Below are 57,671 nucleotides of genomic sequence, written 5' to 3'. Positions count from 1 at the left end.
CGACGCTCTTTTTTTACTGAGAAGCTGCGCCAGGAATCCTTAGGTCAGATGCGTGATGGCCAAGGACCGGCCCACAGGGGCCATCGCCCCTAGCGACCGATGACGTTGCGGAGGCGCATGAGTTGGCGACGCATCTCGGGAGAAGCCTGGACTTCCTCTAGTTCGTGAACTGAGATCTCAGTGTGGAGGGACTCTAGGTATTCATCACTGCCGTAGGTAAAGGCATCCACCAGAATATGCAGCAGTTCTTCGCGATCGCAGGTGGTTAAGTCTTCTTCAATGAGGCGGAACTTGAGTTTTACCTCGCATTCATAGACCCCGACTTTGGGGACAGTGACTGGGGGAGCATAATTTCGAACCGAAGAATCTACGGACGGTTGAGAAGAGTTCATTATCCTGGAGCCCTATCTAAGACATAGACTGCCAATGGATAGGTCGAGTGCCGTTCTAAGCGTTTAACTGGAGGACGGACGATGGTCCGCCGCTTTCACTCGCCAACCTTGGGTGACTGATCCCATAGAAACAGCATTACTCAGAAAAAACCTTATTTAGAGCACGGATTCACAGTATTTACAAAGTCCCTTTCAGGGAGCTTCACATAGTTCACAGTTCCTTTGAAATTGATTTCTACTGATAAAAGTTTGATGAAGCAATCATGCTCAAAGCTAGAGCTACCATGCCTTTGCGGCGGGACAGTATAAATTAAAACACCTGCGATGTCGGCTATTACGATGATCGCAGCTATGGACTAGAAAACCAAAAATAGAACACGTATTAGTGTATCAAGAAATTTCAAGGGTGAATAAATCCTGGGTGGAATTCACCAAAAGTCAGCAACGCTGTAGCCCAACTGCTCCAAAAGCTGTCTCAGTATCGGCATACTGAGACCAATGACATTGGTATGACAGCCTTCAATCTTCTCCACAAAATAGGCTCCCTTGCCATCAATAGAAAAGGCTCCGGCAGAGCCAAGGGGTTCCCCAGAACCAACGTAGGCGGCAATTTGGGCATCATTCACCGAGGCAAAAAAGACCCGCGTGACCGCACACTGGCTTACTTGGCGCTGCTGGGCCGTGTCGAGAATGACATGGCCGGTGAAAATTTCCCCCACCTGACCCCGCATCTGCTGCCACCGGGAGATCGCGGCCTCAATAGACTCTGGCTTGCCGTAAATCTGACCGTGTAGCGCCAAGACTGAATCGCAGCCCAGCACCAGAGCATTGGCAAATTGGGGTGCCACAACTTGAGCCTTACCCAAGGCAAGGGCCTGAACCAGGGCAGCAGGGTCCGTCAGTTGGATCTGATCTTCATCAAAATTGCTGGGACAGACAAAGGGCTGAATGCCAGCGGCTACCAGCAGTCGCCGTCGCGCGGGGGAGGCGGAAGCTAGGACAAACTGCGGAACCATAGCAATTGGGGTTAAAAAGGCGGCGATGGATGGAGGTTAGGGCGTGTGGACAATTAATGGGGAAACCTTTGCGGGGTAGGCATGACCACGCCCTGCCGAATCAAGCTAGGGGCTGTAACCGCTCCATAGCAAGGACTCTGGCTTTGATTGTCCGCAGCCCCTAGTACACAGAAAAAGATGCGACAGACTGTTTCATTAAGTCCTTAACTTTTTCCCAGCGATCGTCACTGGTGGAGGCATTAAAGGTAAACAATTCCCCCTGACGCACAATCACACTAGCAAAATTATGGCGCAGGCCCGAGGGCAAATCCGCCAAGTATTCCAGGATGTAGTAAGTCTTGTCGTCCTTCGTAATGGCTTGGGCACTGAGTAGATCTACCTTGCGATCGTCCCCTGTCAAGAAGTTGATACTTTTGGAGAGTTTATAGCCCACTTCGGTGGGGGTGCCCAGCCCTTCTAGGGTTTGGTCTTCGGGTACGGTGCTAATCACCACGCTAACGTTTTCGGTCTCGTTCACAATGTCGTGGAAAACCACATCTGCCGCCCCTGCCACCTTGACCTGCGTCCAGCCGTTGGGATAAAGGAATTGGTACCCGGTGTAGGTATCGGCGTAGCTCTTGAGGCCAGCCCCTGCACTCACGCAGCTTTGCAGAGCTAGGGCTGTGATCAAAAGGATTAGGGTCGCCAGTCGTTTCAGCATGGAGGGGGTAAGGGTTGTGATGGCTTTCAAGGGTCGGTCTGTGACCATCATGCCGTTTTTATTCTCCCATCTTGCGGCCTGGATGCAAGGGAGGGGATCAGACTAGTCGTACTGGCTGGCAGAAATAACGCACCCTTGAGATAGACCCCAAAGCCAAAGGCAGCCGGAATCCTCTAAAGTGGTATCCCGAGAGTAGACGTAGAACCCAAGATAGTTCTTGAGCTAAGGAGAGGCTTCCATACCCATGGCCAGAAGCCTAGATCAGATTCGTAAAGACTTGGCGGCGGTAGCAACCGAAACCGTCAAGATTGACGAGAAGTTACAGGAAATCTATGGCCAATACCTAGAGGTATTGGGGGCAGCGGTGCGCCAGCAGTTAGTGCTCGCAGCCTATCACCTCTGTACCCAGACCTATCCTGAGGCATTTCTGGCCCTCTCTGTAGGGCATCGGGAAAAACTCCAAGGGGCGCTACGCCAGTTGGGAGATCAAGGGCGATCGCACATTGAGGCCCTAGTTTCCATGGATAATGTGTCCGCTACGCTGAGCCTACTGCTGCAATCCGCAGACGGGTTATCCCGAAATGCGATCGCACTTTCCCTCCAGGGTGAGTTCTTCCCGCTGAAGGTACAGCAGCCCACTGCGATGGTCAGAGACCGGCCCCAAGGGGCCATCGCATCTTTAGACCTAGAAGAAGACCCAGAAGAAGGAGACCTAGAGGATCCAGCCCTAGATGGTTCCGAAGAAAATGCCCCAGAGATCCCCGACCCAGAAGGGGTGAACCCAGAAGGGGTGAACCCAGACGCCGCCGACCCTACCGCACCAGAGGCAGGGATAACCGCAGACCTCCAGATCCCTAGCCCCGACTGGGACGCTGCCCCCTTTAACCCAGATCCCGAAGGCGCAGATCCCGAAGGCGCAGATCCCGAAGGCGCAGATCCCGAGGACCAAGCTAACGCGACAGACCCCCAAACCTTCATAGGAGCCTTACCCCCAGATGCCGTGGCAGTCCTAGCCGCCGCGATGGGCAAAGACCGACCCAAGAGGGGCCTCTCAGCAGCAACCCCCGATCACCCCTCCCCCTTGCACTTGGCGAAACGTCATGTGCTGCTAGAGCGACAAATCCGTAGCATTCTGCATACCCTCTCCACCCTTTCTAACCACCTGCTCAAGCAGGCCCAGATCTTGCCCGACTTGCCCGAAGCCGTGCTCTCGGCAGCGGTAGAGTCCGACTCTGAGGACAGCGCCCCCGCTACCCCAAACCTACTCAGCGTCATTGTGGAAATGGGGCGCGAACGCTCAGAGGACGACGAGGATGAGGACGACGAGGACGGGGAGGACGACGACCTGCTAGAGGATGAGGACGAAGATCCCCTAGAGGAGGCCATGAACGCCCCAGAGCGATCCATGACCCACCTCGTTGCCATCAATTTGCGACTGGTGGATATCGAATTCACCGACCCCCAGACCGCCCTACGCCGCAGTAAAATCCAGGAAACCCTGATCCGCCTGAAACGTCTCAGCACTCGCTACCAAAAGCTCCAGCAGGAGCAGGCACGAGCAGAAGCAGAGTCTGCTTGGCAGGTCACCTGGTTTGACGACACCAAGGGTAAATAGCGCAGTCTAATGATTTCTGATGCCCATGGGTGAGCCGCTGCCGAGTCCGACCCCTGACTGGAATCGCTTGCAAAAGGCGCTAGCGGTGGAGGCTGAGCGGGGATTCAATGATCTCAAAGGCAATCAACAGCACTTTAGTGAGTTTCTCCAGGAACGCCTTGCCCAGCCTCCCGCCCCCCTACCCGCAGCGGAGCGGGCCAAGTGGCGATCCCTAGCCACCCAGTTCAGCACCTATCCCGAGCTAGGGTTTGCCGACCGCCAACACCTCGTGGCAGAAACCCGTCGCACCCTCTACGAAGGGCGGCGTCAGTGGGAATCTGGCAGAACCGGAGACGGAAAACAGAGCGGTTCCAGGGGGGCGCAAGGCGCTGCCGCTGTCAGCAGTGGCCAACGCAAAAGTGGAGCAGGGCAAGGTCTGCCCTCCGCCCAGACCCAACCCGGTGGCAGCGCCTTGCCGGGAGCCACCGTCTCCAGTAAACCCCCCACCCTAGATCAAGGGGCCACCTACCTGAAGGGGGTGGGGCCGAAAAATGCCGAGCGGCTGGCAAAACTGGGGCTGCTGACGGTGCTCGACCTGCTGCACTACTACCCCCGCGACTACATTAACTATGCTCAGCAGGTGGCCATCCGCGACCTGAAGCCGGGGGAAACCGTCACCCTGGTGGGTCGGGTGGAGCGATCGAACTGCTTCAGCAGCCCTAAAAATCCCCAACTCACAATCCAAGAACTGGTGCTGCGGGACAGCAGCGGCCAACTGCGTCTCAGCAAATTCTGGCCGGGGCAGCGGTTTCGCAACGTAGCTTGGCAACAGCGGCAAAAGAAACAATACCCGGTGGGGGCGCTAGTGGCGGCCTCGGGGCTGGTCAAGCAAAACAAATACGGCATCACCCTAGATAACCCAGAACTGGAGGTGCTGGATGGACCAGGGGAGGAACCAGACTCTCCCCTGGTGGGTCGAATTGTGCCCGTCTATCCCCTGACGGAGGGGGTGGCGGCCCACCTGATTCGCAGAGCGATCGCAACGGCCCTCCCCGCCGCCCTAGACCTAGTTGATCCCCTACCAGCGGACCTGCGCCGGACCCACAACTTGGTGGAATTGCCCGTCGCGATCGCGCATATTCACTTTCCCGATACCGAGGAAAGTCTGCAACAGGCCCGCAAGCGCCTGGTTTTTGATGAATTTTTCTACCTGCAACTGGGGCTACTGCGACGGCGACACCAACAGCGCCAGCAGCAGACCGGCATTGTTCTGCCCCCCACCGGGAAGCTGATTGACCAGTTCTACACCATCCTTCCCTTCGAGTTGACTGGGGCACAGCAGCGGGTGGTGACGGAAATCCTCACGGACTTGCAGGCCGCTACCCCTATGAATCGGCTCGTCCAGGGGGATGTGGGATCGGGGAAAACCGTGGTGGCGGTGGTGGCCATCCTCGCCGCCCTCCAGGCCGGATACCAAGCTGCCCTGATGGCTCCGACGGAGGTGCTGGCAGAACAGCATTACCGCAAGCTGGTGGAATGGTTCAACATTATGAGCCTGCCGGTGGAACTGTTGACGGGCTCCACCCGAGCTGCCAAGCGCCGGGGTATTCTCGCCCAGTTAGCCACCGGGGAATTGCCCCTGTTGGTGGGCACCCACGCCCTGATTGAAGATCCGGTGCAGTTCCAAGCTCTGGGACTGGTGGCGATTGATGAACAGCACCGCTTTGGGGTACAGCAGCGAGCGCGACTTCAGCGCAAAGGGGACAATCCCCACGTCCTTACCCTTACCGCCACCCCCATTCCCCGCACCCTAGCCCTCACCCTCCACGGCGATCTGGAGGTGAGCCAGATCGATGAACTCCCCCCCGGACGCAAGGCGATTAAAACGACTTTGCTGGCAGGGCGAGAGCGCACCCACGCCTACGACCTCATTCGCCGGGAAGTTGCCCAGGGCCACCAGGTCTACATCGTCCTGCCCCTCGTGGATGAGTCGGAAAAACTGGACTTGAAATCCGCCATTGAAGAACACCAACGACTGCAAGAGGTGATCTTCCCCGACTTCACCGTCGGGCTGCTCCATGGACGCATGAGTTCCACCGAAAAAGACCAGGCCATCACCGCCTTTCGAGAGGGACATACCCACATTCTGGTGTCTACCACCGTGGTGGAAGTGGGCGTGGATGTCCCCAACGCCAGCATCATGCTGATCGAACATGCAGAACGTTTTGGCCTCTCCCAACTGCACCAACTGCGGGGCCGGGTAGGGCGAGGGGCTGACCAGTCCTACTGCCTGCTCATGAGTGCCGCCCGCAACGAGGTCGCCCTCCAGCGACTGCGAGTACTGGAGGACTCCCAAGACGGCTTTTTCATCTCTGAGATGGATCTGCGGTTCCGGGGACCGGGACAGGTTTTGGGCACTCGCCAATCGGGTCTACCGGATTTTGCCCTAGCCAGCCTGGTGGCCGACCAGTCGGTCCTCGCTGAAGCCCGCGAAGCTGCCGCCGCCCTGATCGCTCAGGATCCAGAACTCCACCAGCACCCGGTCCTGCGCCAGGAACTTCAGCGCCGCTACGACAAACTCATGGGTGGAGCCATTCTGACCTGAGGGATCTCGGACAAGTGATCGCTGTTGATGGCTGCACGAGGGGGATCTTCAGGGCACTAGAACTCTGCGGCGTAAATACCCTAACCGTTTCATTGTGGGACACCTCGGCCCCTCACCCTAGCCCTCTCCCACGGGGAGAGGGGACCAGAAAATGTTGGGCTGGTGTGACAATAGTTTGTAGGATGCGTATAGCCTGCGGCATGGCTGCGCTAAAGCGACAACGTAACGCATTAAAGCCTTACGGGACGGTGCGTTACGGCTACGCCTAACAGCACCCTACAACAGCATTTTAATGATGTCCACCTACTTATGAAGTACACCTCAACTTAAACACTTTGGTGAACAAGGGGCTTAAGCCCCTTGTCTGTACTTAACCCGAGTGAGAACCGCTATATGACTCGACGGAAACATCGCCGCCCTTTGCGTCAGTTGCCGCCTGGGGTATCTCAGGGGGTATTAGTCGGGCTGCTGGGGTTAGATATTGCCTTGGTCGTGGGGGTGATCTGGTTCTGTTGGCGCTATGAAGAATCTCTCCAAGTCCGCAATTTAGACCGCCTTGCCTGGTCTATCACCGTACTTTTGGCGTTGACGGCGGGATCGGTGGCCATGCAGCTTTTGCAATGGGGAAAGCGGTCTACCCCCTGGGAATTGGTCACACGGTTTCTCTGGGGCTGGGCCTGGGGGTTGGGGGTGACAATTGGGGTTATCTCCCTCCTCTCCCTGATGATATTGCCGCTATTGTTGCCCAGGGTGTTTAGTCAGGAGTTTTGGCTTCTAATTTGGCTGGCGGTGGTGCTGCCTACGGTGGTCTTGCCGATTGTGGATTTGTGCCAGGGAACCTATGCCCGCACCCTGCCTAACCTGGGCTGGCTCATGGCGAAATATTTATTCCACTTTTGCCTTATCAATGTCTTGCTGATCACCGTTGCGATAGCCGCCTTTGCCCTTTTTCCTGCGGGATTGATGATCCAATTCCTCAGTGGCATAGACTTGCTGGTCCGCTGGGCCGGGGCTACATCGGGGGATAGCCTGCCGCTCTTCTGTAGCTGGCTACAAACGGCCCCCCGCTACTGTGGAGGCGTTCTAGTGGGGTTTCACCTGGGGCATCCCCTCTTGGCAATCCTGGCGGTCTGTTATTGGGAACCCTGCTTCAACTGGTGCGTAGATAGCTACCAGCGCGTTGTGGAATGGATCAGCGATCGCATTCACCCCTAACATCCAACCCTAAGAACCTGAGAACCCTTCAGCTAGCCTTTCTGCGGTGCATTGCTTCGCGTGGGCGAAGCCGCGCCTTAGCGCTATGCACCCTACGAAACTATGCACCCTTGTATGTAAGAGTTGGCCGAAAATAGACCTAGGAGTGACTCTGGATGCACCCTAAAGCCCTTTAGAGTTTGCAACGTAGAACAAGAGCCTCCCCCTTTTAGCCACCTGGATTGCCGTCAGCAGACTGGACAGTATACCAGGGAGTCCTCGAGACCTCCCAAACTGGATAACAAGGATAGCGCTGAGAGCGATCTGCCAATTTTGCCCCATTATCAGGAGTGTAAACCCATGAATGAGGTGCTGATTCCAGTCGGGATTGATGTTAGCAAAGCGACCCTGCACGTTGCGGTGCTATTGCCCGGACACAATAAACCTCGCTATCAGAGTTTTGAGAACACCGAAGCTGGCTTCGAGGCTTTACAGAGCTGGCTAGTAGACCTGAGCGCCAGCCCGGTCCATGCTTGCCTAGAGGCGACCAGCATCTATGGCCATGCCGTCGCGCTGGCCTTACACCAGCAGGGCCATCGAGTGAGCATCGTCAACCCAGTGCGCATTCACGGCTATGCCAAAAGCCAGCTCAAGCGAACCAAAGCCGATCGCCCCGATGCCACGCTGATTGCCGAGTTCTGTCGAGACCTCAAGCCCAGCGCTTGGCAGCCCTCATCGACTGAAGTGCAAGACCTGCAAGGCTACACCCGTCGTCTTGATGCCCTCACCCACATGCTGACCCAGGAAAAAAATCGCCTAGAGATTAGCCCAACCGCAGTGAAGTCTGATATTGAGGCCCATATTGAGTTCCTTGAGGCCCAGGTGAAAGCGTTGAAAAAGCTTTTGCGAGAGCATATTCAGGCGCATGACCCCTTAAAAGCACAATCTGATTTACTGGTCTCCATTGTCGGCATTGGCCCCGATACTGCCGCTCGTCTGCTCGCTGAAATTGGTGACATCAAAGCCTTTCGCTCTGCCCGTCAACTCGCTGCCTATGCCGGGTTGACCCCCCAAGAACACTCCTCCGGTACCTCCGTGCAGGGTAAAACTCACCTGTGCAAGATTGGTAATGCCCGCCTGCGCAAGGCTCTGTTCTTTCCAGCTTTAGCGTTTCTTCGACATGCACCGCAGATTCAGCCCTGGCGCGACCGCTTAAGCGCCGCAGGCAAAACCAAGATGGCTATCATCGGAGCCGCCATGCACAAGCTCATTCGCATCGTCTATGGCGTTTTATCCTCCGGGAAAACCTACGACCCGGATAAGCTCCTGCCAGCAAAATCCTCCCCCGTGACCGCTTGACAGCCCAAGACCAACACAGTATCTACGGGATATTTAATTCAAAACTCAAAATTCAAAACTCAAAATTTCTGCCCCCCCCAAGCCCTTCGGGCAGGCTTCGCCAACACACCCTCACACCCATCCACCCCCCTACCCATGCCCTACACCACCGAGGAACTCCTAGACATCCTGGACCGGGAACTGCGGGCAGCTTGGCGCGGGGAGCGAGTGGTCTTGTCCTCTGCCGAGCGCCTCAACAATTCGGTGGTGGCAAAGGCCCTAGGGGCTGAAAAATTAAGCAAAGTTTTTGCCATCCAAGATTTTCGCGACCAGATTCATCACTATCAGAGAGAGCATCAAGTCTCGGGGCTGGTATGTCACACCTGTCGTTTTGGCGGGCGATCGCTACAGTTTCCGGAACTGCATCCCCAACTCACCGCCATTCCCACTGACAAAATCAGGCTGATTGCTGCCAAATCAGCGGTGGTTGAGTTCTGGCGCAACTCCATCAATGGGTTGCAGTTTTGGCATGTGGGTCGGCCCCCCGCCCCCACGACCCCGACCCATCGGGCGGCAGTGGAGCAATGGATTGCGGAGGCGGAATGGGCGGAGATCGACGCTACCCGCACGGAACTGTACCTCAGCCTGTGCTGGGGCGACCCCAAGGAATGTCACTACGACTGGGGGCGGCCTGCATCGGGCTGCGAACGAATCATTGCCGCGATCGCGGAACCCAGCGCCATCAAGGTATAATGAGGGCTTGGAGCATTTGAGTCATCGGTCTAAAGGGACTCCAATGCAGCACCCTGTTTAATTTGCTGACAACGAATAGAAGCGGTTTTCCTATGCCTTTTGCAGTGGGCGTCATTGAAACTCAGACTTTCCCGGCAGTTCTAGCGGCAGCAGACGCCATGGTCAAGGCGGGACGGGTCACCCTTGTTAAGTACGATCGCTCTGAGAGTGGCCGTCAGTTTGTCGCCATCCGGGGACCTGTCTCTGAGGTTAGACAGGCGATGGAAGCAGGTTTGGCGGCGGGGAACAATATGCCCAACTATGGCACCGTCACTAGCCATTACGTGGTCCCCAACCCTCCGGAGAATCTGGAGGCAGTGCTGCCCATCTATTTCACCGAAGAGTCAGAAGAATTTTGGATTGATGAAATTCGGGCTTTAATTCAGCCCTAACGCTGAACCCAATTTCCATTATTAGAATTTAAAATACGACAACAGCACCCAGAACGGCTTTTTGAAGTGTTTTCCCATGTCTGTTAAGACTATCTAGAGTTGCTTCTAAACGGCATCTTTGAGTGAAGTGAATCACCGTCAAATTTGCCGAACCTATAGCAGGGCTCTCATTTAGATAGTAAAGGGAACACCAAAACCTGGTTGGGTGCTGCTGTCTTTGACGAACTTGGCTCAGATGTTGAATCGATATCCAACCTCCTGTGAATAGGGTCTTAACGTGTCGGTTTGAACTCGGAACTTACGTTCCTTAGTTATTAAGATACGCCGACCCATAAGCGTTGTGGGGGCTTTGAAACCAAAGTTTATCTTCTGTTTAAGAGAATACTATGGGCCGGAAGCCCTGGAGGTCTGGGGCAAAGCAAAAGCAGACGAGGGATTCCCCTAAAGCGCTATCCCTTAGCCTTCAGCAGGACGGGGTGACCCTGGAAAATCGGATCAAAAATATCCTGAACCATCCTCGATACCCCTGTCAAAGGGGAAGTGTTCCTCGTAGGTTTACCGCAGCCTATATCGCTTTGGCCTCTTTGCTTCAGATCCCGAGAACCTCTCGGATGCTGAGTGCCAAGGCAAATAAGCTCGCAGGCTTGTCTTAACCGGACTAGCGACCGCTGCATCGAGTGATTCTCAAGGTTATGATTCCATGGCAGATTTATGCTGGCTGGTGGCACAGGCTTTAGCGGGGAATTGTGCTACCCAGGCAAAAACAGTGTCGCCCCCAAGTGCTATAGCTCCTTGGGGCCGGTCTTTGACCATCGCACCCCCAGCAAACGCCCTGGGAACGGCCTCGACCCTAGCCCCAATCTCGACAACAATTGCCCCCTCACCCCCAGAACATCAACCGCGCTTTAGTCCACCCAGTTGGTGCGATCTAGGCCCCCAGGCAGAAGCAGCCTGTGGAGAAACAGCGGCTCTGGTGCCCGTCACTACCGCTGTCGTGTCACCGACAGCGGTGCCGATCTTCAGCCCCCGAGCCCTTCCCACGGGACCCAGTTCTGGCCCCCAACTCTATCGGCAGCGACAGAGCGCTCTGCAAGCAGGGCAACTCTACACCCGTATTTCTCCAGATAGCTACCGCGATCGCTGGCAGCAGGCTACCACCCAACCCACCTATCTCCAGTGGCGACAGCTTTTAGCCCAGGAGGCCGCCGCCGCCGCCGCTGGCCAAGGCCCAAATCGCCTCGAAATTGTGGTGGGGGATTCCCTCGGCCTCTGGTTGCCCCCCGAAAGTTTGCCCCGCGATCGCATCTGGTTAAACCAGGGCATCTCCGGCGATACCACCGCTGGCGTCTTGGCTCGTCTAGATGCCTTTAGGCAAACCCGCCCCACGGTGATTCACCTGATGGTGGGGGTGAATGATTTGAAAAACAACGTCCCAGAAACCCAGATTGTGCACAATCTGGAACAAATCGTGGCCCAACTCCAGCACCAGCACCCCCAAGCCCGAATTGTGCTGTACTCGGTGCTGCCCACCCGCTGGGACAATATTGGTAGCGATCGCACCCGCTCCCTCAACAACCACATTGCTTACCTCTCTGCCCGCAGCGGTGTAGATTACCGCGACCTCCAGGGTCTTTTCCGCGATGCCGCTGGCATTCTCCGGGCTGAACTGACCACCGACGGCTTGCACCTGAACCGCCAGGGCTATGCCCTGTGGCAGCAGGTGATGGTAGCAGGTATTTAGGTGATTTCTCGATTCAGGGGTTGAGTTTGAATCCAATCAAGGTTGAGGATGTTTTGATTCATGTCGTCGTAGATGGCTTTGCCAATGTAGTAATCATGGCGATCGGCTGCGTCGCCCACATCGCTGGTAATGCAGCCTGCGAGTTGCAGTAAGGGATCGTCGGGTAACTCTAGAGGAGTCGCCACCGCCGGAGCTTCTTGACCGATGAGGTTTTGGGTAAGCAATGGCAGGATTAATGCTTCGGTGGATTGGTTGGTCTGGGCAGCGGTTTGGGTTAGGGCTTGCTCTAGGGCATTGGGCAGGGTGATGGTAAGGGTTTTGGTCATGGGTTTACTCGGTGGGGTTTACAGGGGGTTGGGTTGAATTTGGATGTGGGGGAGGAATAATTTGCTTGCCTTCAACGTTGCCAGCTACACCATAGGCAGGGCCGTAAAAGTGCTGATGAGTTTATCCCTGACTAAATACCCGCTTCATTTGAGCCCCTAGCGCCCAGGATTGACTAGGCTATAGTAAGGGGCAACCACCCCCTCGCCCCTGCTATGACTGGATTAGAGCTGCTAATTGCACCTGCCATCACTGGCTTTAGCGGACTCATTGCTAGTCTGGTCGCAGAGAAGGGTAGCGCCATCCTGAAGCGGCTGGACTGGGACATCGGCAAAAATCTGGCTCTGAGAAAGGCGATGGGGGCGTATGTGCGCCGCTACATTGATCGCCATGGCACGTACCTGATGGTTTTGGGGGGGCCGGGGGTAGGTAAGTCCACCTTCCTCCGCAAAGTGGGGCTGGAGGCGTTGCGGACTTTGGGTCGCCGGACTTTGCAGGCAAGGACCCCGATAATCTACTGGTGCCGCAAGAGATCGTCTACCAGCACCCCTGCATTCCGGTGATGCTGGAGTTGCGCCAATTTGATCGGGCCGATGGCAGCATCAAAGGGGCGGCGGTGCGGGTGTCGCCGCAGGTGTGGGCGGGCATCGAGTCGCGGATGGTGACAGTGGCCGATTGAAGATTTTGGATTGGGGATTTTGGATTACAAGACTAATTTCAAAACGCTAGGAGGCGACTATCATGACCACAACCATCAGCCTGCAAATTTCCCTGGACTCACTCATTCAAGCTGTTTCCTCCCTTGATCTAGAGGCAAAACGACATCTGCTCGACATCATTGAGCAGCAAATCTTTGAGGCAGAAGAAGCTGGTTACATAGAAGATTCAGAGACCAAAGCCGAAATAGAATCTGTCAGGCTTGAGTATCAGCAAGGTGAATTTTCGACCATTGATGATTTTATTCAGGCCCAATCAAACTGAACAGAGCAAACATCATGCCTTACGCAGTGATTGTTTCCAAGTCGGTGCAGAAGCAGATTCTCAAATTGCCAGCTTCAATCAGACTCAAAGTTCAGGAAAAGCTCCTGATGCTCAAGTCAGAACCACACCCACATGGAGCCTTGAAGTTGAAAGGCTATGATCATCAGTATCGAATCAGGATTGGAGATTATCGGATCAGATACGAAATTTTTGACGAAGAGCTCAGGATTCAGGTTCTACAATGCAAGCACCGCAGAGAGGTATACAGAGACAAAAACTGATTAAGGGAAACTCGTGATGACTTTGGAAACGTCCGGGAAAAGCAACTTTCAAGTAGAGGTTAATGCTATCTCGGCTCATGGACTGTGTTTGCTTTGTGGCGATCGCGAGTATTTCCTACCCTATGATCAGTTCCCCTGGTTCCAGGATGCCCCGATCAAACACATCTTCAACCTAGAAGAACCCCACCCTGGCCATCTCTACTGGCCTGACCTGGATATTGACCTATTCTCTTGACATCATCACAATACCCCGATCGCTTCCCCCTGATTAGTGAGGTTATGGTTCGCTGCAAGGCGGCGGTGCGGGTGTCACCGCAGGTGTGGGCGGGCATTGAGTCGCGGATGGTGATAGAGAGCTTCACCGTACAGCGCTGCAACAGATCCTCGATTTGTCTCACAGCTCAAGCCTTAGACCCGGCCTTTCATTCCAGGGTAATCTCTATCCTCGCGGTAAGACCTCCTGCTGTAAGACCTCGGAGGTTTTAGAAACCTCCGAGGTCTGGTCTGGGCAGGGCACCAGTAACAGGGGACACATAATCTCCAGAGCAGAAACTTATTATGACAAGTACAAGAGGCTTGACAGCCTTTGTCAGTTAAATACGCCTCAATACTGCCCCTAACTACCTGCCCAGATTCCCATGACCCTCGCCCAAGAACGCCCCACTCTCACCACCACCACCCATCCCCTAGAGCCCTTGACCCCAGAGGAAATCTCCGCCGCCGTCGCCATTCTACGGCGAGAAAAGTCCCTGGGAGCCAGTGCCCGCTTTGCCTCCGTCACCCTCAACGAGCCCCCCAAAGCCACCGTGCTGGGCTTCAAGCTGGGGGATGCCATCGAGCGGGAAGCCTTTGCCATTGTGCTCGACAACGCCACCGCCCAAACCTATGAAGCGGTGATCTCCCTGGCGACAGGCTCCGTGAAATCCTGGCAGCACATCCCCGGCGTGCAGCCACCGATCATGTTGGATGAATTTGTGGAATGTGAGGCGGCGGTCAAGGCCAGCCCCGAATTTCAAGCCGCTATTGCCAAACGCGGCATCACCGACCCCAGCCTGGTCATGGTCGATCCCTGGTCCGCTGGTCACTACGGCCTAGCAGAAGAAGACGGCGTTCGCCTTTCCCGCGCCCTGTGCTGGGTGCGCGCCAACCCCACCGACAACGGCTACGCCCGCCCCATTGAAGGCGTCATTCCCGTGGTGGATCTGAACAAAATGGAGGTGATTCGGGTCGAAGACCACGGCATCGTGCCCCTGCCCCCCAAAGACGGCAACTACGCCACCGAATACATCCAAAACTACCGCCAAGACCTCAAACCGTTAGAGATTATCCAGCCCGAAGGCCCCAGCTTCGAGGTCGAAGGCCACGAAATCCGCTGGCAAAAGTGGAAAATGCGCGTGGGCTTTACCCCCCGTGAAGGGCTTGTGCTCTACACCGTCAGCTACACCGACCAAGGGGAAGAACGGCCCATTTTCTACCGCGCCTCCCTAGCGGAAATGACCGTGCCCTACGGCGACCCCCAGCCCCACCACTACCGCAAAAACGCCTTCGATGTCGGGGAATACGGCATTGGCTCCCTCGCCAACTCCCTCACCCTAGGCTGCGACTGCCTGGGCGAAATTCACTACTTCAATGGCTTCATCACCAACTCTCGCGGTGAAGTCGCCCAGATCAAAAATGCCATCTGCCTCCACGAAGAGGACTTCGGCATTCTCTGGAAGCACGTAGACTGGCGCACCGAAGAAACAGAAGTTCGTCGCTCCCGCCGCCTGGTGGTCTCCTTCATTGCCACCGTCGGCAACTACGAGTACGGCTTCTACTGGTACTTCTACCAAGATGGCACCATTCAATACGAGGTGAAACTCACCGGCATTGTCAGCACCGCCGCCGTCGCCCCTGGGGAAGTGCCCAAGTACGGCACCCTGATCGCCCCTCAACTCTACGCCCCCATCCACCAGCACATTTTTAACGTGCGCTTAGATATGTGCGTGGATGGCATGAACAATTCCGTCTACGAAGTGGATATCGAGCCCGAAGACGATGACCACAACCCCTACGGCAACGCCTTCTACGCTAAATCCACCCTCCTACCCACGGAACTCGCCGCCCAGCGCCGCATCGACCCCATGAAAGGGCGCTACTGGAAAATCGTCAATCCGACAAAAACCAACGCCATGGGCTATCCCACCGCCTACAAACTAATGCCGGGGGAAAATACCCTGCCCCTAGCCCGCCCCAACGCCAGCGTGATTAAACGCGCTACCTACATGACCCAGCACCTCTGGGTCACCCCCTACAGCCCCGACGAGAAGTTTCCCGCTGGCAACTACCCTAACCAAAGCCCCGGTGGCGAGGGACTGCCCCAATGGACCCAGGCCGATCGCCCGGTGGAAAACACCGACTTGGTGGTGTGGCACACCTTTGCCCACAGCCATTCCCCCCGCGCCGAGGACTGGCCAGTCATGCCTGTCTCCACCATTGGCTTTATGCTCAAGCCCCTGAATTTCTTCGATGAAAATCCCGCTAACGATGTCCCACCCTCAGCGAGTCAGCACCATTGCTGCCAGTCCTAGTGTTCCGTCAATTGCTGTCACCTACCATACAGACGCTAGATCTATTAAGAGAAAGGATAAAGGCGAATGAGCCCAAAAAATTCTCTTTGGAGCGCAAAAATGCCTGATAAGCGCAAAAAACGCTGGGTCAAAACCTGGCCTGCGTTATCCATTGCCACCATCGCCCTCTGTGTCATCGCCAGTTTTCTGCCCATTGGCATGACCCCGGCTAGCGATGCAGTGCCTCCCCTCGAAACCGCCCTACCCACAAGCTGTAGCACCGCAGCCACCAGCCCGCGTCACTTTAAGCTAGCTGCTAGCCCTGAAACAGTGCACTGGGGGTTCTATAGCAAAAACCTGCCTCCCGTAATCTCGGTGCAGTCCCAGGACTACGTCACGCTTGAAAGTATTACCCACCATGCTGGGGATGACTATGAACGCATGGCGGCGGGTGACCCTGCCATTGAGAGCATTTACCACTGGACCGAGGAAGAACAGACGATTACCAATCGCGGTCCCGGCGTCCACGTTCTCACGGGTCCGGTTTATGTGTGCGGGGCAGAACCGGGTGACCTCTTGGAGGTGCGCATTGTCGATCTCAAGCTGCGGCCTAGCGGCAATCCTCTCTATCGAGGCAAAACCTTTGGTTCCAATGCCTCTGCTTGGTGGGGATATCAATACGACAACTTGAAGGAAGATCCCGCCCCTCGGGAAGTGATCACCATCTATGAGATGGATGCTACGGGCGAACGGGATTGGGCCGAAGCGGTCTACCGCTATAAGTGGACCCCCCAAACCACTCCCGATGGCGTCGTTCATGACACCATCGATTACCCCGGCATCATCGTGGATCACAGCACCGTCACCGAAATTGAAGAAACTCTGGAAGGGGTAAAGATTCCCCTGCGGCTGCACTTTGGCTCCATGGGGGTCGCCCCTGGCGAGGTCGATGTGGTGGATTCCATTCCCCCCAGCTACTTCGGGGGCAACATGGACAATCGCAATATTGCGGTGGGTACCTCCATGTACTATCCCGTTTCGGTGCCGGGAGCCCTCTTCTCTGGGGGAGATGCCCACGCCTCTCAAGGAGACTCGGAGCTAGATGGCACTGCGATTGAAACCTCCATTACTGGGGTGTTTCAGTTCATTGTTCATAAGCAGGCCGACCTGGAGGGGACGATTCTCGAAGGTGTCAACTATCCTCTCCTAGAAACCCCTGATTCCTGGATTGTGCATGGATTTACCTTCCCCAACTACCTGGAGGCTTTGGGGGATGAGGCCCAATCCAAAATCTATGAGATGTCTTCTCTAGATCCGGCCCTCAAGGACAGTTCCGCCAAGCTCCGGGACTTTTTGATGAGTGGCATGAATCTGACCGAGGATGAGGCGTTTTCCTTGATTACCGTCGGCGCGGATTTTGCCATCACCCAGGTGGTGGATGGCAACTGGGGTGTCCACGGCATTATTCCTAAGGGCATTTTTGCCGAGGAGAATGTCAAGCCTAAGCCGTCGATAAGCTAAGGGTTCCAGAGTTGTCTCTGTAGTATCAGATGCTGCCGAACGGCAGCATCCTACTTTCGTGAGCCCTCACCCTAAATCCCTCTCCCAAGGAGGGCTGCTGCTTATACATATAGCGGTTCCCTAATGGATGAGGTACAGCTCAACTTGATGGTAATTCGGGGAACAAGGGGCTTAAGCCCCTTGCCTGTACTGAACCCGAGCGAGAAGCGCTATAAGTCCTCATTTAGACGCACGTCCCTTATGTCTTGAAACAAGCTGAAAAGCTTGCTACGTCGTTGTCTCCATACAAACATCCAGTTCCCTGTTCGCGTTAGCGGCTCCCCTAGGGAGCAACGGAGTCGTTGGCTTTGCCGCCCCGGAGGGGCTAGGGAACGGCCAGAACCCGGTGGTGTGGCTGGCTTTCTCCCTTCGGGAGACGCAGGGCGTATAGCCCAAGGGGCAATAGCCTTAGGCATGGCTACGCTAAGGCTAAAGCTAGGGCGTAGCCTGTCTGAAAGACTTGCGACTCCGCTCAGCCAGCGTTCAACGGGCTCGATTCTCCGTAACCTTCCAAGTCGTGTCCCCTATCCAGATGACTTGCTCTATAGCGATCCTGCATAAGCTTTGAGCAAGCGTTTTGTTCCGTGGGTTACGCTTCGCTTCACCCACGCTACGAAGATCTTCAAAAATCAGAATGGAAATTGCTGGGGCAATGCTGGGTTCCCGAAACCATTTCCTAGAATGATAAAAGTATCCAGAAACAGGGTATCAACTCAAAGTGGGACAAATCTCCTGGGGAGAAGTCAGGCGTCAGACGTTGAGAATCCAGGAGACTCCTGACTCCTAGCTCCTGACTCCTAGCTCCTAAATTCCTCGGAAGCAATATTGTCTCGGCTTACGTTGATACCCCAGAACCGTACCCAGATTCAGGGAGAGGACCGCGCGGTGATTGTCGCCACCTTCTACAAATTTGTGGCTCTGCCCGACTGCCACCAGTGGCAAGAACGGCTACAGGCCCAGTGTGACGCCACCGCTCTGCTCGGCACCATCCTGCTGGCCACAGAAGGCATCAATGCCACCATTGCCGGGAGTCGAGAGGCCATTGATGATCTCCTCGCTACCCTGCGCCAAGACGAGCGCTTCACCGACCTAATGGTTAAGGAGTCCACCGCCACCGCGCCTCCCTTTGGTCGTATGAAGGTCAAGGTCAAGCGGGAAATTGTCACCCTGGGCTGCCCCGAGGCCGACCCTAGCCAGCGGGTGGGCACCTACGTTCCCCCAGAGGGCTGGAACACCCTGATTCAAGACCCTGAGGTGGTGCTCATCGATGCCCGCAATGACTACGAGGTGACGATCGGTACCTTTCAAGGGGCCGTAAATCCTGGCACCGCCGCCTTTCGCCAACTCCCCAACTCCCTCAACCAGACCCTCGACCCCACCCAGCACCGCAAGGTGGCCCTGTTTTGCACTGGGGGCATTCGTTGCGAAAAGGCCACGGCCTACCTACTCCAGCAGGGCTTTGAACAGGTCTACCATCTCCAAGGCGGCATTCTGAAATACCTAGAGACCGTCCCCGAGGAGCAAAGCCTCTGGCAGGGGGAATGTTTTGTCTTTGATGAGCGGGTGGCGGTGGGCCACGGGCTGCAACCGGGCAGCTATGATCTCTGCCGCGCCTGCGGCCACCCCATCAGCGCGGCGGACAAGGCCCACCCCCAGTATCAACCGGGCATCGCCTGTCCCCACTGCCACAATACCCTGACCCCAGTGCAGCGCAGCCGTCAGCAGGAACGCCAGCGCCAGTACGAACAGCGCCACGGACAGGAGTTGTAGAGACCTGAGTTCGACTTAAGCTTCGCTGCCCATCCGCCAGGGAATAAATTGCCCTGGCGGATGGGCAGAAGTCTGTTAAAACAGACTCGCCCCCCTATCTCCAGCCCAGCTCCTAGTACTGGGCGGCGTAAATACCCTGGCCGTTCTCTCGTGGCATACTCGGCCCCTCACCCTAGCCCTCTCCCAAGAGGAGAGGGGACCGGAAAATGTTGGGCTGACGCGACAATAGTGGACTGATTTACGCTCTGCGGTACTAGTCCATTTTTAATGGACTTATAGCGGTTCCCTAATGGATGAGGTCCAGCTCAACTTGATGGCAATTCGGGGAACAAGGGGCTTAAGCCCCTTGCCTTTACTTAACACGACTTGGAAGGTTACAGAGAACCGAGCCCGTTGACTGCTGGCTGAGCGGAGTCGTTCGCGCAGCGTCTCCCGAAGGGAGAAAGCCAGCCACACCACCGGGTTCTGGCCGTTCCCTTCGACTCCGCTCAGGGAACTGGATGTCTGTATGGAGCCAACGATGTGGCAGGCTTTTCAGCTCGTCCCAAGACATAACCTTCCAAGTCGTGTACTTAACCCGAGTGAGAAGCGCTATAAGCCTGTTAGCCGGGAATTTTGAATTCCCGGCGGGGTGACAGCGCTGATACCGAATTGACGTTTTTTAGCCCTCTACTCCTTGTCGAACTCAGGTTATAGAGAGTGACCTAAAGCTCAAAGCTGAAGCCCGATTTGGTGAGGGTGGTGTAGCGATCGCAATCGAAGCAGTAGAGTTGGGCGGCGCGGTGGGGTACCCCCTGTTCCTTTTCCGGTAAAGGCCGTAGGAGATTCATCTTGAGGATTTTTTTACGGAAGTTGCGCTTGTCGATCGCGGTTCCCAAGATCACCTCATAAAGCCGCTGAAGTTGGGTCAGGGTAAACTTTTCCGGCAATAGCTCAAAGCCGATGGGGGCATAGCGAATCTTGGCTCGCAGCCGGGTCAGGGCACAGTGCAAAATTGCGGTGTGGTCAAAGGCTAATTCCGGTAGATTCTCTAGCCCAAACCAGTCCACGGCGCGGGCATCGGTGGCGGCGCGGAGGGCATGATCGCGCAGGTTCACGAGGGCATAGTAGGCGACGGAAACAATGCGATCGCGGGGATCTCGCTCCACCGCGCCAAAGGTGTAGAGCTGTTCCAGAAACACCTGCTCCATCCCCGTTTCCTCCCGCAGTTCCCGCCGAGCGGCCTGCTCCAGGGATTCCTCGGGGCGCACAAAGCCCCCCGGTAGCGCCCACTCCCCCGCAAAGGGCGGCAGTTTACGCTGAATCAAGAGCACCTGGAGTTGATCCTGGGCATCCAGGCCAAACACCACACAGTCCACCGTCAGCCCCAAGCGGGCATACTGGGCCTCCACCATTGCCCTCTATCACTCCTTAAAACACAAACTTAATCGCCACAGACCAATCTTGTCCCTCACGGACCAACTCTACCTGGCGGATGAATTCTCGCAGATAGACCCGCCGCTCTGCCTCTGACAGGTCATACCAAAACTGGGGAATGGAGAGGGTCTGGGCAATCTCGGGCAAATTTTCTGGGGGCAGTTGCGATCGCTGTTGTTCGAGGGCGGCAATGTCGCTGCGGAGGGTATAGGCCCGCAGGTCTGCGGTGGTTTCATCCAACACCCCCGCCGCCACTAAGGGGGGCAACTGGGCCAAACTGTCCTGCTTGGCGGCAATCTGACGCTGGATTCCCGCCTGGATGGCCCCGATGGGGGGCAGGGGTTGGGTTGCGATCGCAGGGGGGAGATCTCGACAGACAGTGGCAATGGTGCTCTCTAGCACCGCATCGTAGGGAATCGCCCCACAGGGTTTTGCCCGTGGACAGGCGCTGGGGCGCAGATACAGGTAGGTCTGATCTCGGCGGGGACGGCTCACGGGGGCCACCCGCAGGGTGCTGCCGCATTCCTGACATTGCACTAGCCCTGCGAGGGACCGCTGGGCGCTGGCGGTGCGGGGGGGGAGGCGGCGGTTGCGGCGCAGCAGCCGATCTACCTGGGCCGCCTCATCCCGCCCCAGGATGGGGGTATGGGTATCGCGCACTACCCGACCATCCTGGTAGAGCAGATCGCCGCGATAGACCGGATGGGACAGCCATCGCTGTCCGGTGGAGGCGGAGATGCGCTTGCCGTAGGTCTTGGCCAAATACCGCACCGCCCCCCGCAGGGAGCCAAAGAGGAGAAACTGCTCAAAAAAGTCCTTCACCACCGGAGCCGCTGCCCGATCTAGGGTGTAGCGATCCTTGCCGCGTCGATAGCCGTAGGGAGCCCGCCCCGGTGGCGGTTGGGCCTTCACCCGGTTGCGGGCATGGCCCAACCGCAAACTATCCCGGCGTTGTTGTTGCGCGATCGCAGCGGTCGCCGCCACCACCGCCACCACATCTCCCTCGGGAAACGGCCCCTCCGCCAGGGAGGTGAGCTGAATTCCCTGTTCCTGAAGTTGGGTGACAATGGGTGCGATCGCATCCGGCGAGTTCCCCAATTCCGCCCACCGCCGCACCCGCACCTCTGCCACGGTGCCCCCGGCACAATCCTGCAAGAGCTGCTGCAATTGGGGACGAGACTGACCGGATTGGGATTCATCGCCACCAAAATCTCGATAGACCCGCACCACCTCTGCCCCCCACAGATCGTCAGGGGGCGCAGACTCTAACAGGGGATGGGTATAGAGATAGGCAAAAACCGTCAAGGGCTATATCTGTATTAAATTAATTGTCCACACGCCCCAAGCTGAAACGAATACGATATCTGGTTGATAGCAACCACTCTGCAAAGGGCGCACAGCCCTGATGGGCATTAACTTAAGCGTAACCCTTGGACCTGATTACGTTCCAGCCTTCCCTCATTCTGCGGAACGAGCAAGCCAAGGCCCTGTCCCTAGAGTCCATTGCCAATCAAAATAAACGGTGCCCAGTAGTAGGGATGGGCCAACGTCCCCCCCGGCACCAAGGGTTGCCCCGTGACGGTGCTAAAGATTTCAATGCCGCGATTGCCCCCCACCGCCGCAAAGTCATTGGTAATCAAAGCGACCTGAGCCTGACGCAGAGCCTCCGCCTTGGGCAAGCCCACCTGCATCGCCCCATAGAAGGCATCCATCAACACCTGGGTACCGCCATCACTCACCACCCAGAGAGATGCGATCGCGGCTCTTGCTCCCGTCCGCTGAATCTGGTAGCCAAACCCCAGAATCTCTTCCCCCGTGCCCAACTCCGGTCCACTCACCGCCGTTTCACAGGCACTCAACACCACCAAGTCGATGTTGGGCAAGTCCCACTGATCCAGGTCGAACAGGGTAATGCGATCGCCATCCCCCAGCAAGATGAACGAGTCATTGGGATGACCAGACTGGAACGTTCCGTGGGTTGCCAAGTGAATAATGGTGTGGTTCCCCAGCCGAGGCTCAATAGCTTGGCGGTTGAACCCCGCACTGAAAAACGCCACTGTGCCCGGTAAGTTGGCCTGGAGATTCTCCACCTCCACCTGGGCATAGGGCAGACCACTGAACGGTCGTTGTACCCCCGCTACCTCCACCACCAGATCTTGAGCGGGGAAAGCGCCAGCCAGGATGCTGAGGGGTGCTGACTCCGCCTGGGAGAAGTCCATCAGGGAGGCGGCGGTGATGTGGTTGAGGGTGTAGCGCTGGGTCAGCCATTGGTCACCGTCATGCAAAGCGGCGAGGGGAATGTAGCGCAGTTGGCCGTCTGCGGCGTAGAGGATGGTTTCGGCTCCGGCGGCATCAATCTCGTCAGCGAGGGGCGCGATCAGCCATTGGTACAACTGCTGAGCGTTGGGGAGGGAGTTGCTGAAGGGATCCTCAATGTCGGAACGGAAGGCGGCGATCGCCCGGTTCAGCTCTACCCGGTCAACGGGGACGGTGTGGCGGGAGATGCCGCTGGTGGTGACGAGGATTAGTTCGAGGCGATCGTCGAGGACGAGGGGATAAAGCAGGGCGGCGTTACCGGCCTGTTGCAGGTTCCCTTGCAGGCGGGCGAGTTGTTCGGGGTTGGGGTTCTGGCTGCGGGCGTTGCGTTGGAGTTGGGCAATGCGATCCGCCACGTCTCCACTGGTGAAGAAGGTTTGGGGATCGGTATTGGTTTCTAGGTGGGTGTAGAAGCGATCAAGGATTTCCCGCTCGGGTGGCCAGAAGGAAATGCCCTGGCGGGTTTCCTCGGTGCCTCGGACGTTGCGGAGTTGATAGTCTTCGAGTTCTTGCAGTTTGAGCAGGTCGAGGACTTCTTGGGCTTCGAGGACGCGATCTTGTTGGAGGAGGAGGTCGGCGAGGAGGCGGTAGTCGGCGGCGACGATGTCGGTGAAGGCTTGCTGAAGGTCGCGATCTAGTTGGCGGATCTCGCCGCGTATGGATTCGCGGATATCGACAGCAGCTTTGAGGAAGGTGATGGCCAGTTCGGGCTGGTTGCGATCGTTGAGGAGTCTGCCGAGGTTATTGAGGGTGGTGGCAGTTCCGACGCGATCGCCAATCTCGCGGCGAATGGCTAAGGACCGTTGATATAGAGCCAATGCTTGGTCACTCTGCTCCAGAGTGAGGTAAGCAAGACCCAAATTGTTCAGAGCGTTTCCTTCACCAGTTCGGTCTCCAATCTCACGGGCAATTGTCAGAAATTGCTCATCAAGGTCAAAGGCACGACGATAGTTTCCCAGACCGCGATAAGCAGCACCCAAATTTCCCAGCACAGCGCCTTCCCCAGCTCGGTTGCCAATGCTACGGGCGATCATTAGGCTTTGTGTGTGGAACTCAATGGCTGAGTGATAGTCTCCCAAACTCCAGTAAGCAATGCCCAAGTTACCTAGGGCTCGACCTTCTCCAGCGAGGTCGCCAATTTCCTGAGAGATCATTAACCGTTGCTCAAAGAATCCAATAGCACGGTGGTAGTCTCCTAAGCTCAGATAAACAACGCCCAAACTGTTCAGGGCGTTTCCTTCACCAGTACGGTTACCGACAGCCTGAGAGATCGCCAAGTGTTGTTCAAAAAGCTCAATAGCTCGTTGATAGTTCCCAAGACCCCAATAAGCATTGCCTAAATTCCCTAGGGCTCCCCCTTCTCCAGCCCGATCTCCAATTTCCCTGGAAATTACCAGATGTCGCTCAAAAAGCTCAATGGCGCGGCGATATTTTCCCAACCCAAGGTAAGCGCTGCCCAAATTCCCTAGGGCTCTACCTTCTTCAGATCGGCCTCCAATTTCCCTGGAAATCACCAGATGTTGCTCAAAAAGCTCAATAGCGTGGCGATAATCTCCTAGATTGCGATAAGCAGCCCCCAGATTCCCAAAGGTAGTTCCTTCCCCAGATCGGTTACCGATGGCTTGAAAGATAGTGAGAACCTGCTCATGAAGCTCAATGGCACGGCGGTAGTTTCCCAGGCTGTTGTAAGCAATGCCCAGGTTCCCCAGAGCAGTCCCTTCTCCCAGTTGGTCGCCGATTTCCTGGGAAATCGCTAAGTCTTGCTCAAAAAACTCGATAGCGCGGCGATAGTTCCCCATGCCTAAATAAGCAGAGCCCAAATTCCCTAGAGCCCGTCCTTCCCCAGCCCGGTCGCCGACAGCCTGGGCGATCACTAGGTGTCGTTCATAGAATTCAATGGCACGACGATACTCCCCTAGGCTGTTGTAAGCAATGCCTAAGTTCCCCAACGCAGTACCTTCACCAAGTCGGTCGCCGATTTCCTGGGAAATCGCCAAATCTTGCTCATAGAATTTAATGGCTTGGCGATAGTCTCCTAGGCTGAAATAAGCGTTACCCAAATTCCCTAGAGCAACTCCTTCCCCAGCCCAGTTGCCAATAGTCTGGGAGATTGCCAAATGTTGCTCAAAGAACTCAATGGCACGGTGATAGTCGCCCAAAACCAAATAAGCAGTGCCTAGATTTCCCAGGGCGCGCCCTTCCCCAGCGCGATCACCTCCAGCACGATATAGCTGTAATGCCTGCTCCCAGGAGTTAATTGCTCTTTGAAACTGATTCTGGTTGTACTGTTGAATACCTTGCTGAAGCAGTCGATCCGCTTCGCTTAGGCGGCTATCCGCCTGAGCCAAAATCTGGGGCGGTTCCGCCACTAGGGGTAACGGCTCCACCTGTAGCCCTTCCCCATTCAGCGGGCCGAGATTCCAGGGTTCTTGTATCGTTCCTAAACGCAACGAGTCACCCGCGCCAAAGAACCCTGGGCTCTGGGTCACTAAGGGGACAGGTTCCTGGCGACCGATCTGACTACCCGCCCCGCTACCGTTAAGGAACCTGTCCCCGACCCCCCGTAACTGCCCTGGGTTCTGAGCGGCCTCCCCCGCCAGTTGCATCGCGGGTACCAGCAAGGCAGAGCAGAGGGCAAAACCGAGCAGCTTGGCGAGGCGGGCCATGGGGCAATCTCCGGCGATGGGTAACATCAACAACTATTGCTGAGCCCAGTCAACTTATTCAACCCATGCAGTTGGGAGGGGCCTTCTCTCACCCACTCGATACAATGGGCCTATCGCCTCATTGCCCAGTTCAAAACCCATGGTTGCCCTCCCCGCCACCCACTCCCCCCTTTCCTCCGAGGAGTACCTCGCCGCAGAAGCCGATAGCCCCACCAAGCACGAATATCGGGATGGGGAAGTCTATGCCATGGCCGGGGGCACCGATGCCCATGTCACCATTGCCCTCAACCTTTGGGCACTCTTGCGGGGACACCTCCGCACAGGTAAATGTCGAGCCTATGCCTTGGACATGAAGGCGTGCATTGAAACCCTGAATCGCTATTATTACCCCGACGTGATGGTCACGTGCGACGATCGCGATCGGGCCAACACCACCTGCAAACGCCACCCCTGCCTGATTGTTGAAGTGCTTTCCGAAGGGACCGAAGCCTTCGACCGGGGGGATAAGTTTTTTGACTATCGCCACCTTGATAGCTTGCAAGAATATGTGCTGATTTCCCAGACCCGGCCCCACGCGGAGGTTTTTCGCCGCAATGCCGAGGGCTTGTGGGTACTGCATCCCCACAGTGAAGGGGATACCCTCACCCTCACCAGTGTCGGCTGGGCGGGGTCAATGGCGGCTCTCTACGAAGCCGTGGAATTTTCCCCATCCATCCCTGAACCAGATGGAGAAACGGACGGTCAAACGATTGGGGGCGGGGCGGAGGCTTCCTGAGCACTGGCGCGTTCCGGCAACAACACCCCAGCAGCAGACAGCCACAGCACCAAGGTGTTCTCACCTGACTGGTGACAGCAATCAAGATCAGGTCGGGACGGTTTGCTGTGTATGCCGCTGAACTGACCACAATAGCGGGTAGATCAGTAACCACCGGCAGCGGGAACTTGCCCCGTTCCTTCCCCTACTTTTGAAACTGCTGGTCATAGAAGTAGGCATAGCGATCGCCCTTGGCCAGCAGCTCCTCATGGGTACCCGCCTCCACAATAAAGCCTTGATCCATCACTAGAATTCGATCCGCCCCCCGCACCGTGGCCAGACGGTGGGCAATGATGAAGGCCGTGCGATCGCCCATCAGCCGTTCCAGAGCCTCCTGGACCAGATTTTCTGACTCGGAATCCAGGGCCGATGTGGCCTCATCTAGAATCAGAATTCGGGGATTGAGAAGAACCGCCCGCGCGATCGCAAGTCGCTGGCGCTGCCCCCCCGAAAGATTCACCCCCCGTTCCCCCACCCAAGCATGGTAGCCCTGGGAAAACTGCATGATGAACTCGTGGGCATTAGCGGCCTGAGCCGCCGCCTGCACTGCCGCCAGGTCAAAATCCTTCTGGCCAAAGGCGATATTCTCCGCGATCGTGCCGGAAAACAGCGTCGTTTCCTGGGGCACAATGCCAATCTGGCGACGCAGACTCTTGAGGGTAACCGTGCGGATATCAATACCATCAATGAAAATCTGCCCCCCCTGGGGATCGTAGAACCGAGGCAGCAGATTCACCAACGTCGTTTTACCCGCCCCCGAAGATCCCACCAAGGCGATCTTTTCCCCCGGCATCGCCTGGAGGGAAATCCCCTGGAGCACAGGTTCCTCTGGGGTGTAATGGAAGGTCACATGGCGATATTCCACCTTGCCGGTGACAGCAGGTAGGGGCTGGGCATCGACAGCTTCCCCCACCGCAGGCTCAATGGCAAATAGCTCAAACACTCGGTCTACCGAGGCTTCCGCCTCCTTAAACAGGTTGTAGTTTTCCGTGGTGTGGGTCACCGGGTCAATCAACAACAGGGCCGCCGCCACATAGCTGCCAAAGGCTTCCCCCGTCAGATTTCCCGAAGCAATCTGCCAGCTCCCCACCAAAAATAGAATCAGCACAATCAAGGCATAGAGCAGTCCCACCACCGGGTACTGCACCGCCAGCAACCAAGCGGCCCGATAGCGAGCCTTGCGGTTGCGCTCCGCCTCCTCCGTAAACCGCTGGATGGCATAGTCCTCAGCGGCAAAGGCCCGCACCAGACGAATGCCGCTGAAAACCTCCGTCAACTGGGAAGACAAGTCCGACACCAGATTTTGACTGCGGCGAGAATAGCTCAACATCCGCTCCCCAAACCAACCCACCAGCAAGGCCAGGGCGGGCACCAGGATAAAGGTGGTCATGGTGAGTTGCCAGTTCAGCCACAGCATGTAGGCCAGCACCACAATCAGTTGCAGCAGGCTGGGGACGAAGTCTTGAAACAGACGTTTGATCACCTCACCGATGCGGTCCACATCCTCCGTGAGGCGGTAGGCCAAATCCCCCGTCTGGGATCGCTCAAAATAGGCCAAGCTGAGGCTCTGGAGATGGCGATAGACCTGAACCCGTAGGTTGAAGGTGGCGGTAAGTGCCGCCTTGGACATCAGGGAGTCTTGGCCGTACTGTCCCAGCTTATGAATGGTGAAGCCCACCATCGTGATCCCCGCTGTCTGGGCCAGGGCCACCACCTGCCCCTGCACCAGCAGGGACAGCATTCGCCCCGCCAACCAAGCCAGCAAGGGCCAAAAGGCGGTGAAGACCAGGGTACAGAGCAGGGCATAGGCAATAGTGCGCCACTGCTGCTGAACGTAGGGCAAGAGATTATGGTAGTTAGAACGCGGTGCCAAGCGATCGCCTCACGGATTCCGACTGCATCCCTCACGCTATCAGTTTTAGAGTGTTCCAGCTAAATCCCTGTACCGGATCCTGCGCGGGGGGAGAGTTATTCTAGATAAAGTTAGATGGGCAATTAGATCCAGGCGATCATGACGGGGGATAGGCAAAAGTGAGCAATCGCGACTCGACCCTGTACGACACAGATTTCTATGGCTGGGTGCAGCAACAGGCGGCCCTGATTCAGCAAGGACGATGGGGAGAGCTGGATGCTGCTAACGTGCAGGAGGAATTGGAAAGCTTGGGCCGATCTGAAAAACGGGCGCTGACCAGCCAGATCGCTAGACTCTGCTGCCATCTACTGAAATGGCGCTATCAACCGGCCCGCCGCAGTCGGTCCTGGGTTCTGAGTATTCGGGGAGCACGACAAGATATCACCACCTTGCTGCGAGACAACCCCAGCCTCAAAGGGAAATTGGACGAGGTGTTTGCCGATGGCTATGGGCGCGGGCGACTGATGGCTCTGGAGGAGACTGGACTCAGCGATGGCGAGATCCCGGAAATTCCTCCCTTTGATCTAGAGGGGGCCATGGCCCTTGAGATCGTCCTCGGCGAGGCTTAAGGGACGTGCGTCTAAATAAAGTACCGGAACCGTTGAGCACTGGTAGGGTGCATAACGCTAAGGCGCGGCTTCGCCCACGCGCAGCAATGCACCCATAGGCAAGGTGGCAATTGGTACCTTATTTTCTTGCGAGTCCCTAAGGGAACGTATCTCCGCTAGTTCCCAAGTCCAGGATTGCGCTGGAATTCCCTGATCCCTAATAATGCCCTTGCAGCGCCCTGGCGCTGATTTATATCGTGTTCGGCTAATTGCCCACAATTTTGAACAGGGCGAACAGCCGTTCGCCCCTACTAACCACCCAATAGACTTGTGTGGCTAATTAAACGGACTTGATATTTAGATGGAATCCTCTGCGAGAAATATGAACATGCCCACAGTTGTGGTGGCCACTGGAAATCCCGGTAAGGTTCAGGAAATGAATGCCCACCTGGCGGGGCTGGGGTGGAACCTGGTACTGAAGCCCCAGGAGATTGACGTAGAGGAGACCGGGACAACATTTCTGGAAAATGCGCGGCTGAAGGCGACGACGGTGGCCATGGCGACAGGGCAATGGGCGATCGCAGATGACTCTGGCCTTGCTGTGGATGCTCTGGGGGGAGCACCAGGGTTGTATTCCGCTCGGTATGGCCGGGACGACCGCGCTCGCATTCAACGGCTCCTGGGGGAACTGGGGGATACCTCCCACCGCCAAGCCCAATTTGTCTGTGCGATCGCACTAGCCCGCCCCGATGGCACCATCGCCCTCGACACCGAAGGCATCTGTCCTGGGGAAATCACGATGGCCCCCCAAGGCAGCGGCGGCTTCGGCTACGATCCCATTTTCTACGTGCCCGCCCTGGGTAAAACCTTTGCAGAGATGGCCCCCGCCGAGAAGGAACAGTGCAGCCATCGGGGGATCGCCTTTGCCCAACTTTTGCCTGCACTGCGGGATCTGGACCTCTGAGGTAGCCCCCTTAGCAGTAGGGATCAAATAACGTGGAATAGCCGTCCCGGCTGTCCACGGTCAGGCAAGATGCCTAACCCACAAGAATTGCAGATTATAAGGATTCGGATTCCTTAGCGCTTTTGCTTAAAGACCCAGACGCCATCCCAATCTGGCGGCACCCCCTCAGTCATCAAAATCTCCAGCCGATCCATATAAATTTGGGCTGCGCCATCTTCAGGGTTGATCTGGAGCACCCGGTTAAAACAGTGCCGCGCCCCCGTCCAGTCGCGATCGCGATAGCACTGCACCCCCGTCGCAAACTCCTCCAGACTGGCTAACTTTCGCGATCGCAGATCCGGCTCCTCCGCCCCCAGCACCTCATAGATGTCCAGAGATCCTCGACGCCCCTTCACCATCACCCGATCCAAAAACCGGAGGGGAAACCGCTGGGGATCTGAGAGTTGATTAAACACCTCCTCCGAGATCACCAAGGGCGCACTATACACCTTCGACAGTCCCTCCAACCGGGCTGCCAAATTCACCGTATCCGAGAGAGCATCCCCCTGCATCCGCGTCGGCTCCCCGATAATGCCCAGCATCATCGGCCCCGTGTGCAGACCAATCCCAATCTTCACCGGAATATGCCCCGGCCCAATCCCCTCAGTGTTATAGGCCCGCACCTGATCGAACTGAGCCAGAGCCGCCGCAATCCCATCCTCCACCGCTTCAGGAAACACCGCCATAATGCTGTCACCAATGAACTTGACCACAATCCCTCGGTGGCCCCGAATCTCCGGCGAAATTCTCTGGAGATAGTTATTCATAAACTCCGCCAGTGCCCCAGGAGACATGCGCTCCACCAGCCCCGTAAATTGGCGAATATCCGCAAACATCACCGTCATGGTCTGACTGATGTAGTCCCCAAGCTGCACCTCCGTCACATCCCGCTTTTGGAAGAGGGCCAAATACTCCGGTGGAAAAAATCGGGCAAAGGCATTTTTCTGAGCCTCTAGGCGACCAAAGCTTTGCCGCAGGTCCATCGCCATGGAATCCACCGACCGCGCCAGTTGACCCACCTCATCGGTGCGAGCCGAAGGCAGGGGTTGGTCCCAGTTACCCCGAGCAATTTCCTTCACCGCCTGGTTCAGCTTCAGGATAGGCTCCGTCATCCGTCGAGTAGAGGCAATACCCACCCCCAGGGCAATCACCAGGGCAATAGCACAGAGCAAGATGGTGATACGGGTATTGGTGTAAATTTGCCCCATGATGTCTGCCTCCGGCACCACCACCACAATCAACCAATCCAGGCCAAAGCCATCACTAAAGGGCAGCACCTCTAGAAAATGCCGCTGGCCCTTCAGGGGAAAGGCGAGCTGCTGAGATCGCTGAATCCGATCAAACTGGCCAAACTGCCCCAGGAGGTAAGCCGCCGACTGTTGCACTAGGGGATCGGTACTATTGATGGCCTGCAAAAATTGCCCCTTGCCCTCCACCTTTAGCAACAGTGGCTCATCGGTAGAACTGGCAATCAAGTTACCCCTGCGATCCACCACAAAGGCATGGCCCGACTGACCAATATGCAACTGGCTGAGAAACGCTCTAAACTCCTCTGGCAGCACCACATCCGCTGCACAAACCCCCAGCAATTGACGGCCCTGGCGATTGTCATAGACAGGGAGGCTCGCCGTGATATTAGGCAACCCCGTCGTGAAGGCCAGGTAGACATCGGTCCAAGCGGGCTGCTCAGCAGTGATGGCGGCTCGAAACCAGGGCCGTAGACGGGCGTCGTAGCGTTCCTCGGCACGGCGGATGAAGTGCTGGCGATAGCCCCGTACATCCAGGGTGTAGTAGTCGCGAAAGAAGTCATTGCTGCGATTACTGTAGGAAAACTCTAGCTCTCCGGTATCCGGCGATCGCAACACGCCAAAAAACTCCCCTGAGCGGGCGCTACCACAATAGACCAGGGCAATATTGGGATAAATTTTCATCTGCTGAGAAAGCAGAGGTTCCCCGTAGGCAGCGTTCCGAATATCCAGATCCCCACTGCTGAAGGCGGTGGCATTGAGACGATTCAGGGCATGGGGATCGCCAAAATAGCTGGCCAGTTCTCCCTCAATACGGGCGGAAATTTCTGTCCGCAACTGGGAAGCAAGGTTCTGCATTGCCTGCTCCCCATTGTGGAGGGAGAGATACCCCACTAGCCCCACTGCCACCACTAACTGCACTAGGACAGGCACTGTAAACATGACCCGTAAGGACGGGTAACGGATACGGTGCCGAACTCTACGAAGTAGGGCACCAAGGGTAAGCGGCAAGCATTTCACGGCAAGAGGGGGGCAACATCAGGATCATCGGGGCAGAATGACACCTTTGCCAGTGTCTTTATTATCATTGGAGTTTAGACTAAGGCAAATTTTCTCCCTGAGGATAGGGAGAGAAGAAATAGCGATTTGAGGGCGATCGGAGAGCTAAGCGACCGTTTGCGACGTTTTTTTGGGTCGACTAGGGCGTTTTCTGACCGTGGGATAGCGAGGTTTGCGGTTACGGTTTTGACCTTTGGGCCACCCAGGGGACTTTCCACGGGGTTTGGGAGCCTGGGCGGGAGAGCCCAACCGGGCTAAAAGTGAGGCAATGGAATCAGCGACCCGTCCGGGGGTAAGGATAGGCAGCTTTTTCTGCCAGGGCAGAGGGGCATCCTGCACAAGGTCTCGGGCGAGCCAGAGTTGCCAGGTGGCCAAGGGCATCAGATCGCTCCAGCGCTCGGCGGCTTTGGGTTCACCGAGTTTGGGCACCATCCAGTGAAGGCGCTGCTTCAAGAATCGGTACCAGTGCTCTAGGGCAAAGCGTCGCAGGTAGCGTTGCCAGAGGTGCTCAAGGTCGGGCATCGTGTCGCCGACCCAGACTAACCACAAGGGGCGAATCGAGCGGGGCTGGCCGTCCTCACCAAGACGTTGAACCTGAATCAGGGTCATGGGATGCGGGGCGGCTTGGCGAAAATGCATCTGGTGCCAAGCGCGCACCCGCACAGCACCCAATTTCGGATCCACAACCGTCAGGTCTTGGTTAGGCTCTGGCCAGGTTGCGGGGTCATTAGGCTTGAAACAGTCGCCATGAACTCGGGGCCGTCCCCGACCTGAATAGGGGGGCGGGGCACCCCAGAGATTGCGGTTAGAGCGCAGACGCATCAGCTTGTCGGCCTTAATGTCCGCTGTTTTCAGCACAAAGCTGGCACAGCCATATTCGCTATCCCATAGGCTCAGCGGACGATGGGGTAAGGACTGGCACACTTGTCTGAGTTGAAAGGCGGCTAAGCTAATCGGGCTCTCCCAACTGGTGATCCGCTCATGGCGTAGGGGCAGCGCCCAACTGCCTTCGGCTTCAGGAACCCACGCTAAGGTGCTATACCCTTGACCTAGACTCACCGGACCTAAACTCCCGCCCCCATTGGCCTGATGCTCATGGGTGCGCTCCCGTAACCGTTTCGCCTCTGGCCGTGGCCATCCGGTATGGTCTCCCGCTAGCACAATCGGGCCATCGCTCGGGAGCTGCTCCAGATAGAGGCGCATCAGCCGTTGCCGTTGCGGGCGACTATCTTGCAGGGCCTCATAAGCACTCGGCCACTTTCGTCGAAATAGCGGGGACTGCGAGAGTTCCACAAAGCTAGAGAGATGACGGCTGGTCAGCACCGCATCAACGAGTTCAAAGGTTGCGTCGCGTGCCCGGCCCAGATACTTATGGGCGCGGTGCCGGAATCCATACAAGCTATCGTAAGTCATAGGCCGGTGCCGAGATGGGTTGTACTTTCTCAGCTTCGGCTAAAAAGCGGCCCGAGCCTTGCTCTGCCGCTTTTTTCTATGGCTTTAGTCTAAACTCCAGTTATCAATGTCCAGTCGGAAATTACAACCACACTTGAAGACAGTAAGGATGTAGGGCTATGCCCGTGCGAAGCAGAATGAAAGGGGCTTGCAAGACGCACAAAGGGTTCGGTCACCCGTCAATCATTTATGAATTGCCTGAGCACTAGCGACGGCGAGTTTTGCTAATCATCTTGCGGGAAAAACGTAGATTCAAGTCTTCCCGGTCGGCCCAGTCCTGAAGGATGCGGTAAAACAGTTGCCGATCTGGGCCTTGCAACACTGCTGTTTGGTCAGCGGTTTCGATGGCGTAGGGATAGCCGCCCCCCACAATCACTTCCGCCCGTACCCAGTTCAATACCGTTTCCAATTGCCCCGCGTCCCAGAGCCAGCGGGGCAATTCTAATCGAGCTGGGGGCCGATCGCGGGTGGTTTGGAGATAGGTAAAGGTGACCTGATCCCCCAGATCGCCATACTTGTCCAAAATGCCCTCGCGATCGCAGATCAATAGGGGGGTGCGATCGCCCCAGGCCATCAGTGGCGACAGCATTTGGACATCGTGGAGGGTATCAACTGCCGCGATGGCCTCTTTGGGCCGTTCCCTGACCATCGCGGCGGAGCAATGGGGAATCAGGGTCATCAGATCACGGGCAGAAGAAGTATCTACATAGCCCACTAGGGGGACACGATAGCGATCGCTGGCGGCTAACAGCTTTACCATGGCGCTGACGTAGGCATCTTGGCTGTCTTTGTCAAAGGCGTCGGCAAAGGTGACCACCAGGGAGCCATCAAAGAACACCAGGGTGCGATCGGGTTGGGCGCACTGGGCCATATAGTCCACGAGGCGCTGGGTTTCCATCTCAAAGCGGCGGATATTGACCCGGCGGTCAGCAGGTTCCATCACTCCCTTGGTTTTTAGATCCTGGGGGGTTAAAACCTCTAGCTGCACATCCTTGTGGTAATCTCCCGATTCCGTATGGGGGTTTTCAAACCAGCCGATCTGCACCAGGGCCACTGAGAGGGAAACATCTTTGCTGGGGAAAATTTGTGACCCATCCACCGCAAAGGTGGTGATGCCAGAAAGGTGCGATCGCACCCAGTCTAAACTGTCCTCCCGGCTAGGCCATTTCCGTCCAAAGGGCACCACTCCCTTGCGGACGGCGGCAAAGGGTTCCAGAGGTCGCGCCCCCACCCGTGCCTTAGGCAGGGCATTCGCCAGCGCCTCCCCAGGCCCCTGGGTCAACTGTTGCCAAAGCTGCCGATAGCGCCGGAGATCCTGCTGCATCGTACTGTTGAACCGGGTGAAGTCCTGACGTTTGCTGTCCAGGGCCGTCAGGATTTGACTGGGGCTCACTGGCATAGGGCGGCTCCTAGAAAAGGGACTGAAGCGACAGGTTTCTGACGACCTAGGGGCTGTGGACAATCAAAGCCAGACTCCTTGTTATAGGGCGGTTACAGCCCCTAGCTTGATCCAGTAGGTGGGGCGTGGTCATGCCTACCCCGCAAGGATTTCCTCGTTAATTGTCCCCACGCCCTAGGCAGAACCTGGAACTAATGTATTAAACTTCGGCCCAAATGGGTAGCTTCTCGCCCCTTACACCTTGTCTATAGAGGTTCTCACTCGGGTTCAGTACGGACAAGGGGCTTAAGCCCCTTGTTCGCCCTACTTCTTGTTCGCCCTACTTACTTATCGCCACAAAAAAACAGCCTTCTTGAAACAAGAAGGCTGTCACTGTAGAGCCTTTAGCCAAATCAGAGGGATATCGACGCCGTGCCTAAAAAGCGCCTTTGCGCTTTAGGACTGCCGCCACCGTTTCCCAGAGCAGTTGCAGATCGTAGGCCACAGACCAGCGGCGTTGATAGCGCACGTCCATTTTGACAATATCTTCAAAGTCCAAAACTTCAGAGCGGCCCCGTGCCTGCCATTCCCCAGTGATACCGGGCTTGACCTCTAGGCGCTGCCAGTGGTGGGGTTGGTACAGCATCACCTCTTTCACCGTGGGAGGACGGGTGCCCACCAAGCTCATCTCGCCCATCAACACATTCCAGAACTGGGGAAACTCATCCAGGCTGGTGCGGCGGAGGAACTGCCCAACGCGGGTGACGCGGGGATCCTGCTTGTTCTTAAAGATCAGACCCTCTGCTTCATTGGAGACTAAGTGCTGAAGTTGCTCCGCATTGCTCACCATGGAGCGGAATTTCCAGATCCGGAAACTCTGTCCTCGGTAACCACAGCGCACCTGACGGAAAAAGATGGGGCCAGGGTTGTCAATCTGAATCGCGATCGCAATGGGGATAACCAAGAGGGCCGTAATCCCCAAGCCCACCAGGGCTCCGGCGATGTCTAGCAGCCGCTTGAGGGGACTTGAAACCGAAGCGTGGAGACCCAGAGAGGCAGTCTGGGGTAGGGGGACCAACCGACGTTGGTAGGTGGCGGTCATGAATCCCTCTGGGTGTGACTGGATTCCAATGGGGCTAGACAGGCTGACCACAGTGGCAGAGGCTCCTTCGTAATACTGAATAATACGGGCGTTACTGATTAATGACTTGACTGTTCCTATCCTAGGAGCAAGCCCCTTGGAACCCAGCCCTCAGGGGCAAGTTTTGCTCAATCTTTTAAGTACATGAAGTTTCCATAAAGATGTTCCCGACTTTGCGGAGTCGCTGGAACCGAGGATGCACGTAGGCGTCCCTACTGAGGTTTAGGATACTTTCCATACTCTTCTCTGTACTTCTTCTGATGGTCCTAGTACCTCTAGACTGAAGTAGGCTTGCCATTTTGTCGCGCCAGCTCAACATTGTCCGGTCCCCTTTCCCCTTGGAAGAGGGCTAGGGCTTCGGCGTGAGCTCAGTCGAACGCTCAGCCGAACGGTGAGGGGCCGAGATGTGTCCCGATAAAATGGTTGAGGACAACATCGTAGATTTGGTGAGCCAATTGCCATTTAGGCACTAGGGGCAGAGGCACCGGGGGCCGACCAGGCATCAAAATCATCGCCTGGTTCATCTCACTGCCAAAGCCTCCTTGGGGCTGATCAATGGGGTTTGCCACGATCGCATCCAAGCCCTTGTGAACTAACTTGGCCTGGGCGGGGGCCAAAATGTCCCCAGTTTGGGCCGCAAAGCCTATCAGTTTTTGTTGAGGCGTCTTGAGCTGGGAGAGGCGGGCGGCAATGTCGGGGACAGGAGCCAAGGGCAACGCTTCGGGTAGGGCAGCTTTTGGTAATTTCTCGGTGGCTTGGTGGCGGGGTTTGACATCTGCGATCGCAGCCGCCATGATCACCCAGTCCGCCAGGGGTAGAGCATTGATCAACGCCGCCTCCATCTCTGCCGCACTGGCAACGGGAACCAGTTGCACCTGATTCAAAGGAGCCAAATCTGCCGCTGCCATGGGGCCATGAACCAGGGTGACCTGGGCACCCCGAAAGCGCGCCGCTAGGGCCAGAGCCACCCCCATTTTGCCGCTGGCGGGGTTGCCAATAAAACGTACCGGATCCCAATACTCACGGGTGCTGCCCGTACTGATCAGAATCTGTTTGCCCGCTAGGTCTCGCCGTCCCCCCGTCATCAACAGAGCATCAATAGCCGCAATGAGGACAGCCGGTTCCACCATGCGCCCAGTACCCACGCGATCGCAGGCCAGTCGCCCCGCACCGGGGTCTAGGCCATGGAAACGGGGATCTTGGCCAAGCTGCCGCCAGTTCCGCTGGACAGAGACTTGCTCCCACATATCCGTATTCATAGCGGGGGCCACTAGCACTGGGCAAGTGGAAGCCAGCACCGTATTGGTCAGCAAATTATCCGCCATGCCATAGACCAGCTTGCCCAGAGTATTGGCGGTGAGGGGAGCAATAACCAGCAGGTCCGCCCACTCCCCCAGTTCAATATGCAGGGGTCTCCCCTGACTCGCCTGCCAAAAGTCCTCATCGGTATAGGCCCGGTGACGACAGAGCGTGGCCAAGGTGAGGGGGGTGATGAAGCGCTGAGCAGCAGCCGTGAACAGAGGCCGCACGGAAATATCCCGCTGGGCCAGCGTGGAGGCAACTTCACACAATTTGTAGGCTGCAATTCCCCCACCTAGGCCCAGAAGCACCCGGTGGGGAACATCCCTATTCCTCGTCAAAGGCTTCTAAATCCAGTAGATGCATGTAGTTTTCCGCCAGCTCAGGCCGTTGGAATGCGATCGCCCTCAACAGATGCCAGTCTTGTAACCCGGCAAAGGCATCGGCGTAGTCATCTTGTTCCAGCCGTTGAGCCAGTTCCGCCATGGAGTTTTCGGTCATGGCCGACACTTCTTCTGGCGAAATATGGGACACAGATAAGGTATTCATAGCGATCTCCCCCCGGTTGGGTTACAGCGTTGGGGCAGGAGCGGCGGTGCCGCCCTGGGGTAGGGAATAGCCCTAGTTACATACCGCAGTCCTAGACCACAGTCCCAGACCACAATCGCAAAGGCTCGTCCCCTAACGCAATGCTGCCCCCATTTAGAGTATCCCAGCTCAAAAATCATCTTCGGCCTGGGACAGCAGGCATGGGTCTGGCCGAAGCCAACGTTGACCGCTGTTCAGATCCTAGACAGGACTTGGGCTGAAACACACTTAGGTGTTTAACCCTTGCCTTCCATCCTAGGGGGTCTCGACGGTACTGCCTGTCCCGAGGCGGCAAATCTTATAGTCTGATACTACTCTGATACAAATTCTCCATATTGCTGCTGCGACATCCCCCCAACTGGCTTTTTAGGCTGCTGTAAAGTGGGGGTGGTCTTGGAAAAAGTCTGCTTCTAGGGTATTGACCCATTGATTGAGGGGGGTCAGATCGTCCTGGAAAGGGACCGCTGCGGGGGCTTTGAGCAGCAGAGCAATATAATCGTGGCGACGCCGCAGGACGACAGCGGTGCTGGTGTTAAGGTGCACAGCAATTTGCTGGAAGCCTTCTAGTTTTAAGGAGGAGGCCAACAGCGATCGCAGTCCTAGAGCCTGGAACACAATTTGCACCCAACCCGTACTCCGGTTTTCCTGGGTCACGAAATATTCGCGGGGAAGGCCATTCACATCAAACAGTGCCACCCCTAAGAGATTATCCAGGGCTAATTCCCGAGGGAATAGGGGTGCAGAGGGAGAGGGGGAAGATGGGGCAGTCAAGGCTAACATTATGGGCTTGGCAACAAACGGACGGCAGCAGCCAGAAGGCATGGGCTTTTCGGAATCTGGCCCAGAGAGGAGGGTTAGGCCCTAGAGAGAAGCTAATGGTCATGCTTCCTCTGGTTATAGATGAATACAGATTCCCCTGACTGCCTTTTGCCGCAACCCTTATAGAAAGCACACCTGAATTGAAACTAGAGGTGAAGCTATCTACCCACTTTCGTTAAATATACGCTGCTGCCCCTGGATTCGGAGAGGGGCTGTGGCACCCCAGTCCGTAGTTTCATCTCCTAAAGCTGAGATCTCTCGCATCGTTGCCTCAAGGGCGAGTCACGACAGACCGCTACTGCCGATGTATTCCCCCATCCCTTTATAGAAATCCTACAAAAACCCCACTGGCCCTTGCCAAGTCTCGGAAGATCTACGGATCCCACCCATGACCCTAGCCTCTGGCCCCTCAGGACAGCAGTTGCCACAACACCAGCAGGATGCCAACAATCCCACAAGCCACCATGCTGAAGAAGCTGATTTTGGCATTGCGCTCCACCGCCGCCGAGAGGGTCTCCTCATCCTTAAGGGAAATGACGTATTTGGTGTCCGCCTTGGTGGGTTTACTGATCACCACTCGACCCGTCAGATCGCTAGCGGCTCCCAGCACCAAAATATTGCGATTGAGGGGCAGTAGAGATTCTTGATAGCGATAGCCCAGGGTATTGCGACGACCTTTGGTTTCACGGCGGAATTCATTCATCACTTCAACAGTTTCAATGTCAGCGGACTCGGGGTTGACCTCTACGGTGCCGCTGTCATCCACTAAGGTGAAGGGAATGGATTGCTTGTTGCTGGAAATGGTTTCGGTCTTGCGCTGGGTTTTGGTCTCTAGCCGCCCCTCAGAATTACGCTCCGTCGTGGTGTCTTCGTATTCCCGCAGCACTTTGGAGCAGTAGTAGACACATTTCTGGCGGGTATGCTCTGAGATCAAGGGCTCATCCACCTGAATCTTGCCCCACACCTTGACGTAATCCCGCCAACTACCGCCGCCAATTTCCGCCGCCACTCCGCTAGCGGTATCGTTCAACTCGGCAGCGGTGACTTTGCGAGCAATCTTGAGGCTAAAGGCTTTTTGTTTTTGGTGGCGCTGGACAAAAAACAGGGCGATGCCCCCAATCAGTAAAATAAGGCCAATGATTCCTGCCATCCTTAGAATGTCTCCAGGGTAAATAGGGGTCTTTGTGTTGATGGCCTGACCACCGGGTCAAGGCTGTTGGGGTTAACCTCAAGGGCCAGTGCTGAATATCCCAAATATCCCATGTACCCGTGGCTCATGAACCCGAGAGGCTAGAGTTTCTGTAACGTTGCGATCGCTTCTTCGCACCAAGTCAACCAACCCTGCTCGTATTGAATGCCGTGGCGTAGGGTGAGGTACTGGTGGGTGGCACGGGCGGAGAGGACTGCGGGGTTAGGGAAAAACTGGGTGGCGATGGATTCGTATTCCGCCAACCGTTCTCGATGCTGGGCCTGATGCTGCTGGAGATCCGTCAGGATCACTGCCGTTGGCATAATGTAGCCGCCAAAGAGCTTGACTAACAGGGCGTCTTTGACAGGAGCTAGGGGGACGGGCTGGGCCATCCAGTCTTCTAGAAGGAGGCGACCACTCTCGGTCACGGAAAAAATGACCTTGTTAGGGCGACCCTCTTGGGGAATCTTTTCGCCAGCAAGGTGACCTCCGACCTCTAGCTTGGTCAGTTCTCGATAAATTTGCTGATGGCTGGCATCCCAGAAAAAACCCACTGAGCCATCGAAACGTTTGGCTAGGTCATAGCCGCTGCTGGGGCAGTCTAGAAGGGCGACCAAAATGGCATGGATCAGCGCCATTACAATGTGCTAAGGGGAATATGCATCCTTAAGCATATAGGAAGAAACAGAGGAAGTGAGCCCCCTCCTGTATTGGGCGCGGAAACCGCGCCCAATACCAGACACTCAATTCAAAACTCAAAACTCAAAATTCAAAACTCCCTGTCACCTGTCACCTGTCACCTACCCCCTCACCCCCCTCCCTTTCCCGCAATAAATAAGTCTCCATCTTCCCCTTCCCCTTAACCGCGATCGCGCCCCTAGCCTCAAAGCTGTACTGATCTTGCAAGACCTCGTAGGTTCGGGTCGTGACCTGGATGCCATCGGCGATTCCCGTAGACTCCATGCGGCTGGCAACATTAACGGTGTCGCCCCAGAGATCATAGATGAACTTTTTGGTGCCAATCACCCCCGCCACCACAGGCCCGGTATTGATGCCAATGCGAATCTGAAGGCGGCGACCATAGCGCTCACCGTAGTTCCGCAGAGCCCCCTGCATATCCAACGCCATGGCGGCAATGGCAGCAGCATGGTCCCCCCGGTGTTCGGGTAGACCCCCCACCACCATGTAGGCATCGCCGATGGTTTTGATTTTTTCCAAGCCATGCTTCTCCGCTAGGGCATCAAAGCTGGAAAAGATATCGTTCAACAGCGCCACCAACTGCTGGGGGGATAACTCCACCGAAAGTTGGGTGAAGTTGACGATATCGGCAAACAGCACCGTCACCTCAGCAAACTGATCAGCAATGGTAGCCCCGGCATCCTGCTTGAGGCGCTGGGCAATGGGCAGGGGCAGAATATTCAGCAACAACTGTTCCGATTTTTCCTTTTCCTCCTGGAGGGCGATCAGGGCGGTTTCTCGCTCTGCCATGGTGGCGGCTAGGGCCAGAGTGGTAACCGCTAGAACACAGATATAGACTTGCAGCGCCAGGATGGCCTGCTCCGGCTGGGTGGAAAAGTGAAAGAACGGCCCCTGACCCTGGATAAATCCCCAACCGGCAAAGCTGGTGGTCAGGGCGATCGCCGCCGCGCCCCCCGCCGACCCCAGACGCTGCGCCCCCCAAATGATGAAGGGAAAGGGCAAATATTCCAGGGGAAAGGGAGCCACGAGGTCACGATCCGGTGCGACAAAGACAAACCAGCTCAGCAGGGCTAGCCCCACCGCCCAGAAACATCCCGTTAGACTTTGCCGAGGAGAACGGAGGAGTTTGCCCCACTGGGGCAAGGCCAAAATCACGGGAAACAGAATCAGAATGCCGCTAACATTGCCAATCCACCAGTTCAACCAAATATTGACCAAGCTAGCGGTATTGTGAATCTCCGCCCAACAACAGTTAGCGACTCCCAGGGTGGCACTCAAGGTCGAGGGTGCGATCGCGCCCAACAGGATCAGCAGTCCCACATCCTTCAACCGAGCAAACTGAGGTCTAAACCCAGCCCGCTGCAACAGCCACACCCCCAGAATCGCCTGGGCAGTATTGATCCCCGCCCCAAAAATCCCCGCTGTCCACAACTCCTGACCGGGAGACAACACCGTATTCAACACCGACCCCAGGGCCACCGCTGGCCAAAATCGCAGCCCTGCCAGCAGTAGGATCAATAGAGTATAGGCCGCCGGGGGCCAGATCGGGTAGGCGGGGAGCCCCGCTGGCAAGGGTATCTGAAACACCAGCCACACTAGCCCGCGATAGCCCCAAGCCAAGGCCATCACCGAAAGGACGTACTGCCATCCCCGCAGCCGCCGCGCCCAGGGAATCAGGGGGCGAAACTGCAACGCACGGAGTCGCCAGGAGCGAGGGTAAAGAAAAGACAGCATAGAGAAGAAAACGCGGCAGGCCCATGGCCTTGGGGAGGAGACATCTATCCTCGAACTCTTGGGTCACGGCGGCAGCAAGCCCCAAGACAATCAATGAGCCCAGGAGTTGGGCTTTGGGCACAGACCTAGCCCCTGTACCTATCTTCCACAGTAAATCAGTCACTTCAGAACGGATCGGTTTTTCAGGATGGGGAGATGGGGAGTGGCCTGTTCTGTTCGCGAAGCGACTCCGCAGGAGTAACGGAGTCGAAGGGGTGAGTGGGGGAGTGGATGGCAAAGGAAAATGATTGGTTTGTGCCTTGGCTTTGCCCAAAGCATCTGTAAATGCTCGGAATTGTGGTGTAGGAGTTTTTTATGAGCTTCCCAATTCTTTCAGAATAAAGTCTTATGGAAATGAAAAAGGTTGTTTTGGTGTTCAAAGGCTTTGTTGGTGCGAGTTTGTTGTCAATCTCAGTCTTGGGGGGCGCTAACGATGCCGTGGCTCAACCCAACATTCAAGTATTTGACCGTTTTGCAGACTGGTGTGAGAACAAAAACAATCTTTCTCCAGAAGCCCGTCATACTGTTGATGTTCTACTAGCAGAAGCCGGTACTGAGAACTGCGATCGCGCGGATTCCACGTTGATGAATGTAACGCAGTTGTTACTTGGCGGCAGTGAAATTGTTGATGTACGGCCTCTATCTACGCTGACTAATCTCACCTCCCTGGTTCTGTCGGGCAATCAGATTTCAGATATTCAACCCCTCGCCAGTTTAACTAAGCTAGAATCACTTTTTCTAGAATCAAATCAGATTACGAATATCCAATCCCTAGGAGGACTCCACAATTTAACATGGCTATCACTCAGTGGCAATCAGGTTGTCGATGTGCAACCTCTCTCTAATTTAACTGGCCTAGAATGGCTCTTTTTGGACGACAACCAGATTGTTGATGTTGCCCCTCTCGCGACGCTTCAGAATCTAGAAAGACTTTTGCTAAGCTATAACCAAATTGTAGAGATTGGGGCGCTGTCGGCATTAGAAAAACTTCAAAATCTTTATCTCAATGGCAATCAAATTGAGGACGTACAGCCGCTTTCTGGATTAAGAAATTTGGCATGGCTTGAACTCAAGGAGAATCAAGTCATGAACATTCAACCCCTGGCAGACTTAGAAAATCTTAGATGGCTAGGGTTGGATGACAATCAAATCGTGGATGTGCAGCCTTTGGCTGCTTTGAGTACCCTGAAAAATCTTTATCTGAACGGTAATCAAATCACGGATGTCTCTTCCCTGGCAGCTCTAACGAATTTAGAATCCTTAGTTTTGGGCGACAACCAAATTGTCGATATCCAGTCCCTATCCTTGTTGGAAAACCTGACTTTTTTGGTGCTCAGCGGCAACCAAATTGTGAATGTCTCGCCTCTGTCGGCCCTGGTTAGGTTGGAAAGACTGGGATTGAACGACAATCAAATTCAAGATGTCCAGCCCTTGGCGACCCTGACCAATCTCAGTGTGTTGGTACTCAGCAATAATCAAATAGTTGATGTAGAGCCTCTAGCAGCCCTGGAAAATGTGGGCCTGCTGTCGCTCGACCATAATCAAATTGTGGATATACAGCCTCTATCCCAGTTGTCTCGACTAGGGTTGCTGCATCTGGCGGGCAATCCCTTAAGCGATCGCAGTTGTCCTGTCCAACCTGACTCGATCTGCCAGTTCTAGGTAGGTCTAATAGCCTTGAGTTAGCAATGCTCTGGAAGGCATCGCAGGGGCAAAACGCCGCCGTCCTTACTCCCTACGGCTCCCTAGGCAGAACCAGATTCAGGTTAAAAAACCGTACGGCATGATCTACCCCTGCCTAAAAAAAGTATGGTTTTGAGAGAACCTACCATGGGGCATCCTTGCGCCCGCCGCGATCGCTGTTCCGTCCTTGTTTTGTTACCGTGCTATGTCTCAACCCACGATCGAATCCATCCTTAACGAAAAGCGCCTGTTTGCGCCGCCCGCCGACTTTGCCGCCCAGGCCCGCATCAAAAATATGGCGGAGTATGAGGCGCTGTATCAAAAGGCAGCAGCGGATCCCGCCGCCTTTTGGGCAGAACTGGCGGAGCAGGAACTGCACTGGTTCAAACCCTGGGATACCGTGCTGGACTGGCAGCCCCCCTTTGCCAAATGGTTCAGCGGCGGCAAGCTGAATATTTCCTACAACTGCCTGGATCGTCATCTCACCACTTGGCGGCGCAACAAGGCTGCCCTGATCTGGGAGGGAGAACCCGGTGATTCCCGCACCTTGACCTACGCTGAATTGCACCGAGAGGTGTGTCAGATGGCTAATGTGCTCAAGGATCTGGGGGTGCAAAAGGGCGATCGCGTTGGCCTCTATATGCCCATGATCCCAGAAGCCGCGATCGCAATGTTAGCCTGTGCCCGCATTGGCGCACCCCACACCGTCATCTTTGGCGGATTTAGCGCCGAGGCATTACGCGATCGCCTCAACGACGCCCAAGCCAAAGCCGTCATTACCGCCGACGGCGGCTTCCGCAAAGACAAAGTGATCCCCCTCAAGGCAGCGGTAGACCAAGCCCTTGCTAACAACGCCGCCCCCAGCGTCCAAAACGTCCTCGTCATCCAGCGCACCAAAGAAACCATCCCCATGGTGTCCGGGCGAGATCACTGGTGGCACGAACTGCAAAAAACCGCCTCCGGCCACTGTCCCGCCGAAGAAATGGACGCCGAGGACATGCTCTTCATCCTCTATACCAGCGGCACCACGGGCAAACCCAAAGGCGTTGTCCACACCACCGGCGGCTACAACCTCTACACTCACATGACCTTCCAGTGGACCTTTGACCATCGGGATACCGATGTCTACTGGTGTACCGCCGACGTAGGCTGGATCACCGGCCACAGCTACATCGTCTATGGCCCCCTGTCCAACGGCGCGACGAGTCTGATGTACGAAGGCGTACCCCGTCCCTCCAATCCGGGCTGCTTCTGGGATGTAGTCGAAAAATACGGCGTCAACATCTTCTACACCGCCCCCACCGCCATCCGCGCCTTTATGAAAACGGGAGATCAGGAACCCAAAAAACGAGACCTCTCCTCCCTCCGCATCCTCGGTACCGTGGGGGAACCCATCAACCCCGAAGCCTGGATCTGGTACCACCGGGTAATCGGCGGCGAACGCTGCCCCATTGTCGATACTTGGTGGCAGACAGAAACCGGCGGCTTTATGCTCACCCCCCTACCCGGAGCCACGCCCACGAAACCCGGTTCCGCCACCAAGCCCTTCCCCGGCATTCTGGCGGATGTGGTGGATCTAGACGGTAATTCGGTCGGGGACAACGAAGGGGGCTATCTGGTGATCAAGCACCCCTGGCCCAGCATGATGCGCACCGTCTACGGCGACGACAATCGCTTCCGCCGCACCTACTGGGAACACATCGCCCCCAAGGATGGCAACTATCTCTATTTCGCTGGAGATGGTGCCCGCCGCGATGAAGACGGCTACTTCTGGGTCATGGGGCGCGTGGATGATGTCCTCAGCGTCTCCGGTCACCGCCTGGGCACCATGGAAATCGAATCCGCCCTGGTGTCCCACCCCGCCGTCGCAGAAGCGGCGGTGGTCGGTCGCAAGAATGAAATCACCGGGGAGGAGGTATTTGCCTTTGTCACCCTGGAAGGAACCCATCAGCCCAGTGATGAGTTGAAGGTGGCTCTGAAGCAACATGTGGTGCAGGAAATTGGCGCGATCGCCCGCCCCGCCGAAATTCGCTTCGCCGATGCCCTACCCAAAACGCGATCGGGCAAGATCATCCGCCGCTTCCTCCGCAACCTAGCCAGCGGCGAAGCCCTGGTGGGCGATGCCTCGACGATGGAGGATCAGAGCGTCTTGGACAAGCTGCGCGAAGGCGCATAGGTCAGATTCGGAACCCGGTTTCTTTCGTCACTTATCATGGGTGTGACTGAAGCGAACAAAAACCGGGTTCCTGTCATCCCTCCCAACGAGCCACCAATGCTCACTAAATTAAAAACTACAAATCCATCTGTAATGCATCAATTACGCTGTCCCCTTTTACACTGTTAATTGGGACAAATGGCAGTGAAAAATCCAACGCAACGCCTAGGATAGAGCGTCAATCGGGCGGCGGATGAACTCGGTAACAAGTTGCCATCACTGCATCGCTGCTTTCGACAGAATTCTCACGTTTTTTATCGGAATCGCTGCTTTCGACAGAATTCCAACGTTTTTTATCGGAGTTTATCAACTCATACCAGAAATCAAACATAACCTTGGGATAGTTGTGGAGGTTATCGGTTGAGGCAAAAATGGCAACAGAATATAAAGTAATCAGCGACTGGCTATGCCTGACGACCAAACAAAAAGCCAGAAGAATTGAACGCCATCTTAATCGACTCTCTGCAGAAGGATGGGAGTTTGTCGCCCTCAATGCCGTGATGTTTTTTGGGAATGACGTTGGATTTTATTTGATCCTGAAGAGATCACTTTCAGAAAATCCTACTATTCAATATGACAATCCCATTTGATTTCTAAAGACCTTCGTAGCGTGGGTGAAGCGAAGCGTAACCCACAAAGAGTCTTACTCAAAGCTCATGCAAGATCGCTATAGGATTAGGAATGTAGCTTGTGAAATATAAAATTGTATTTCTAGGATTATCGCTTTTCCTATACGGCATAGCCTTGGCGCTACCTTGTCTTTTGTTTAATGTAGTGCCTACGGACTCTATTGGTGTGATTCCCTCTGACCCTAATGATGTTTATGCCATGAAGGGGATTGAACTGACTTTTTTGGGCATCATCGGATTACTTTTTCTGCAAATTCCAGCAATTGCTTGGTTCGCTAATCCACTCTATTGGCTGTGCTGCATTACTTTCATGATAAAACGGTATAGGTTCTCAGCCATAACTGGAATAGTTGCCATTCTCATTGGTTTTGGCGGAACATTTTCAGCATTTTGGTTCAACTTACCCGCTGATAGCGGTGGCGTTTCTGAACTTGCCCTGAGCCAATTCTTGTTTGGCTTCTGGCTATGGCTAGTGGCTCCTAGTGTAATAGCCCTAGCTTCTATCATCGGTCTGTTAAAACAACCAGCTCTCTTAATCGCTTCTAGCGATTAAGAGAAGAGCAATAGATTAGAAATATGAGAACTAAACAGCTTTCCCTTGATGCTTTATGGAAGTCGGCAGTCTCTCAGAAGTGCGTATTCAATCCAGACGACGTTGCTCATTTGCCAGAAGCCGTCAGGCGGTACCTCAAACATGCGATGGCAGAGCCTCTCCTGCAGAAAATCGCGCCTAGAACTGCGATCGCATCAGCAGTACGCCTGAAAATGCATGGCGAAATCAAACTTAAGAACTGGATTCCCTTCACCGCAGAGCAAGTCGTCTGCTGCGATCGCGGCTTTATTTGGAGTGCCACCGCCTGGATGAACCGCTTACCGATCGTCGGATCAGATCGGATCATCGATGGCGTTGGAGCGATGCAGTGGAAGCTGTTGGGGCTATTCCCGGTGATGACCGGAACCGGGGCTGATATTACCCGCTCGGCGGCGGGGCGCTTCCACATAGAGCTAATGCTGTTGCCCTCGGCATTTTGTCGGGGTGACGTGACCTGGAGCAGCCCAGAGCCATCGCACCTACAGGCCAGTTTTATGGCTCAGGGTGAACAGGCAAAACTCGACTTAAGCATTGATCAAGCAGGGCGACTCAAAACTGCGAAGCTGCCGCGCTGGGGCAATCCAGAAGGTGCGGAGCACCACTATGTAGACTTCGGGGCAATCGTAGAAGAAGAAGGCGCATTCTGCGGTTACACAATTCCCACCCGTCTGCGGGTTGGGTGGCACTTCGGTACTGAGCGGTTTGAGTCAGAGGGCGAGTTCTTCCGAGCCACGATCGATGATGCCATCTACCGATAGGCTAACCCAGCATCAAAGCTTTCCTATCTTCGTAACTGTTCTTTGGCTATGTCCCTATCCGGCGAGCTATTGCCAGCTCGTTTCGATGGCTGCTTTCTCATTCGCAGCGATTGTGTGACCACGCCCACCTCCAGAGACTGAACCATGACTGATGCACAATCGGCCCAACTCAAAGAACTAGTGCGTTATGGCACCCTCGCCCCCTCCAGCCACAACACCCAGTGCTGGCGATTTTACTTAGAGCAGCAGGCGATCGCCATTCTCCCGGATTTATCGCGACGATGCCCAGTGGTCGATCCCGATGACCACCATCTCTATGTGTCCTTAGGATGCGCCGCCGAGAACATCCTTCAGGCCGCCAAGGCTCAAGGGCTATCTGGACAAGTGAGCTTTGATACCGCTGGGGACGGGAGTATACGTATTTCATTTACCCCTTGCGAGGTCGAGGCAACCCCACTGTTTGAGGCGATCGCCCAGCGACAGTGCAGCCGCACAGAGTACGACGGCCAACCTCTGAACTCAGAGGAGTTAGCACTGCTGACGGCGGCGGGAACGGGAGCAGGCGTGCGGGTGGTGATGCTGACTCAACCGGATCAGGTGGAAATGGTGTTGGACTACGTGGTGCAGGGCAACACAGCCCAGATCAACAACCCCGCCTTTGTCAAAGAACTCAAATCATGGATTCGCTTCAACCACAGCGAGGCCGAGCAAAAGGGGGATGGCTTGTCTAGTCGCACCTCCGGCAATCCCTCCATCCCTCGCTGGCTGGGGAACCTGATCTTTCCGCTGATCTTTAAGGCTCAGCCAGAAAATGAGAAATGCACCCGCCAAATTCGCAGCTCGGCAGGCATTGCCGTGTTTGTCTCCGATCTGAATGACAAGGCTCATTGGGTAGAAGTAGGCCGCTGCTACGAACGCTTTGCCCTGCAAGCAACGGCTCTGGGCATTCGCAACGCCTTGTTAAACCAGCCGGTGGAGGAAGTCGGTTTGCGGCCTAATTTCGCCAAGGCTTTGGAGCTAGGGGCTGGCAGACCCGATTTGGTCGTGCGGTTTGGCCGGGGGCCAGAGATGCCCAAGTCGCTCAGGCGATCGCTTGAGGCTGTGCTGGGTTGAGCCTATTTCATCTAAAAAAATATCCCTGTCAACCTGTGGAACGTCGGTTCAAATGTTCGTCCAACAAGAATTTAATCACCCCACCCCAATATGGAACCATTCGGAATTCTCGGCTTTATATTCGGACTGACCGCATTTACGATGGTCAGCAAACTCACCAAAGAGGTTAAGAACCTGCAAAGGCAAATGGGAGACATAGACAAGCGATTTCCTCCTGCCCAGGATTACTAATCATCACATCGCCGTCAATGCACAATCAATTGGTGATGTGCTGTACGTGTCCCTCTTTCATCACCTAGTTATCTTCTCTTTGTTGCATCCGCTAGATTTAATGATCTATTTACTCGATAAAGCGGTTCTATACTGTGGTTTATGCGGTTAAATTTATTCAATTTTAAGTAGTTCTCAATTAAGGAATCTGATCCAGAAAAACTCATGATTTACCTACCTTTGATTGGCATATTTTTATTGGTTGGCCCTGGGATCGCCACGATCGCATTTTTCCGACGACTTTCGACTCGTTGGCACTTATTTTTATTAAGCCTTTGCATCTTCTACGGAATTTCTCCGTTTCTCATGACTTGGGGCGCATTCGGTTTGGCTAATCACTTTGGTTGCTCAGCAGAAGCTGTTCGCTTTCGCTGTCCTTCCCCGATTTGGCTAGGAGACGTTATCTCTGGGCTGGCGATGGCACACTGGCTGGCAATTTTTGCCATTCCATCAGCAATTTTAGGCGCGATCGGGCTGCTGATCTCCTGGGTTTTACAGCATCGGCGTTCCCGAAGTACAGACAGCACTTCAGGAGAAACCCCTGCTGCTTTTTATCGGAGTCATCGCCACAAAGTAATTGCAGGTGTCTGTTCAGCGCTGGCTCAAACATGGCATCAGCCCCTTGCACTGATTCGGATTGTCACAGTTGTGTTAGCGATCGTCATCCCTGGATTTATTTTTCTGTACCTGTGGTGTTGGTTGGCGTTCCCAATCGAGCCGCGATTACCGCAACAAGTTTATGCCAAAGGAGATAGTGGAAAATGAGAAAACATCCTGTTACCTGGTTTTATATCCTGGCCTTTGGTATTTCATGGATTGGCATGGTATCAGTGGTCTTAGCCTCGCGAGATATTGCCCCATTTTACCGCACTTACTTCCTAGTTCTTTCCATCTTTTATGCCATTGGCCCTGCACTTGCGGCTGTCATTGTGTCACAGGTGGCGCATGGTAAGGAAGGGGTTCAAAATTTGCTCGAGGGACTAATCCGATGGCGGGTTGGTTTAGTCTGGTACATCATAGCGATTCTGGGACCTGTGGTTCTCCTCATTGCAGCGAAAGCCATCACGAAATTACTGGGCATGCCCGTAACTATTTCAGTACCGCAAGTTGTTCTATCTCCCTATATCATTTTCGGTGTCATAGTCAATTTCTTTGCCCATACCTGTGAAGAAATTGGGTGGCGTGGCTTTGCATTGCCACGATTGCAGAATCGAAATAATGCCTTCATAGCGACTCTGGTTGTGGGTACATTGTGGGCTTTTTGGCATTTACCGACTCTCTTTTTGGTCGGAAACCCGATGTCTGAGTACCCTTTAATCTGGCTCTTGATCATCGTAAGCAATGCTTTTATATATACCTGGATTTACAACAGCACTAAAGGCAGTATCTTACTTGTAGCACTTTTTCATGGTGCGCTGAATATATGGGGAGCATTTATACCTGGAGTGTCTCCTGTCGCCTATGCCCTTCTGAATGGTGCGGTGGCGATCATCTTGGTCGCGGTGTTTGGAAAAGCAAATCTATCCCGCCAAAAGCGGGTTTGTGTGGACTAAGAATAGGTCAATGACACATCACAGTAAATCAGGATTTAATCCGCGCCTTTTGGTATTCTTTGCCTTGGCATTTGCTTGGTCGTGGATCTGCTGGCTGCTGTCTTCGGTGATCAGACCTCAGTTGCCCATCTTAGGGATGGTGCTGTTTATCGCAGGAAGTTTTGGCCCTGGTATTGCAGCGATCGCGGTAGTGAGGTATGTCGATGGACAGGACGGGCTGCATCGTTGGCTCAGGCGATCGCTGCAATGGCGAGTTGGCGGTTGGTGGCTGGCGCTCTCGTTTTTCTTGCCTCTGGCGGTCATGGCACTGGCCGCCGCTGGGCACATCGCCTTAGGCGGCACAATCGCCCCGTCTCCCGCATCCCAGCATGTGCTCCTAGCCGTGGTGAATTTTGGCCTGGTGCTACTACTGGGCGGCCCGCTAGGCGAGGAATTTGGCTGGCGGGGTTATGCATTGCCGGTTTTGCAAGAGCGCTATAGCTGGCGCATGGCTAGCCTTGTTTTGGGCATGGTGTGGGGCGCGTGGCACCTGCCGCTGTTTTATATGGCCGACACGCCGCAAAGCCACATTCCCGTTGGGCTATTTATGGTGAGCACGGTGGCTCTGTCGGTGCTGTTTGCGTGGCTATTCAACCATACTGGCGGAAGTGTGCTGCCTGCCCTCGTGCTACATACTGCGGTCAACGCCTGGGCGTGGGTCATACCCGTCATGGTGATGCCAGATGGGAGTAATCTCAGGCCCTATGGGTTGGCAGTGGGACTACTTGTGGCGATCGCCCTCGGTCTATTGTGTGATGCAAAACCCCATCTGCCCCTGCGATCGCCGCAGTCAAAATCGGGTTCAGAATGACATGAACGGTCTAATCTTGGGTTTGAGAAGGAGATTGTGTCAGGGCAATCACGGGTAATTGCAGCCTAAAGCGTTCAGTCATCTGTAATCTCCATGTCAGTATGCTGACGCTATGTAAGCCATACTTGCGCCAGAATTTAGGAGATCTTGAGGTGTTTTGAGCCAATGAAAAAGCCAAAAACAACATGGCCGTGGTTCTTTGTTATCGCTTTCATAGGTCTACTGGCGGCTTGTGGGGTTTCTACTCTAGATCTCCAATCTCCTAACTCAGCGACGTCTTCGGCACCAACCCTTGAGCCTGTGACGTTAACGGTTTCAGCGGCAGCCGATTTAAATTACGTTTTTCCAGAGATTGGCAAGCTTTGGGCGCAGGAGACAGGGCACACCGTCATGTTTAACTTGGGTTCGACCGGACAACTGGCCCAGCAAATTGAGCGCGGTGCGCCTGTGGATCTGTTTGCTGCCGCGAACAAGAAATTTGTGGAAGATTTGGACGCAAAGGGGCTAGTGCTTTCTGAAACGAAGGCCCTGTATGGGGTTGGCAGGCTAACCCTTTGGCAGCGAGAAGATAGCGTCCTGGCAATAAATGACATTAAAGACTTGACGAAGCCGGAGGTAAAGCGAGTGGCGATCGCCAACCCTGACCACGCCCCCTATGGCGTAGCGGCACGGGAAGCGCTGCAATCGGCAGGTATTTGGGACGAACTCCAGCCCAAGTTAATCTTGGGGGAAAACATCAAGCAGACCCAGCAGTATGCGGAAACAGGGAATGTCGATGTTGCGATCGCGGCCCTCTCTATTAGCGTCGAAAAGCCTGGAAAATGGATGCTGCTTCCTGCCGAACTGCATAACCCCCTAGAGCAAATGCTAGCAGTGCCTAAAAGTGCCTCTCATCCTGAAGAGGCTCAACAATTTGCGGCCTTTATCAATGGCGAGAAGGGCAGACCTTTGATGCAGAAATATGGCTTTGTGCTACCCGGTGAGGAATCCGTTTTGTAAGGCAAGAGGGGAAAGACAGAAGGACAAACAAGAACATGATTTGGGAACCGTCACTTTTGTCGTTGCAGGTCACGATCGTGGCCAGTGGATTGATTCTGGTGCTGGGTCTGGGTCTGGGAATCTGGTTGGCAAGGACAGATTTTCCGGGACAGATTTTGGTGTCTACGCTGCTCAATTTGCCGCTAGTGTTGCCGCCTAGTGTAGTGGGCTATTTCCTGCTGTTGGCATTGGGGCGCGGTAGTCCGGTTAAGGAATGGTTTGGGATTGACCTGCTGTTTACCTGGCACGCCGGGGCGATCGCCTCTACGGTAGTGGCGCTGCCTCTCATGGTGGAATCCACTAGAGCGGCGATCGCTAACGTCAGCCCTGAACTAGAAGCTGCCGCTCGTACCCTCGGCTCTACGGAACTAGAGCTACTTTGGCGAATTACGATTCCTGTTGCTTACCGAGGTATTTTGGCCGGTTTTGGGTTGAGCGTTGCCAGAGGGCTAGGAGAATTTGGCGCAACCCTGATGGTCTGCGGCAGCATTCCTGGGCGCACACAAACCTTGCCGCTCGCTATCTATGATGCCGTGCAATCCCAAAAGTATGACTTGGCGAATGTGATGGTGCTGATTATGACAGCGATCGCATTTACTTTGCTGTGGTGGGTCAGGCTGTTGGAAAGGCAAAAGGAGAAAGGTGACAGGTGACAGGTTGGAGGCAGAGGGCAAAGGGGCAAGGGAAAACAAAAAGTAAAAAGGGAAGAAAGGGTGCCGGATGCAGGATATACGGGAGAGAACTTTCGAAAGAAAGTACGAGAAACTCATTATTTGTTGAGACGACTGGTCGCCAATGCTTATTTTCGACATCCAAAAAAAACTCCCCAACTACACACTAACTATTGCCTTCAAGCTCAAAACAGCCGCTCTCGGAATTTTAGGCAGTTCGGGTTCTGGCAAAAGCATGACCCTGCGCTGTATTGCCGGAATTGAAACCCCCACCAGCGGCATGATCGTGCTGAATGATCGAATTTTGTATGACTCTCGCCAGGGAATTAACCTGCCTAGCCGCGATCGCAAGGTGGGATTTTTGTTCCAAAACTATGCTCTCTTCCCTCATCTAACGGTGGCTCAAAATATTGCCTATGGGTTAAGGGGGCAGTCGAAAAATACAACTCACCGAAAAGTTACAGAACAACTGGAACAGGTCAAACTATCGGGAATGGGCGATCGCTATCCCCATCAGCTCTCTGGCGGGCAACAACAGCGGGTTGCTCTGGCCAGAGCCTTAGCCCCAGAACCAGATATGTTGCTACTAGACGAACCCTTTTCCGCCCTCGACACTCATTTACGCAGCGAACTCGAAAAGCAACTGATTAAAACCCTATCTAATTACAGTGGCCTAACCCTCTTCGTCAGCCATAACCTAGAAGAAGCCTATCGGATCTGTCCAAAACTGCTGGTGCTCTCTGCGGGCCAGGTCGTGGCAGCAGGGCAAAAACAAACCATCTTTGACCATCCCGGTACCCTCACCGTCGCTCAACTGACGGGGTGCAAAAATTACTCTCGCATCCAACCCGTTACCGCGCAGAAAATTCATGCCCTTGATTGGCACTGTACCCTACAAACTGTAGAGTCAGTGTCGTCCATGCATACCCATGTGGGTATGCGTGCCCATCAGATCACATTTCCAGAAACCCCTAATCAACCGAATACCCTGCCTGCCTGGTTAGCCTCAACCAGCGAAACCCCCCACCGCATGACATTGTATTTAAAATTAGGTGGGCCACCCACTAACTCCGATGATTATCATCTTCAGGCAGAAGTGTTTAAGGAAAAGTGGGAAAGTTTAAAGAACCGGCAAATGCCTTGGTATGTTCAACTCAATTCTCAACGACTGCTACTCATGAAGATAGATTAATTAAATGGGTGACCTGGGATTTGAACCCAGAACCAGCGGATTAAGCATCCGAAGGATTTGGCCGCGATCGCAGACGTGTCTCGACAAACTATCGGCAGCACAGAGTCAGGACAGTATGATGATCATCGGCCCTGGCTCTGGGGGCGATACCCTGACCTATCCTTAGGCTCAGTCATCATCGCCCCAGGTATATTTTGCGAGGACGGAGACTAGCTCGGCGGAGTTGATGGGTTTGCTCAGGTATTCCTGCATTCCGGCTTCTAGGCAGCGTTCGCGATCGCGACGGCGAGCCAGGGCCGTAGTTGCCACAATGGGAATCGATTCCCAGTTCGGATTGCTGCGAATTTGGCGCGTCACCTCCAGCCCATCCATGCCAGGAAGGTGGACATCCATCAGTACCAACGTCGGTCGGTGGTCGCCGAGCCAGTCTAGGGCCGCCTGACCGTTAGACACATGGATCGTCTCATAGCCCCAATAGGTGAGCATGTGCTCTAGTAGCATGGCGTTGACGGGGTGATCTTCAACCAAGAGGACCTGACCAGAAGACTGCCCTGGCAAGGGGGGGAGCCCCCCTTGGGCCACCATTTCCGCCGCACGGGGATAGACCGCCTGTGCCACAGTGTCACTGCCCATTAGGGACTCTTCCCGGCAGTCGAGGGGCAGGTTAATGGTAAATCGAGCCCCTTCCCCTGCCGCCGATTCCAGGGTGACATTGCCACCGTGCAGACGGGCAAGACGCTGGGTTAGGGCCAGTCCCAGCCCAGTCCCCTCGTACTGTCGAGCCAAGGAACTATCGAGCTGTTGAAAGGGCTGAAAGAGCAGGTTTTGCTTTTCCAGCGGGATGCCTACCCCCTGATCCCACACCGTCAGGAGAATGCGATCGCCATCTCGACGAGCCTCTAACCCCACTTCCCCGCGCTCTTGAGAGAACTTAATTGCATTCGAGAGCAGATTCAGCAGCATTTGCCGCACTCGCAACTCATCTGCTACGAGGGGGGCCAAGCCTGTCTGCACTGCTCGGTGGATCATCAACTGCTTTGCCGCTGCTTGAGATCCGACCATGGTCAAGGCATCCTGGCAGAGGGCATCCACTGCAATTGGTGCTAGGTGTAAATTCATCTGGCCCGCCTCAATTTTAGAGAGGTCTAAAACCTCATTAATCAGTGTTAAAAGATGTTCTCCGCTTTGATGAATTTGGTTCACGTAGAGATGCTGCCGTTCATTAAGATCACCATAAACCTGCTGTTCTAGAAGAGAAGAAAAACCCAGGATGGAGGTCATGGGGGTACGGAGTTCATGGGACATATTGGCTAGAAACTCGGACTTCAGACGGTTGGCCCGTTCCAATTCTAAATTTTTAGACGCCAACTCCGCCTTGAACTGCTCCAGTTGGGTAATGTCCCGAAAAATAATCGAAATAGCGGTGGGGCTGCCGTCTTCCCCACAAACCGGACTCACGGACACCAGGGCCGGAAAGGAGCGACCATCCTGCCGCTGACAGACGACTTGGCCACTCCAACCCTCGCCCACGGCATGGTCTAGGAGCCAGCGGGCTTGCCCTGAAGCAGGGAAAAAGATATCTACGCTGCTACGCTCAACGGCAGCCAGAGCATGGCCAAAAATACGCTCTGTGGCCAGGTTGGCATAGAGAAGCTGCCCCCGCAGATCCGCCATAACCGCACTATCATGGGCGGAGTCCAGTGCCTTGGAAAACATCTTGAGCTGGGCTTCAAAACGCTTGCGCTCGGTGACATCTCGACCAATTCCCAGGGCTCCTACTAGTTCCCCATTTTGGAGTAGCAGGCGACCGTTCACCTCTACAAAAATGCGTTCTTCAGTACTGGTGAGCACGACAAATTCATAGTCTCGCAGTTCCCCGGTTTGTAACAAATTGGCAAATGCTGCCAGGGTAGGTTCGTGGTATTCGGGCGCGACTATTTTGAGATAGGGCTCGCCAATAATTTCGGTTTCCGTGGCCCCGACTAGGCGCAGCCCATAGGAATTGACAAAGGTGAAATTACCGTTGATATCTAGGGTATAGACAATATCGGAGGCGGCCTCAACATAGGCCCGGAAGAGATCATCAGTAGCCCGCTCAACGGGATCAGGGGGGGCTAGGGGAACAGCAGCAGGGCGGTGAACGCTCGACATGAAGAACTCAGCAGGTAAACGCATCAGCAGAGAATGCCCCTGATAGCGGTGACGCGGCTGTCGCTGCGGGGGCTGTTCTCTCCATCGCTTCCTTTCTTCAAGGTCTCCGGGCCTGGATCAGGGCGGTTCAGAGGAAAACCCGTTATCCAGGGGAACTGAGAGGGAGTGACAGAGGACTTAGCCCAACAGCATTGAGTCAATCGCGATCGCCAGTGATGTTTCCATGATGCCTCTCATCACGAGGTAAGCCTTCAGGGGTTCACGAAGAATTAAGGGTTCCAGGGTCTCGATAGGGGTTAAGGTAGGCTCATGAGTGAAGGCAACGAGCCCACCATAGACATCGGCGGCATCTCCATTTCTGTGTCAGATTGGGATGCCACCCCGGCTAGCGTAAAAAAAGCTCTGGTG

Annotated in this window: 48 protein-coding genes; 29 read left to right on the top strand and 19 right to left on the bottom strand. The window is 55.2% G+C overall.

What is annotated here, in order from left to right; genetic code table 11:
- Positions 1–89 precede the first annotated feature (89 nt).
- From LEP6406_RS0224265 to psbP, 3 genes are all read right to left on the bottom strand, one after another.
- Positions 90–392, bottom strand: coding sequence for an Npun_R1517 family heterocyst differentiation transcriptional regulator (locus LEP6406_RS0224265; protein ID WP_008314822.1), 303 nt, complete (start codon positions 390–392; stop codon positions 90–92).
- A gap of 428 nt (positions 393–820) precedes the next feature.
- Positions 821–1,408: a Maf family protein gene (locus LEP6406_RS0224260; RefSeq protein ID WP_008314824.1), complete on the bottom strand. Its 588-nt coding sequence runs from the start codon at positions 1,406–1,408 to the stop codon at positions 821–823.
- Between the two features lie 160 nt (positions 1,409–1,568).
- Positions 1,569–2,159, bottom strand: a complete 591-nt coding sequence (gene psbP, locus LEP6406_RS0224255; protein WP_008314826.1) for a photosystem II reaction center PsbP — start codon at positions 2,157–2,159, stop codon at positions 1,569–1,571.
- 193 nt (positions 2,160–2,352) lie between these two features.
- On the opposite strand from psbP, the gene LEP6406_RS33185 reads away from it, so the two are divergent.
- The 7 genes from LEP6406_RS33185 (at position 2,353) to LEP6406_RS29565 (ending at position 11,764) form a co-directional block, all read left to right on the top strand.
- Entirely contained in the window at positions 2,353–3,723 is a 1,371-nt protein-coding gene (locus LEP6406_RS33185; RefSeq protein WP_027269401.1) for a hypothetical protein, read from the top strand.
- 25 nt (positions 3,724–3,748) lie between these two features.
- A complete protein-coding gene (gene recG, locus LEP6406_RS0224245; protein ID WP_008314830.1) occupies positions 3,749–6,307 on the top strand; it encodes an ATP-dependent DNA helicase RecG in 2,559 nt (852 codons plus the stop codon).
- Positions 6,308–6,700: 393 nt separating this feature from the next.
- Positions 6,701–7,522: a hypothetical protein gene (locus LEP6406_RS0224240; RefSeq protein WP_008314833.1), complete on the top strand. Its 822-nt coding sequence runs from the start codon at positions 6,701–6,703 to the stop codon at positions 7,520–7,522.
- Positions 7,523–7,861: 339 nt separating this feature from the next.
- The gene (locus LEP6406_RS0224230; RefSeq protein ID WP_008314835.1) at positions 7,862–8,860 is read left to right on the top strand and encodes an IS110 family transposase; all 999 of its coding nucleotides are present in this window, start codon (positions 7,862–7,864) and stop codon (positions 8,858–8,860) included.
- Positions 8,861–8,995: 135 nt separating this feature from the next.
- Complete coding sequence (locus LEP6406_RS0224225; RefSeq protein WP_008314836.1) at positions 8,996–9,592, top strand: hypothetical protein; 597 nt, start codon at positions 8,996–8,998, stop codon at positions 9,590–9,592.
- A 92-nt stretch (positions 9,593–9,684) separates the two neighbouring features.
- Positions 9,685–10,023, top strand: a complete 339-nt coding sequence (locus LEP6406_RS0224220) for a carbon dioxide-concentrating mechanism protein CcmK (protein WP_008314842.1) — start codon at positions 9,685–9,687, stop codon at positions 10,021–10,023.
- Positions 10,024–10,828: 805 nt separating this feature from the next.
- Positions 10,829–11,764: a GDSL-type esterase/lipase family protein gene (locus LEP6406_RS29565; RefSeq protein WP_051463845.1), complete on the top strand. Its 936-nt coding sequence runs from the start codon at positions 10,829–10,831 to the stop codon at positions 11,762–11,764.
- On the opposite strand, the gene LEP6406_RS29560 is transcribed toward LEP6406_RS29565, so the two are convergent.
- Complete coding sequence (locus LEP6406_RS29560) at positions 11,761–12,090, bottom strand: hypothetical protein (protein ID WP_008314851.1); 330 nt, start codon at positions 12,088–12,090, stop codon at positions 11,761–11,763. The two genes, LEP6406_RS29565 and LEP6406_RS29560, sit on opposite strands and share 4 nt — an antisense overlap.
- Before the next feature lie 213 nt (positions 12,091–12,303).
- Here LEP6406_RS29560 and LEP6406_RS34530 point away from each other — a divergent pair, with 213 nt between their 5' ends.
- From LEP6406_RS34530 to LEP6406_RS0224165, 7 genes are all read left to right on the top strand, one after another.
- Complete coding sequence (locus tag LEP6406_RS34530; RefSeq protein WP_008314853.1) at positions 12,304–12,651, top strand: hypothetical protein; 348 nt, start codon at positions 12,304–12,306, stop codon at positions 12,649–12,651.
- Positions 12,652–12,829: 178 nt separating this feature from the next.
- Complete coding sequence (locus LEP6406_RS0224190) at positions 12,830–13,069, top strand: hypothetical protein (protein ID WP_008314856.1); 240 nt, start codon at positions 12,830–12,832, stop codon at positions 13,067–13,069.
- Positions 13,070–13,083: 14 nt separating this feature from the next.
- Complete coding sequence (locus tag LEP6406_RS35055; protein WP_008314858.1) at positions 13,084–13,350, top strand: type II toxin-antitoxin system RelE family toxin; 267 nt, start codon at positions 13,084–13,086, stop codon at positions 13,348–13,350.
- Between the two features lie 16 nt (positions 13,351–13,366).
- Positions 13,367–13,585, top strand: a complete 219-nt coding sequence (locus tag LEP6406_RS34525) for a DUF2442 domain-containing protein (protein ID WP_008314859.1) — start codon at positions 13,367–13,369, stop codon at positions 13,583–13,585.
- 403 nt (positions 13,586–13,988) lie between these two features.
- Complete coding sequence (locus LEP6406_RS0224175; protein ID WP_008314860.1) at positions 13,989–15,920, top strand: primary-amine oxidase; 1,932 nt, start codon at positions 13,989–13,991, stop codon at positions 15,918–15,920.
- A 99-nt stretch (positions 15,921–16,019) separates the two neighbouring features.
- Entirely contained in the window at positions 16,020–17,420 is a 1,401-nt protein-coding gene (locus LEP6406_RS0224170) for an acetamidase/formamidase family protein (protein WP_008314862.1), read from the top strand.
- 864 nt (positions 17,421–18,284) lie between these two features.
- The gene (locus tag LEP6406_RS0224165; RefSeq protein WP_008315471.1) at positions 18,285–19,229 is read left to right on the top strand and encodes an oxygen-dependent tRNA uridine(34) hydroxylase TrhO; all 945 of its coding nucleotides are present in this window, start codon (positions 18,285–18,287) and stop codon (positions 19,227–19,229) included.
- A gap of 704 nt (positions 19,230–19,933) precedes the next feature.
- Here the strand turns inward: LEP6406_RS0224165 and LEP6406_RS0224160 are convergent.
- The 3 genes from LEP6406_RS0224160 to LEP6406_RS29550 all read right to left on the bottom strand — a co-directional run bounded on the left by LEP6406_RS0224160 (position 19,934) and on the right by LEP6406_RS29550 (position 25,654).
- A complete protein-coding gene (locus LEP6406_RS0224160; protein WP_008315602.1) occupies positions 19,934–20,623 on the bottom strand; it encodes an NUDIX hydrolase in 690 nt (229 codons plus the stop codon).
- Between the two features lie 16 nt (positions 20,624–20,639).
- Complete coding sequence (locus LEP6406_RS0224155) at positions 20,640–21,950, bottom strand: recombinase family protein (protein ID WP_008315600.1); 1,311 nt, start codon at positions 21,948–21,950, stop codon at positions 20,640–20,642.
- 188 nt (positions 21,951–22,138) lie between these two features.
- A complete protein-coding gene (locus LEP6406_RS29550) occupies positions 22,139–25,654 on the bottom strand; it encodes a CHAT domain-containing protein (protein WP_051463844.1) in 3,516 nt (1,171 codons plus the stop codon).
- Between the two features lie 112 nt (positions 25,655–25,766).
- Between LEP6406_RS29550 and LEP6406_RS0224145 the strand changes: the two genes are divergently transcribed.
- Positions 25,767–26,402 (top strand): Uma2 family endonuclease, encoded by a 636-nt coding sequence (locus LEP6406_RS0224145; protein ID WP_008308196.1) that lies wholly within the window; start codon positions 25,767–25,769, stop codon positions 26,400–26,402.
- Between the two features lie 184 nt (positions 26,403–26,586).
- Here LEP6406_RS0224145 and LEP6406_RS0224140 read toward each other — a convergent pair whose 3' ends face one another.
- Positions 26,587–28,314 (bottom strand): ABC transporter ATP-binding protein, encoded by a 1,728-nt coding sequence (locus LEP6406_RS0224140; RefSeq protein WP_008308198.1) that lies wholly within the window; start codon positions 28,312–28,314, stop codon positions 26,587–26,589.
- Between the two features lie 158 nt (positions 28,315–28,472).
- Between LEP6406_RS0224140 and LEP6406_RS0224135 the strand changes: the two genes are divergently transcribed.
- Both LEP6406_RS0224135 and rdgB read left to right on the top strand, forming a co-directional pair.
- Positions 28,473–28,922, top strand: coding sequence for a DUF29 domain-containing protein (locus LEP6406_RS0224135; RefSeq protein WP_008308200.1), 450 nt, complete (start codon positions 28,473–28,475; stop codon positions 28,920–28,922).
- A gap of 361 nt (positions 28,923–29,283) precedes the next feature.
- The gene (rdgB, locus tag LEP6406_RS0224130) at positions 29,284–29,865 is read left to right on the top strand and encodes an RdgB/HAM1 family non-canonical purine NTP pyrophosphatase (protein WP_317133864.1); all 582 of its coding nucleotides are present in this window, start codon (positions 29,284–29,286) and stop codon (positions 29,863–29,865) included.
- Between the two features lie 113 nt (positions 29,866–29,978).
- Here the strand turns inward: rdgB and LEP6406_RS30690 are convergent, their stop codons facing one another.
- The 10 genes from LEP6406_RS30690 to LEP6406_RS0224080 all read right to left on the bottom strand — a co-directional run bounded on the left by LEP6406_RS30690 (position 29,979) and on the right by LEP6406_RS0224080 (position 42,509).
- Positions 29,979–32,093, bottom strand: a complete 2,115-nt coding sequence (locus LEP6406_RS30690) for a cache domain-containing protein (RefSeq protein WP_008308204.1) — start codon at positions 32,091–32,093, stop codon at positions 29,979–29,981.
- A gap of 222 nt (positions 32,094–32,315) precedes the next feature.
- The gene (locus tag LEP6406_RS0224120; protein WP_008311722.1) at positions 32,316–33,623 is read right to left on the bottom strand and encodes an NF041680 family putative transposase; all 1,308 of its coding nucleotides are present in this window, start codon (positions 33,621–33,623) and stop codon (positions 32,316–32,318) included.
- 244 nt (positions 33,624–33,867) lie between these two features.
- Positions 33,868–35,061 carry a DNA double-strand break repair nuclease NurA gene (locus LEP6406_RS0224115; RefSeq protein WP_008312049.1) on the bottom strand — a complete coding sequence of 398 codons (1,194 nt, stop codon included), beginning with the start codon at positions 35,059–35,061 and terminating at the stop codon, positions 33,868–33,870.
- A 415-nt stretch (positions 35,062–35,476) separates the two neighbouring features.
- Positions 35,477–36,142, bottom strand: coding sequence for a sugar transferase (locus LEP6406_RS0224110; RefSeq protein ID WP_008312047.1), 666 nt, complete (start codon positions 36,140–36,142; stop codon positions 35,477–35,479).
- A 419-nt stretch (positions 36,143–36,561) separates the two neighbouring features.
- Positions 36,562–37,791 carry a bifunctional phosphopantothenoylcysteine decarboxylase/phosphopantothenate--cysteine ligase CoaBC gene (gene coaBC / locus LEP6406_RS29540; protein WP_317133875.1) on the bottom strand — a complete coding sequence of 410 codons (1,230 nt, stop codon included), beginning with the start codon at positions 37,789–37,791 and terminating at the stop codon, positions 36,562–36,564.
- Positions 37,792–37,807: 16 nt separating this feature from the next.
- Positions 37,808–38,029: a protein IsiD gene (locus tag LEP6406_RS0224100; RefSeq protein ID WP_008312044.1), complete on the bottom strand. Its 222-nt coding sequence runs from the start codon at positions 38,027–38,029 to the stop codon at positions 37,808–37,810.
- A gap of 405 nt (positions 38,030–38,434) precedes the next feature.
- Entirely contained in the window at positions 38,435–38,848 is a 414-nt protein-coding gene (locus LEP6406_RS0224095) for a hypothetical protein (protein WP_008312043.1), read from the bottom strand.
- Between the two features lie 448 nt (positions 38,849–39,296).
- Complete coding sequence (locus tag LEP6406_RS0224090) at positions 39,297–40,037, bottom strand: E3 ubiquitin ligase family protein (RefSeq protein WP_008312042.1); 741 nt, start codon at positions 40,035–40,037, stop codon at positions 39,297–39,299.
- Positions 40,038–40,177: 140 nt separating this feature from the next.
- Positions 40,178–40,714 carry a PadR family transcriptional regulator gene (locus tag LEP6406_RS0224085; protein ID WP_008312040.1) on the bottom strand — a complete coding sequence of 179 codons (537 nt, stop codon included), beginning with the start codon at positions 40,712–40,714 and terminating at the stop codon, positions 40,178–40,180.
- Between the two features lie 151 nt (positions 40,715–40,865).
- Entirely contained in the window at positions 40,866–42,509 is a 1,644-nt protein-coding gene (locus LEP6406_RS0224080) for an adenylate/guanylate cyclase domain-containing protein (protein ID WP_008312038.1), read from the bottom strand.
- 393 nt (positions 42,510–42,902) lie between these two features.
- Between LEP6406_RS0224080 and LEP6406_RS0224075 the strand changes: the two genes are divergently transcribed.
- From LEP6406_RS0224075 to LEP6406_RS0224020, 12 genes are all read left to right on the top strand, one after another.
- Positions 42,903–44,210, top strand: a complete 1,308-nt coding sequence (locus tag LEP6406_RS0224075) for a leucine-rich repeat domain-containing protein (RefSeq protein ID WP_036031606.1) — start codon at positions 42,903–42,905, stop codon at positions 44,208–44,210.
- A gap of 226 nt (positions 44,211–44,436) precedes the next feature.
- A complete protein-coding gene (gene acs, locus LEP6406_RS0224070) occupies positions 44,437–46,407 on the top strand; it encodes an acetate--CoA ligase (RefSeq protein WP_008312035.1) in 1,971 nt (656 codons plus the stop codon).
- Between the two features lie 410 nt (positions 46,408–46,817).
- Positions 46,818–47,036 carry a DUF4177 domain-containing protein gene (locus LEP6406_RS0224065; protein WP_008312032.1) on the top strand — a complete coding sequence of 73 codons (219 nt, stop codon included), beginning with the start codon at positions 46,818–46,820 and terminating at the stop codon, positions 47,034–47,036.
- 100 nt (positions 47,037–47,136) lie between these two features.
- Positions 47,137–47,628, top strand: a complete 492-nt coding sequence (locus tag LEP6406_RS0224060; protein ID WP_008312030.1) for a hypothetical protein — start codon at positions 47,137–47,139, stop codon at positions 47,626–47,628.
- A 23-nt stretch (positions 47,629–47,651) separates the two neighbouring features.
- Positions 47,652–48,425, top strand: coding sequence for a DUF6920 family protein (locus LEP6406_RS0224055; protein ID WP_027269399.1), 774 nt, complete (start codon positions 47,652–47,654; stop codon positions 48,423–48,425).
- A 144-nt stretch (positions 48,426–48,569) separates the two neighbouring features.
- Positions 48,570–49,538: an Acg family FMN-binding oxidoreductase gene (locus LEP6406_RS0224050; RefSeq protein WP_008312025.1), complete on the top strand. Its 969-nt coding sequence runs from the start codon at positions 48,570–48,572 to the stop codon at positions 49,536–49,538.
- Between the two features lie 435 nt (positions 49,539–49,973).
- Entirely contained in the window at positions 49,974–50,573 is a 600-nt protein-coding gene (locus LEP6406_RS31665; protein WP_008312023.1) for a PspC domain-containing protein, read from the top strand.
- Complete coding sequence (locus LEP6406_RS0224040; RefSeq protein ID WP_008312021.1) at positions 50,570–51,361, top strand: CPBP family intramembrane glutamic endopeptidase; 792 nt, start codon at positions 50,570–50,572, stop codon at positions 51,359–51,361. The genes LEP6406_RS31665 and LEP6406_RS0224040 overlap by 4 nt, the downstream gene beginning before the upstream one ends.
- A 10-nt stretch (positions 51,362–51,371) precedes the next feature.
- Entirely contained in the window at positions 51,372–52,211 is an 840-nt protein-coding gene (locus LEP6406_RS0224035; RefSeq protein WP_008312019.1) for a CPBP family intramembrane glutamic endopeptidase, read from the top strand.
- A 300-nt stretch (positions 52,212–52,511) separates the two neighbouring features.
- Positions 52,512–53,210, top strand: a complete 699-nt coding sequence (gene modA, locus LEP6406_RS0224030) for a molybdate ABC transporter substrate-binding protein (protein ID WP_263971222.1) — start codon at positions 52,512–52,514, stop codon at positions 53,208–53,210.
- Positions 53,211–53,245: 35 nt separating this feature from the next.
- Positions 53,246–53,902 carry a molybdate ABC transporter permease subunit gene (modB, locus tag LEP6406_RS0224025; RefSeq protein WP_008312015.1) on the top strand — a complete coding sequence of 219 codons (657 nt, stop codon included), beginning with the start codon at positions 53,246–53,248 and terminating at the stop codon, positions 53,900–53,902.
- A gap of 142 nt (positions 53,903–54,044) precedes the next feature.
- Positions 54,045–55,112 (top strand): sulfate/molybdate ABC transporter ATP-binding protein, encoded by a 1,068-nt coding sequence (locus tag LEP6406_RS0224020; RefSeq protein WP_008312013.1) that lies wholly within the window; start codon positions 54,045–54,047, stop codon positions 55,110–55,112.
- A gap of 168 nt (positions 55,113–55,280) precedes the next feature.
- Here the strand turns inward: LEP6406_RS0224020 and LEP6406_RS30685 are convergent, their stop codons facing one another.
- Positions 55,281–57,263 carry a PAS domain S-box protein gene (locus LEP6406_RS30685; RefSeq protein WP_008312010.1) on the bottom strand — a complete coding sequence of 661 codons (1,983 nt, stop codon included), beginning with the start codon at positions 57,261–57,263 and terminating at the stop codon, positions 55,281–55,283.
- Positions 57,264–57,671: the final 408 nt, after the last annotated feature.

This window comes from Leptolyngbya sp. PCC 6406, assembly GCF_000332095.2.
Lineage (GTDB): Bacteria > Cyanobacteriota > Cyanobacteriia > Phormidesmidales > Phormidesmidaceae > PCC-6406.
The sequence above is the reverse complement of the archived record's forward strand: the minus strand, read 5'-3'. Positions and strand labels throughout refer to the sequence as shown.

Excerpts from the sequence above, each read along its gene's own strand:
- LEP6406_RS0224265 (WP_008314822.1), bottom strand. The coding sequence starts at position 392 with ATGAACTCTTCTCAACCGTCCGTAGATTCTTCGGTTCGAAATTATGCT.
- LEP6406_RS0224260 (WP_008314824.1), bottom strand. The coding sequence starts at position 1,408 with ATGGTTCCGCAGTTTGTCCTAGCTTCCGCCTCCCCCGCGCGACGGCGA.
- psbP (WP_008314826.1), bottom strand. The coding sequence starts at position 2,159 with ATGATGGTCACAGACCGACCCTTGAAAGCCATCACAACCCTTACCCCC.
- LEP6406_RS33185 (WP_027269401.1), top strand. The coding sequence starts at position 2,353 with ATGGCCAGAAGCCTAGATCAGATTCGTAAAGACTTGGCGGCGGTAGCA.
- recG (WP_008314830.1), top strand. The coding sequence starts at position 3,749 with ATGGGTGAGCCGCTGCCGAGTCCGACCCCTGACTGGAATCGCTTGCAA.
- LEP6406_RS0224240 (WP_008314833.1), top strand. The coding sequence starts at position 6,701 with ATGACTCGACGGAAACATCGCCGCCCTTTGCGTCAGTTGCCGCCTGGG.
- LEP6406_RS0224230 (WP_008314835.1), top strand. The coding sequence starts at position 7,862 with ATGAATGAGGTGCTGATTCCAGTCGGGATTGATGTTAGCAAAGCGACC.
- LEP6406_RS0224225 (WP_008314836.1), top strand. The coding sequence starts at position 8,996 with ATGCCCTACACCACCGAGGAACTCCTAGACATCCTGGACCGGGAACTG.
- LEP6406_RS0224220 (WP_008314842.1), top strand. The coding sequence starts at position 9,685 with ATGCCTTTTGCAGTGGGCGTCATTGAAACTCAGACTTTCCCGGCAGTT.
- LEP6406_RS29560 (WP_008314851.1), bottom strand. The coding sequence starts at position 12,090 with ATGACCAAAACCCTTACCATCACCCTGCCCAATGCCCTAGAGCAAGCC.
- LEP6406_RS34530 (WP_008314853.1), top strand. The coding sequence starts at position 12,304 with ATGACTGGATTAGAGCTGCTAATTGCACCTGCCATCACTGGCTTTAGC.
- LEP6406_RS0224190 (WP_008314856.1), top strand. The coding sequence starts at position 12,830 with ATGACCACAACCATCAGCCTGCAAATTTCCCTGGACTCACTCATTCAA.
- LEP6406_RS35055 (WP_008314858.1), top strand. The coding sequence starts at position 13,084 with ATGCCTTACGCAGTGATTGTTTCCAAGTCGGTGCAGAAGCAGATTCTC.
- LEP6406_RS34525 (WP_008314859.1), top strand. The coding sequence starts at position 13,367 with ATGACTTTGGAAACGTCCGGGAAAAGCAACTTTCAAGTAGAGGTTAAT.
- LEP6406_RS0224175 (WP_008314860.1), top strand. The coding sequence starts at position 13,989 with ATGACCCTCGCCCAAGAACGCCCCACTCTCACCACCACCACCCATCCC.
- LEP6406_RS0224170 (WP_008314862.1), top strand. The coding sequence starts at position 16,020 with ATGCCTGATAAGCGCAAAAAACGCTGGGTCAAAACCTGGCCTGCGTTA.
- LEP6406_RS0224160 (WP_008315602.1), bottom strand. The coding sequence starts at position 20,623 with ATGGTGGAGGCCCAGTATGCCCGCTTGGGGCTGACGGTGGACTGTGTG.
- LEP6406_RS29550 (WP_051463844.1), bottom strand. The coding sequence starts at position 25,654 with ATGTTACCCATCGCCGGAGATTGCCCCATGGCCCGCCTCGCCAAGCTG.
- LEP6406_RS0224145 (WP_008308196.1), top strand. The coding sequence starts at position 25,767 with ATGGTTGCCCTCCCCGCCACCCACTCCCCCCTTTCCTCCGAGGAGTAC.
- rdgB (WP_317133864.1), top strand. The coding sequence starts at position 29,284 with ATGAACATGCCCACAGTTGTGGTGGCCACTGGAAATCCCGGTAAGGTT.
- LEP6406_RS30690 (WP_008308204.1), bottom strand. The coding sequence starts at position 32,093 with ATGTTTACAGTGCCTGTCCTAGTGCAGTTAGTGGTGGCAGTGGGGCTA.
- LEP6406_RS0224120 (WP_008311722.1), bottom strand. The coding sequence starts at position 33,623 with ATGACTTACGATAGCTTGTATGGATTCCGGCACCGCGCCCATAAGTAT.
- LEP6406_RS0224115 (WP_008312049.1), bottom strand. The coding sequence starts at position 35,061 with ATGCCAGTGAGCCCCAGTCAAATCCTGACGGCCCTGGACAGCAAACGT.
- LEP6406_RS0224110 (WP_008312047.1), bottom strand. The coding sequence starts at position 36,142 with ATGACCGCCACCTACCAACGTCGGTTGGTCCCCCTACCCCAGACTGCC.
- LEP6406_RS0224100 (WP_008312044.1), bottom strand. The coding sequence starts at position 38,029 with ATGAATACCTTATCTGTGTCCCATATTTCGCCAGAAGAAGTGTCGGCC.
- LEP6406_RS0224095 (WP_008312043.1), bottom strand. The coding sequence starts at position 38,848 with ATGTTAGCCTTGACTGCCCCATCTTCCCCCTCTCCCTCTGCACCCCTA.
- LEP6406_RS0224090 (WP_008312042.1), bottom strand. The coding sequence starts at position 40,037 with ATGGCAGGAATCATTGGCCTTATTTTACTGATTGGGGGCATCGCCCTG.
- LEP6406_RS0224085 (WP_008312040.1), bottom strand. The coding sequence starts at position 40,714 with ATGGCGCTGATCCATGCCATTTTGGTCGCCCTTCTAGACTGCCCCAGC.
- LEP6406_RS0224080 (WP_008312038.1), bottom strand. The coding sequence starts at position 42,509 with ATGCTGTCTTTTCTTTACCCTCGCTCCTGGCGACTCCGTGCGTTGCAG.
- LEP6406_RS0224075 (WP_036031606.1), top strand. The coding sequence starts at position 42,903 with ATGAAAAAGGTTGTTTTGGTGTTCAAAGGCTTTGTTGGTGCGAGTTTG.
- acs (WP_008312035.1), top strand. The coding sequence starts at position 44,437 with ATGTCTCAACCCACGATCGAATCCATCCTTAACGAAAAGCGCCTGTTT.
- LEP6406_RS0224065 (WP_008312032.1), top strand. The coding sequence starts at position 46,818 with ATGGCAACAGAATATAAAGTAATCAGCGACTGGCTATGCCTGACGACC.
- LEP6406_RS0224055 (WP_027269399.1), top strand. The coding sequence starts at position 47,652 with ATGAGAACTAAACAGCTTTCCCTTGATGCTTTATGGAAGTCGGCAGTC.
- LEP6406_RS0224050 (WP_008312025.1), top strand. The coding sequence starts at position 48,570 with ATGACTGATGCACAATCGGCCCAACTCAAAGAACTAGTGCGTTATGGC.
- LEP6406_RS31665 (WP_008312023.1), top strand. The coding sequence starts at position 49,974 with ATGATTTACCTACCTTTGATTGGCATATTTTTATTGGTTGGCCCTGGG.
- LEP6406_RS0224040 (WP_008312021.1), top strand. The coding sequence starts at position 50,570 with ATGAGAAAACATCCTGTTACCTGGTTTTATATCCTGGCCTTTGGTATT.
- LEP6406_RS0224035 (WP_008312019.1), top strand. The coding sequence starts at position 51,372 with ATGACACATCACAGTAAATCAGGATTTAATCCGCGCCTTTTGGTATTC.
- modB (WP_008312015.1), top strand. The coding sequence starts at position 53,246 with ATGATTTGGGAACCGTCACTTTTGTCGTTGCAGGTCACGATCGTGGCC.
- LEP6406_RS0224020 (WP_008312013.1), top strand. The coding sequence starts at position 54,045 with ATGCTTATTTTCGACATCCAAAAAAAACTCCCCAACTACACACTAACT.
- LEP6406_RS30685 (WP_008312010.1), bottom strand. The coding sequence starts at position 57,263 with ATGTCGAGCGTTCACCGCCCTGCTGCTGTTCCCCTAGCCCCCCCTGAT.